This is a genomic window from Streptomyces sp. TRM49041 (genome assembly GCF_008271805.1).
Taxonomy (GTDB): Bacteria; Actinomycetota; Actinomycetes; order Streptomycetales; family Streptomycetaceae; genus Streptomyces.
Map to the genome: position 1 here is coordinate 1 of NZ_VSRY01000057.1, position 56,372 is coordinate 56,372.

General features: G+C 72.2%; 53 protein-coding genes and 2 riboswitches (1 of these 55 running past the window's edge). Of the genes, 20 read left to right on the top strand and 33 right to left on the bottom strand.

Annotation, left to right across the window (positions count from 1 at the left end):
* Positions 1-82 precede the first annotated feature (82 nt).
* The 3 genes from FVS66_RS02755 to FVS66_RS02765 form a co-directional block, all read right to left on the bottom strand.
* Complete coding sequence (locus FVS66_RS02755) at positions 83-475, bottom strand: DUF3040 domain-containing protein (protein ID WP_149179342.1); 393 nt, start codon at positions 473-475, stop codon at positions 83-85.
* Between the two features lie 266 nt (positions 476-741).
* Positions 742-1,500, bottom strand: a complete 759-nt coding sequence (locus FVS66_RS02760; RefSeq protein ID WP_149179343.1) for a methyltransferase — start codon at positions 1,498-1,500, stop codon at positions 742-744.
* A 24-nt stretch (positions 1,501-1,524) separates the two neighbouring features.
* A complete protein-coding gene (locus FVS66_RS02765) occupies positions 1,525-2,049 on the bottom strand; it encodes an SAV_6107 family HEPN domain-containing protein (protein ID WP_399224740.1) in 525 nt (174 codons plus the stop codon).
* Positions 2,050-2,269: 220 nt separating this feature from the next.
* On the opposite strand from FVS66_RS02765, the gene FVS66_RS02770 reads away from it, so the two are divergent.
* The 5 genes from FVS66_RS02770 (at position 2,270) to FVS66_RS02790 (ending at position 8,393) form a co-directional block, all read left to right on the top strand.
* Positions 2,270-3,106 carry an ATP-binding cassette domain-containing protein gene (locus FVS66_RS02770; RefSeq protein WP_149179416.1) on the top strand — a complete coding sequence of 279 codons (837 nt, stop codon included), beginning with the start codon at positions 2,270-2,272 and terminating at the stop codon, positions 3,104-3,106.
* Positions 3,078-5,165, top strand: a complete 2,088-nt coding sequence (locus FVS66_RS02775) for a YhgE/Pip domain-containing protein (protein WP_149179345.1) — start codon at positions 3,078-3,080, stop codon at positions 5,163-5,165. The genes FVS66_RS02770 and FVS66_RS02775 overlap by 29 nt, the downstream gene beginning before the upstream one ends.
* A gap of 37 nt (positions 5,166-5,202) precedes the next feature.
* Complete coding sequence (locus tag FVS66_RS02780) at positions 5,203-5,835, top strand: TetR/AcrR family transcriptional regulator (RefSeq protein WP_149179346.1); 633 nt, start codon at positions 5,203-5,205, stop codon at positions 5,833-5,835.
* A gap of 306 nt (positions 5,836-6,141) precedes the next feature.
* Complete coding sequence (locus FVS66_RS02785) at positions 6,142-6,762, top strand: DUF4126 domain-containing protein (protein ID WP_149179347.1); 621 nt, start codon at positions 6,142-6,144, stop codon at positions 6,760-6,762.
* A gap of 113 nt (positions 6,763-6,875) precedes the next feature.
* Positions 6,876-8,393 carry an NAD(P)/FAD-dependent oxidoreductase gene (locus FVS66_RS02790; protein WP_187645357.1) on the top strand — a complete coding sequence of 506 codons (1,518 nt, stop codon included), beginning with the start codon at positions 6,876-6,878 and terminating at the stop codon, positions 8,391-8,393.
* A 45-nt stretch (positions 8,394-8,438) separates the two neighbouring features.
* Here FVS66_RS02790 and FVS66_RS02795 read toward each other — a convergent pair whose 3' ends face one another.
* The 5 genes from FVS66_RS02795 to FVS66_RS02815 all read right to left on the bottom strand — a co-directional run bounded on the left by FVS66_RS02795 (position 8,439) and on the right by FVS66_RS02815 (position 12,950).
* Positions 8,439-9,254: a hypothetical protein gene (locus FVS66_RS02795; protein ID WP_149179348.1), complete on the bottom strand. Its 816-nt coding sequence runs from the start codon at positions 9,252-9,254 to the stop codon at positions 8,439-8,441.
* Between the two features lie 51 nt (positions 9,255-9,305).
* Positions 9,306-10,220 carry a methylenetetrahydrofolate reductase [NAD(P)H] gene (metF, locus tag FVS66_RS02800; protein WP_149179349.1) on the bottom strand — a complete coding sequence of 305 codons (915 nt, stop codon included), beginning with the start codon at positions 10,218-10,220 and terminating at the stop codon, positions 9,306-9,308.
* A 165-nt stretch (positions 10,221-10,385) separates the two neighbouring features.
* Positions 10,386-11,081, bottom strand: coding sequence for a thiamine phosphate synthase (gene thiE, locus FVS66_RS02805; RefSeq protein WP_149179350.1), 696 nt, complete (start codon positions 11,079-11,081; stop codon positions 10,386-10,388).
* 202 nt (positions 11,082-11,283) lie between these two features.
* Positions 11,284-11,649, bottom strand: coding sequence for an Rv2175c family DNA-binding protein (locus tag FVS66_RS02810; protein WP_149179351.1), 366 nt, complete (start codon positions 11,647-11,649; stop codon positions 11,284-11,286).
* Between the two features lie 62 nt (positions 11,650-11,711).
* Positions 11,712-12,950: an FAD-dependent oxidoreductase gene (locus FVS66_RS02815; RefSeq protein ID WP_149179352.1), complete on the bottom strand. Its 1,239-nt coding sequence runs from the start codon at positions 12,948-12,950 to the stop codon at positions 11,712-11,714.
* A gap of 50 nt (positions 12,951-13,000) precedes the next feature.
* Positions 13,001-13,112: riboswitch (TPP riboswitch) on the top strand.
* Between FVS66_RS02815 and thiO the strand changes: the two genes are divergently transcribed.
* From thiO to FVS66_RS02840, 5 genes are all read left to right on the top strand, one after another.
* Positions 13,110-14,261 (top strand): glycine oxidase ThiO, encoded by a 1,152-nt coding sequence (thiO, locus tag FVS66_RS02820; RefSeq protein WP_149179353.1) that lies wholly within the window; start codon positions 13,110-13,112, stop codon positions 14,259-14,261. (Overlaps the previous riboswitch by 3 nt.)
* Positions 14,258-14,482: a sulfur carrier protein ThiS gene (thiS, locus tag FVS66_RS02825; RefSeq protein WP_149179354.1), complete on the top strand. Its 225-nt coding sequence runs from the start codon at positions 14,258-14,260 to the stop codon at positions 14,480-14,482. The genes thiO and thiS overlap by 4 nt, the downstream gene beginning before the upstream one ends.
* A 3-nt stretch (positions 14,483-14,485) precedes the next feature.
* Positions 14,486-15,280: a thiazole synthase gene (locus tag FVS66_RS02830; protein WP_149179355.1), complete on the top strand. Its 795-nt coding sequence runs from the start codon at positions 14,486-14,488 to the stop codon at positions 15,278-15,280.
* A gap of 159 nt (positions 15,281-15,439) precedes the next feature.
* Positions 15,440-17,401: a Stk1 family PASTA domain-containing Ser/Thr kinase gene (gene pknB, locus FVS66_RS02835; protein WP_149179356.1), complete on the top strand. Its 1,962-nt coding sequence runs from the start codon at positions 15,440-15,442 to the stop codon at positions 17,399-17,401.
* 6 nt (positions 17,402-17,407) lie between these two features.
* Positions 17,408-18,256, top strand: coding sequence for a deoxyribonuclease IV (locus FVS66_RS02840; RefSeq protein ID WP_149179357.1), 849 nt, complete (start codon positions 17,408-17,410; stop codon positions 18,254-18,256).
* Positions 18,257-18,305: 49 nt separating this feature from the next.
* Here the strand turns inward: FVS66_RS02840 and FVS66_RS02845 are convergent, their stop codons facing one another.
* Positions 18,306-18,938 (bottom strand): sulfite oxidase-like oxidoreductase, encoded by a 633-nt coding sequence (locus tag FVS66_RS02845; protein WP_149179358.1) that lies wholly within the window; start codon positions 18,936-18,938, stop codon positions 18,306-18,308.
* Positions 18,939-19,093: 155 nt separating this feature from the next.
* On the opposite strand from FVS66_RS02845, the gene bfr reads away from it, so the two are divergent.
* Entirely contained in the window at positions 19,094-19,573 is a 480-nt protein-coding gene (gene bfr / locus FVS66_RS02850; RefSeq protein WP_149179359.1) for a bacterioferritin, read from the top strand.
* Here the strand turns inward: bfr and FVS66_RS02855 are convergent.
* Complete coding sequence (locus FVS66_RS02855) at positions 19,570-19,839, bottom strand: (2Fe-2S)-binding protein (RefSeq protein ID WP_149179360.1); 270 nt, start codon at positions 19,837-19,839, stop codon at positions 19,570-19,572. The genes bfr and FVS66_RS02855 overlap by 4 nt on opposite strands.
* A gap of 169 nt (positions 19,840-20,008) precedes the next feature.
* The gene (locus FVS66_RS02860; RefSeq protein WP_149179361.1) at positions 20,009-21,364 is read right to left on the bottom strand and encodes a class II 3-deoxy-7-phosphoheptulonate synthase; all 1,356 of its coding nucleotides are present in this window, start codon (positions 21,362-21,364) and stop codon (positions 20,009-20,011) included.
* 180 nt (positions 21,365-21,544) lie between these two features.
* On the opposite strand from FVS66_RS02860, the gene FVS66_RS02865 reads away from it, so the two are divergent.
* The 3 genes from FVS66_RS02865 to FVS66_RS02875 all read left to right on the top strand — a co-directional run bounded on the left by FVS66_RS02865 (position 21,545) and on the right by FVS66_RS02875 (position 26,537).
* Positions 21,545-24,382, top strand: coding sequence for an N-acetylmuramoyl-L-alanine amidase (locus FVS66_RS02865; RefSeq protein WP_149179362.1), 2,838 nt, complete (start codon positions 21,545-21,547; stop codon positions 24,380-24,382).
* 112 nt (positions 24,383-24,494) lie between these two features.
* Entirely contained in the window at positions 24,495-24,551 is a 57-nt protein-coding gene (locus FVS66_RS36725; protein ID WP_138057791.1) for a trp operon leader peptide, read from the top strand.
* 96 nt (positions 24,552-24,647) lie between these two features.
* Complete coding sequence (locus tag FVS66_RS02875; protein WP_149179363.1) at positions 24,648-26,537, top strand: anthranilate synthase family protein; 1,890 nt, start codon at positions 24,648-24,650, stop codon at positions 26,535-26,537.
* Between the two features lie 67 nt (positions 26,538-26,604).
* Here the strand turns inward: FVS66_RS02875 and FVS66_RS02880 are convergent, their stop codons facing one another.
* The 4 genes from FVS66_RS02880 to FVS66_RS02895 all read right to left on the bottom strand — a co-directional run bounded on the left by FVS66_RS02880 (position 26,605) and on the right by FVS66_RS02895 (position 30,341).
* Positions 26,605-27,600, bottom strand: a complete 996-nt coding sequence (locus tag FVS66_RS02880) for a 2-hydroxyacid dehydrogenase (RefSeq protein WP_149179364.1) — start codon at positions 27,598-27,600, stop codon at positions 26,605-26,607.
* A gap of 103 nt (positions 27,601-27,703) precedes the next feature.
* On the bottom strand, positions 27,704-28,378 hold the full coding sequence (locus tag FVS66_RS02885; protein ID WP_149179365.1) for a response regulator transcription factor: 675 nt from the start codon (positions 28,376-28,378) through the stop codon (positions 27,704-27,706).
* Positions 28,375-29,574, bottom strand: coding sequence for a MacS family sensor histidine kinase (macS, locus tag FVS66_RS02890; RefSeq protein ID WP_149179366.1), 1,200 nt, complete (start codon positions 29,572-29,574; stop codon positions 28,375-28,377). Before macS ends, FVS66_RS02885 begins: the two co-directional genes overlap by 4 nt.
* A gap of 62 nt (positions 29,575-29,636) precedes the next feature.
* On the bottom strand, positions 29,637-30,341 hold the full coding sequence (locus tag FVS66_RS02895) for a lysophospholipid acyltransferase family protein (RefSeq protein WP_149179418.1): 705 nt from the start codon (positions 30,339-30,341) through the stop codon (positions 29,637-29,639).
* Positions 30,342-30,534: 193 nt separating this feature from the next.
* Between FVS66_RS02895 and FVS66_RS02900 the strand changes: the two genes are divergently transcribed.
* Entirely contained in the window at positions 30,535-31,338 is an 804-nt protein-coding gene (locus FVS66_RS02900) for a carboxylesterase (protein WP_149179419.1), read from the top strand.
* Positions 31,331-32,140 (top strand): hypothetical protein, encoded by an 810-nt coding sequence (locus FVS66_RS02905; protein WP_149179367.1) that lies wholly within the window; start codon positions 31,331-31,333, stop codon positions 32,138-32,140. Before FVS66_RS02900 ends, FVS66_RS02905 begins: the two co-directional genes overlap by 8 nt.
* A 17-nt stretch (positions 32,141-32,157) precedes the next feature.
* On the opposite strand, the gene FVS66_RS02910 is transcribed toward FVS66_RS02905, so the two are convergent.
* The 6 genes from FVS66_RS02910 to FVS66_RS02935 all read right to left on the bottom strand — a co-directional run bounded on the left by FVS66_RS02910 (position 32,158) and on the right by FVS66_RS02935 (position 37,086).
* Positions 32,158-32,916: an endonuclease/exonuclease/phosphatase family protein gene (locus FVS66_RS02910; RefSeq protein WP_149179368.1), complete on the bottom strand. Its 759-nt coding sequence runs from the start codon at positions 32,914-32,916 to the stop codon at positions 32,158-32,160.
* 66 nt (positions 32,917-32,982) lie between these two features.
* A complete protein-coding gene (locus FVS66_RS02915) occupies positions 32,983-33,924 on the bottom strand; it encodes an ROK family glucokinase (RefSeq protein WP_149179369.1) in 942 nt (313 codons plus the stop codon).
* 77 nt (positions 33,925-34,001) lie between these two features.
* On the bottom strand, positions 34,002-34,526 hold the full coding sequence (locus tag FVS66_RS02920; protein ID WP_149179370.1) for a DUF5304 domain-containing protein: 525 nt from the start codon (positions 34,524-34,526) through the stop codon (positions 34,002-34,004).
* Positions 34,527-34,559: 33 nt separating this feature from the next.
* Complete coding sequence (locus tag FVS66_RS02925) at positions 34,560-35,705, bottom strand: ArsA family ATPase (protein WP_149179371.1); 1,146 nt, start codon at positions 35,703-35,705, stop codon at positions 34,560-34,562.
* Positions 35,706-35,800: 95 nt separating this feature from the next.
* A complete protein-coding gene (locus tag FVS66_RS02930) occupies positions 35,801-36,250 on the bottom strand; it encodes an SRPBCC family protein (protein ID WP_149179372.1) in 450 nt (149 codons plus the stop codon).
* A 59-nt stretch (positions 36,251-36,309) separates the two neighbouring features.
* Complete coding sequence (locus FVS66_RS02935; protein ID WP_149179373.1) at positions 36,310-37,086, bottom strand: metallophosphoesterase; 777 nt, start codon at positions 37,084-37,086, stop codon at positions 36,310-36,312.
* A 268-nt stretch (positions 37,087-37,354) separates the two neighbouring features.
* Between FVS66_RS02935 and FVS66_RS02940 the strand changes: the two genes are divergently transcribed.
* Complete coding sequence (locus FVS66_RS02940; protein ID WP_149179374.1) at positions 37,355-39,151, top strand: AMP-dependent synthetase/ligase; 1,797 nt, start codon at positions 37,355-37,357, stop codon at positions 39,149-39,151.
* Here the strand turns inward: FVS66_RS02940 and FVS66_RS02945 are convergent.
* Entirely contained in the window at positions 39,148-40,758 is a 1,611-nt protein-coding gene (locus tag FVS66_RS02945) for a GMC oxidoreductase (RefSeq protein ID WP_149179375.1), read from the bottom strand. The genes FVS66_RS02940 and FVS66_RS02945 overlap by 4 nt on opposite strands.
* 88 nt (positions 40,759-40,846) lie before the next feature.
* Positions 40,847-41,989: a glycosyltransferase family 4 protein gene (locus FVS66_RS02950; RefSeq protein WP_149179376.1), complete on the bottom strand. Its 1,143-nt coding sequence runs from the start codon at positions 41,987-41,989 to the stop codon at positions 40,847-40,849.
* Positions 41,990-42,082: 93 nt separating this feature from the next.
* Between FVS66_RS02950 and FVS66_RS02955 the strand changes: the two genes are divergently transcribed.
* Positions 42,083-43,348, top strand: a complete 1,266-nt coding sequence (locus FVS66_RS02955) for a glycosyltransferase family 87 protein (RefSeq protein ID WP_149179377.1) — start codon at positions 42,083-42,085, stop codon at positions 43,346-43,348.
* On the opposite strand, the gene FVS66_RS02960 is transcribed toward FVS66_RS02955, so the two are convergent.
* The 5 genes from FVS66_RS02960 to FVS66_RS02980 form a co-directional block, all read right to left on the bottom strand.
* Positions 43,318-44,598, bottom strand: a complete 1,281-nt coding sequence (locus FVS66_RS02960) for a hypothetical protein (RefSeq protein WP_149179420.1) — start codon at positions 44,596-44,598, stop codon at positions 43,318-43,320. The genes FVS66_RS02955 and FVS66_RS02960 overlap by 31 nt on opposite strands.
* A 101-nt stretch (positions 44,599-44,699) precedes the next feature.
* Positions 44,700-45,731 (bottom strand): C40 family peptidase, encoded by a 1,032-nt coding sequence (locus FVS66_RS02965; protein ID WP_149179378.1) that lies wholly within the window; start codon positions 45,729-45,731, stop codon positions 44,700-44,702.
* 238 nt (positions 45,732-45,969) lie between these two features.
* A complete protein-coding gene (locus FVS66_RS02970; protein WP_149179379.1) occupies positions 45,970-46,995 on the bottom strand; it encodes a C40 family peptidase in 1,026 nt (341 codons plus the stop codon).
* Between the two features lie 323 nt (positions 46,996-47,318).
* The gene (locus FVS66_RS02975) at positions 47,319-48,683 is read right to left on the bottom strand and encodes an NYN domain-containing protein (RefSeq protein WP_149179380.1); all 1,365 of its coding nucleotides are present in this window, start codon (positions 48,681-48,683) and stop codon (positions 47,319-47,321) included.
* A gap of 65 nt (positions 48,684-48,748) precedes the next feature.
* Positions 48,749-48,991, bottom strand: coding sequence for a hypothetical protein (locus FVS66_RS02980; protein ID WP_149179381.1), 243 nt, complete (start codon positions 48,989-48,991; stop codon positions 48,749-48,751).
* Between the two features lie 214 nt (positions 48,992-49,205).
* On the opposite strand from FVS66_RS02980, the gene FVS66_RS02985 reads away from it, so the two are divergent.
* Together FVS66_RS02985 and FVS66_RS02990 are read left to right on the top strand one after the other, a co-directional pair.
* The gene (locus tag FVS66_RS02985) at positions 49,206-49,925 is read left to right on the top strand and encodes a rhomboid family intramembrane serine protease (RefSeq protein WP_149179382.1); all 720 of its coding nucleotides are present in this window, start codon (positions 49,206-49,208) and stop codon (positions 49,923-49,925) included.
* Positions 49,922-50,203 carry an Lrp/AsnC ligand binding domain-containing protein gene (locus FVS66_RS02990; protein WP_149179383.1) on the top strand — a complete coding sequence of 94 codons (282 nt, stop codon included), beginning with the start codon at positions 49,922-49,924 and terminating at the stop codon, positions 50,201-50,203. The genes FVS66_RS02985 and FVS66_RS02990 overlap by 4 nt, the downstream gene beginning before the upstream one ends.
* 37 nt (positions 50,204-50,240) lie before the next feature.
* Here FVS66_RS02990 and FVS66_RS02995 read toward each other — a convergent pair whose 3' ends face one another.
* From FVS66_RS02995 to FVS66_RS03015, 5 genes are all read right to left on the bottom strand, one after another.
* On the bottom strand, positions 50,241-51,635 hold the full coding sequence (locus FVS66_RS02995; RefSeq protein WP_262386778.1) for an aminotransferase class V-fold PLP-dependent enzyme: 1,395 nt from the start codon (positions 51,633-51,635) through the stop codon (positions 50,241-50,243).
* A gap of 199 nt (positions 51,636-51,834) precedes the next feature.
* Positions 51,835-51,952: riboswitch (SAM riboswitch) on the bottom strand.
* 165 nt (positions 51,953-52,117) lie between these two features.
* Complete coding sequence (gene trpD, locus FVS66_RS03000) at positions 52,118-53,182, bottom strand: anthranilate phosphoribosyltransferase (protein ID WP_149179384.1); 1,065 nt, start codon at positions 53,180-53,182, stop codon at positions 52,118-52,120.
* A gap of 121 nt (positions 53,183-53,303) precedes the next feature.
* Positions 53,304-54,953, bottom strand: coding sequence for a cytochrome bc complex cytochrome b subunit (locus tag FVS66_RS03005; RefSeq protein WP_149179385.1), 1,650 nt, complete (start codon positions 54,951-54,953; stop codon positions 53,304-53,306).
* Positions 54,950-55,999, bottom strand: coding sequence for a ubiquinol-cytochrome c reductase iron-sulfur subunit (locus tag FVS66_RS03010; RefSeq protein WP_149179386.1), 1,050 nt, complete (start codon positions 55,997-55,999; stop codon positions 54,950-54,952). Before FVS66_RS03010 ends, FVS66_RS03005 begins: the two co-directional genes overlap by 4 nt.
* On the bottom strand, positions 55,996-56,372 hold the final stretch of the coding sequence (locus tag FVS66_RS03015; RefSeq protein WP_149179387.1) for a c-type cytochrome. Its footprint extends 433 nt past the window's final position; 377 of the gene's 810 nt are visible here — the last part of the coding sequence; its start codon lies beyond the right edge, outside the window; the stop codon is at positions 55,996-55,998. Before FVS66_RS03015 ends, FVS66_RS03010 begins: the two co-directional genes overlap by 4 nt.

A 56,372-nucleotide genomic window follows, 5' to 3' on the forward strand; every position in this document is an offset into this window, starting at 1 on the left:
CGGGCGCCCCGGCGCGCATATGTCAGAGGGGTGACCGCGTCCGCGGTCACCCCTCTGTCAGGTCTGTGGTTGTACTGGCCGGTCAGTGGCCCTGCTCGTCGCGGCGGTGCTGCCAGCGCTGCTCGATCCGCTGCATCATCGAGCGGCGCTGCCGGTGCGGGCGGCCCTGGTCCTTGCCTCCCGCGGTCTGCTGCTCGCCGGGCTTCGGTGCCTTGCGCCAGCCGGTGACCGCGAGGACCGCGCAGCCGAGCATGACGAGGAACCCCACCACGCTGATCCAGATCTGCTGGGCGACCATTCCGGCCATGAGGAGCGCGATACCCACCAGGAATCCTGCGACCGCCTGGTAGACCCGTCGTCGGGTGTGTGTACGCAGCCCGCTTCCCTCGAGCGCTGTCGCGAACTTGGGATCTTCGGCGTACAGCGCTCGCTCCATCTGCTCGAGCATTCGCTGCTCGTGCTCCGAGAGCGGCACGGAGTCCTCCTCATCGTCGGTCGCGGGGGCGACCGGTATGCGGCCCTTTCAGGATAGGCAGGGAATCGTCCCCGTGAAACCCGCCCTGAGTGCCAATTCGCCGATCGGGCCGCCATGCCGGTTCGGCTGGTGAGGCGTTGATTCCCCATCGTCCGAACCGTCATGCCGGATGGTGTCCCTCGATCATACGGGGATACTGACGCGATCGGGGCGCCTGTGGCGTACTCCATCCGCCGCTGCGTCCCTGATCAGGCCCCTCCGCCGGGTCAGTCCCGCCTTTCACCCAGCACGTGCAGCTGAGAGGCGACCGCGTGGAAGGCGGGCAGTTCCGCTGCGGCCGCCTCCAGCTTCAGGAGCGCGTCCAGAGCGCTGGGTTCCGTGTCCACGAGGACGCCGGGGACCAGGTCGGCGAAGACCCGCACGCCGTGCACGGCGCCGACCTGCACACCGGCCGCCTCCACGGCCTCGGTGAGCTGCTCGGCGGTGAAGCGGCGCGGCACCGGGTCGCCCTCGCCCCAGCGGCCCGCCGGGTCGGTCAGGGCGCGGCGGGCCTCGGTGAAGTGCCCGGCGAGTGCCCGTGCGAGGACGGCGCCGCCCAGGCCGGCCGCGAGGAGGCTGAGCGCACCGCCCGGGCGCAGCGCCGCCACGGCGTTCCGGACGCCCTCGGCCGGGTCGTCGACGTACTCCAGGACGCCGTGGCAGAGCACCGCGTCGTACCCGCCGCGCTCGACGACGTCGAACAGGCCGTGGATGTCCCCCTGGACGCCCTGGACACGGTCGGCGACACCGGCTTCGGAGGTGCGGCGCTCCAGCGCGAACAGGGCGTTGGGGCTGGGGTCGACCACGGTGACGCGGTGGCCGAGGCGGGCGACGGGCACGGCGAAGTTGCCGCTGCCGCCGCCGGTGTCGAGGACGTCGAGGCTCTCTTTGCCGGTCGCCTTGACCCTGCGGTCGAGGGCGTCCTCGAGTACGTCCCACACCACGGCGGTACGAAGGGAGGCGCGGGGGCGCTGCGGGTCCGACACGGCAGTTGACTCCTCGGTGACCGGTTACGAACCCTGCCAGCCTATGGCCTCGGGCGCCGTCCTCGGCCGCGGCGTGGGCCGGAGGGTGAGCAGCCGCTCCACCAGGCGCAGGAACATCGCCACGTCGCGCATCAGGTCGTCCGCGTCACGCGGAGTGGCCGCGCCCTTTATGCCCGCCTCCGCACGGGCTCTGCGGGTGGCCCCGGCGGCGAACAGGGCGCTCCACTCGGCGAGCTCGGGCGCTGTCTCCGGCAGCACGTCCCACGCGCTGCGGATCCGGCGCCGTCCGCGGGGGCCGGTCTCGGGGCGGCCGCGCACGGCGAGCACGGCGGCGGCGGTGCGGAGGGCGGCCAGGTGGGCCGTCGCGTACCGCTCGTTGGGGCTGTCGAGGGTGCTCGCCTCGGCCAGGCCGGCGCGCGCCTGGGCGAGCAGGTCGAGGGCGGCGGGCGGTGCCGAGGAGCGGCGCGGCACGGGGTGGACGTCGCTCGCCATGACGGACCTCCTGTCGTCGTGTGACGGCGCTGCGGCCGTATGGGGTCCATCGTGCAAGCCACCACTGACAGTCGGCTCTGAGCTGCGATTTCACGCCGATGACCAGATTTCTCGCCCCGTCGTCGCTCCTGCGGTTTGCCTGGGACCGCGGCCACCTTGTAGCTTTTGAACTGACTGGTCAGTACAGAAGAGTTGGGGGAGGTCCGTGGAGAGCCCGGAGAACGACGAGGCGACCGCGCCGCGGAGCGGGGCGGGAGTCAGCGCCGAGGGGTTCGGGATGAAGGGACCGCGCGGCTGGGCCTTCCGCGGGGTGAGCGTGGACGCCGCCCCCGGCAGTCTCGTCGCGGTGGCGGGGGCGTCCGGGTCCGGCCGCACCTGCCTGCTGCTCGCCCTCACCGGGCGGATGAAGCCCGGCGAGGGCCACGCCGAGGTCGGCGGGGCGCGCCTGCCGCGCAGGATGGCCGCCGTACGGAGGATCAGCGCCCTCGCGCACGTACCGGGCGTCAGCGAGCTGGACCCGGCGTTCACCGTCGGCGAGCACCTGCGCGAACGGGCGCTGCTGCGGCGCCGCTTCGGCGGTTCACCGCTGGCCCTGCTCCGACCGCGCGGGGAGCGCGCCGCCGAGAACGGCCGCCGGATCCGGACCGCGCTGGAGGCGGCCGGACTGGACCCGGACACCCTGCCCAAGGGCGAGCGCACATCGGTGCGGGATCTGGAGCGGCTGGAGGCGCTGCGGCTCTCCGTGGCGCTCGCGCTGATCGGCGAGCCGCGGCTGCTCGCCGTCGACGACACGGACCTGAAGCTGAACGACGCCGAAGAGGCGGCCGCCTGGTCGATGCTCCGCTCGGTCGCCGACAGCGGCATCACCGTCCTGGCCGTCTGCACCGAGGTGCCCGAGCAGGCCGACGCCGTGATCCGCACGGACAGGAGCGTCGACGCAGCCGAGGGCACCGGCGAGGACGCCGCCGAGGGCACGGACGAGGACGCCGCCGAGGACGACGACGCGGCCGGCGGCAAGGAAGCCGGCGACAGCCACGCCGACGACGACAGCGAAGACGACACCGACAACGAGGAGGGGGCGGCCGATGCGCTCGCCGAAACTGGCCGCGCTTGAGCTGAGGCGGTTCGGCCGGGGCAAGCTCCCGCGAGCCGCGCTCGTCGCGATCCTGCTGCTGCCGCTGCTGTACGGCGCGCTGTACCTGTGGTCGTTCTGGGACCCGTACAGCAGGCTCGACCGGATACCCGTCGCGCTCGTCAACGCGGACAAGGGCGCCACCGCGGACGGCAAGAAGATCAACGCCGGAGACGACATCACCAAGGGGCTGCGCGACAGCGCGGTCTTCGAGTGGCACGAGGTGAGCGACGCCGAGGCGCGCGAGGGCGTCGAGAACGGCACGTACTACCTGTCGCTCACGATGCCCGAGGACTTCAGCGCCCGCATCGCGTCCAGCTCGGGCGACGCCCCGGAGACGGGCGCCCTCCAGGTGCGGACGAACGACGCCAACAACTACATCGTCGGCCAGATCTCGCGCACGGTGTTCTCCGAGGTGCGTACGGCCGCGTCGACGAAGTCTTCCCGCTCCTTCCTCGACAAGATCTTCATCTCGTTCTCCGACATCCACGACGCGACGGAGAAGGCCGCCAAGGGCGCCAACGACCTCAAGGACGGCGTCGGTGAGGCGAAGAAGGGCTCCAAGAGTCTCGCCGACAACCTGAAGAAGGCCAAGAACGGCAGCACCGACCTGGCCGAGGGCCTCAAGAAACTCGACTCGGCGGCCGGCAAGCTGAAGACCGGCAGCCGCAAGGTCGCCGACGGCACGCAGCAGCTCGCCGACCGGGTCAACGGCGTCGCGCCCAAGGTCCGGCCGTACCTGCGGGACAACGGCAAGCAGATCGGCGACGCCGCCCGGCTGGTCTCCGACACCTCCAAGGCGGCCCGCAACAGCCTGGAGTCGATCGTCGAGCACGGCCCCGGCGTCCGCGGCGGTGCCCACAAGGCGGCGGACGGGCTGGCCGCCCTGTACGCCAAGCGGTGCGAGGGGCAGCTGCCGGCCGATGCCGAGCTCTGCGCCGAGCTGAAGAAGGCCAAAGTCGCCGCCGCCGACGTCGCGGTCATCGCCGACGACGTCCACGAGCTGGCCAAGGACAGCGACGGCGACCTGAAGAAGCTGGACGCCCAGCTGGCCGATCTGCAGACCAAGGCCGACGCCCTGGCGCAGCGCGCGCCGACGCTCAGCGACGACGTGGACTACGCGATCGCCCGGATCAACGAACTGAACAGCGGCGCCGGCCAGGTCGCCAAGGGCATGGCCGAGCTGCACAAGGGCATCACCAGGAGCAAGGACGGCGCGGTCAGCCTCGACTCCGGCGTCGGCAGGATCAAGAAGGGCGCCAACGACCTGGACGGCGGGCTGTTCAAGCTGGCCGACGGCTCCACCGAGCTGGCGAGCGGCCTCGACAAGGGCGTCGAGCAGATCCCCGACTACGACAAGGACGCCCGGAACCGCCGTACCGAGGTCATGGCCGACCCGGTCCAGCTCGCCTCCCAGTCCATGCACAAGGCGGCCAACTACGGCACCGGATTCGCCCCGTACTTCATCCCGCTGTCCCTGTGGGTGGGCGCCATGGTGGCGTACATGCTGATCCAGCCGATGAACCGGCGGGCCCTCGCCGCGGGCGCCTCCGCCTGGCGGATAGCTCTGGCGGGCTGGCTCCCGGTCGCCGCGATCGGTCTGCTGCAAGTCGGCGCGCTGATGTCCGTACTGCACTGGGGGCTCGGCCTCGAGATGGCGCGCGCCGCCGGGACCGTGGGCTTCCTGGCCCTCGTGACCTGCTGCTTCGCCGCGATCATCCAGTGGCTGAACGCCCGGTTCGGGGCGGCCGGACGGATCCTCGTGCTGGCGCTGCTCATGCTCCAGCTGACCTCGGCCGGCGGTACCTACCCCGTACAGACCAGCCCGGGCTTCTTCAACGCGATCCACCCGTTCCTGCCGATGAGCTACGTCGTCGAGGCGCTGCGCCGGCTCATCACGGGCGGCGGTGTCGGCCCGGTCTGGGAGGCATGCGCGGTCCTGGCCGCCTTCACCGCCGGCGCCCTCGCGCTGACGGCGCTCACCGCCCGCCGCAAGCAGGTGTGGACATTCGACCGTCTGCACCCCGAGCTCAGCCTGTAAGCCCGAAGGACCGGAGAGACCTGTGAGAATCGACGCCATGGACACCCAGAGCACGCGACGGCAGGCCACCCGCACCAAGCTCTACGAGGCAGCCGTGACCCTCATCGCCGAGCAGGGCTTCTCGGCGACGACGGTCGACGAGATCGCGGAGCGCGCGGGAGTCGCCAAGGGCACGGTCTACTACAACTTCAAGAGCAAGACCGAGCTCTTCGAGGAGCTGCTGCGGCACGGCGTCGGACTGCTCACCGCCTCGCTTCGCACCGCCGCCGACGAGACGGCGGCGCGCGGCGGGACGCGGGTCGAGGCCCTGGACGCGATGATCCGGGCGGGTCTGGTCTTCATCGACCGCTACCCGGCCTTCACCCAGCTGTACGTCGCCGAGCTCTGGCGCACCAACCGGGCCTGGCAGTCCACCCTTCTGGTGGTGCGTCAGGAGGCGGTCGCGGTCGTCGAGACGGTGCTGCGGGACGCCGTCGCGAACGGCGAGCTGAGCGAGGACATCGACATCCCGCTGACGGCGGCCGCGCTGGTGGGCATGGTGCTGGTCGCGGCCCTCGACTGGCAGGCGTTCCAGCGGGAGCGGTCCATCGACGACGTGCACGCCGCGCTGTCGCGGCTGCTGCACGGGCGCGTGGGCGGCCGCCGGGACCCGGACAACGGAAGCCGCTGAGGGCGGGAAACGCCGAAGGGCGCCGGTCCGGCGAGGCTCGATCCCCCCGAGCCCCGCCGGACCGGCGCGGTGTTCCCCCCGTACCCCCGTACTCCCCCGCCCCCGTTCGGTCAGGTGCGCCGCACCGGTTCCGCCGCCCCGTGTCGGCGGGTGCCGGCGCCGCGCCCCTTCCGTGTGCACCACTCTTCCTTCCGGGCGGGCGGGATCCCATCCGCGCACCTACTCATCCGGGCTCCTGAGTACGGATACTCAGACGTCCGTGCGGATCCCCACGCGCGCGTGGACCGCCTGGATACGATCACGTCCGTGTCCGTACTCCCTCTGGTCTTCACAAGCGGCTGGGCCAGCGGGATCAACGCCTACGCGGTGGTCCTGCTCCTCGGCATATTCGGCGCGACCGGTGTCGCCGACGACGTCCCGGAGGCGCTGCAGCGCCCCGATGTGCTGATCGTCGCCGGCGTCCTCTTCCTCTGTGAGGCGGTCGCGGACAAGATCCCCTATGTGGACAGCGCGTGGGACTCCGTCCACACCGTCGTCCGGCCGGTGACGGGTGCGGTGGTGGCCGCGCTGCTGGCCGGGGAGAGCGGCTCACTGCCCGAGCTCGCGGCCGGGGCGATCGGCGGCTCCACGGCCCTGCTGAGCCATCTGGTCAAGGCCGGCACGCGTATGGCGGTGAACACCTCGCCCGAGCCGGTCAGCAACATCGTCATCAGCGTCGCGGAGGACCTGGGTGTCGCCGGGATCGTGACGTTCGCGATCTTCAATCCGGTCGCCGCCGCCATCATCGCCGGGGGGCTCCTGGCGCTCGGCATCGCCGTGGTCGTCATCCTGATAGGGCGTATCCGCCGGTTCCTGCGGCGGCGGGCGCAACGGCGCGAGGAGAAGCGGATCGTGACGGCGGGCGGCGCGCACCGGCCACCGGGCTGAGGCGCGCGCGGGACTGTCTCCGCGGCGGACGGCGACGGACGGCGACGGACGGCGACGGACGGCGACGGGGCTGTCGGTAGGGGCTGTCGGTGGGGGCTTATAGAGTCCCTGACATGGCACGGATTGCGGTGATCGGCGCCGGGATGGGCGCCATGGCGGCGGCCGCGCGGCTGGCCGTGGCAGGCCACCGGTTGACGGTGTACGAGCGGGCGGAGACGTACGGCGGGGCGGTGCGCCGCTTCGAGCACCAGGGCTTCGGCTTCGACACCGGGCCCGGACTGCTGCATCTGCCCGCCGTGTACCGGGACTTGTTCGTCAAGACGGGCAAGGAGCCGCTGGAGCGGTGCGTCGAGCTCACGCAGGTCGACCCGGCGAGCCGGCATGTGTTCCCGGACGGGACGGCGGTGGCCCTGCCGAACGCGTCGCGGGCCGGGGTCGTCTCGGCCCTGGACGACGCGCTGGGCGGGGGCGCGGGCGAGCGGTGGGCGGCGTTCCTGAACCGGGCGCGGGACGCCTGGGACCGCTCGCGGCGGCCGCTCCTGGAGGAGCCCCTCCCGGCCGATGTGTCGCCGTTCACGCGCGACCCGTACCCGGCGCTCAGGACCGGGCTGCTGCGCCGGACCGCCACGACGCTCGCCGACGTGGGGCGCCGTGAGCTGGGCGACGGACGGCTGGCCGCGCTGCTGGAGGGGTACGCGCTGGCGTACGGCTTCGACCCGGCGACGGCTCCCCCGTCGGCGGCCGTCCTGCCGTACATGGAGCAGACCTTCGGGACCTGGTATGTGCGCGGGGGCCTGCGGGCGCTGGCGGACGCCGTGTACGAGCGGTGCCTGGCGCGCGGGGTCGACTTCGTCTTCGGCGCCGGGGTGACCGGCGTGGTGGAGAAGGACGGCCGGGCCGCCGGGATCGCGCTGGCGGACGGGCAGGTCGTGGAGGCCGACCATGTGGTCGCCGGGGCCCCCGTGCCGGCCCTCTACCGGGACCAGGTGGTGGCCTGGGAGCGACAGGACGAGTGGCCGCGATTCCAGGCGGGTGTCCGGACCGGGCGGGTGACCGTGTGCCTGGCGCTGCGCGGTGCGCGGGAGGCGGGCGCCGCGCACCGGACCGTGGTGCACTCCGCGGACCGGGCGGACGAGCTGGCGGCGCTGGCCCATGGCGGGCGGCTCTGCGCGCGGCCGACGGTGGTGGTGCTGCGCCCGGACGACGAGCTGCTGCGGCCTGACGGTGACCACGAGGCCGTCACGGTGACGGCGACGGTGCCGGCGGGCGGCCCGCTGTCGTCGGAGGACCTGTGGGGCGACGGTCCGGGGCAGCCCGTCGTGGAGTTCGCCGACCGGATGGTGGAGGCCGCCGAGGCGGCCGTGCCGGGGCTGCGGGAGCGGCTGCTGTGGCGCGGGATACGGACCCCGGCGGACACGGACGGGGAGACGGGGACCTGGTGCGTGCCCGGCCCCGCCCTGGCGGGCGCGGGCGGCACGCTGCTGCCCGCGGCCAACCCGGCCCCGCTGCCGGGCCTGTTCTTCGCCGGGGGCTGGTCGCATCCGGGCGGCGGGCTCGCGCACGCCGGGATGTCCGGTGCGCTGGTGGCGGGCCTGATCGTGGAGGGCGCGGACTTCCGCGGCTCGCGGTAGCCGGGCCCGCCGGGTCCCGGACCCGCCGGGCGGCCGGCCGGCCGTTCAGTAGCGGTACTGCTGGCCGCTCTGGTCGTAGCCGTACGGCGACGGGGGCTCCTGCGGGGGCGGTGGGTACTCCTGCTCGCCGTCGCGCTGGGGCGGGACCCATACGCCGCCGGGCGGGGTCTCCATGCCGTACTGCGGTGCGTAGGGGTCGGCGTACTGCTGCTGGCCGTACGTGTCGTACGCGCCGTACTGCTGATCGCCGGGGGCCGGGGCGGTGGGACCGGTGTACGGGTCCGAGTAGGCGGCGTACTGCTGCTGCCCGCCCGTCCCGTAGTCGTACGCGGTGGCGTAGGCGCCCGTGTCGTACGTGTGCTGGTCGCCGTACGCGGCGTGCTGCCGCACCGGATCGCCGCCGTAGACCCCGTACTCGCCGGTGTCGTCCGGCAGCGGCTGGGGCTCGTGGACGGCCGGGTACTCGGCCGGGTATTCGGCCGGGTCCTCGTCCGTGACCCGGTCCCGCGGCTCCTCGTACTCCAGGTCGGAGACCTCCAGGTTGGGCCCCGCGTCCTGCTGGGCAGCCCCCGTCCTGCGGCGACGGCTCGCGCCGGGTTTGCCGCCGAGCGCCCATCCGGTGGAGAAGCCGCGCAGGAACGACAGCGTGACGAACAGCTGGCCGACGCCGAAGGCCACCGCGCCGGCGACGATCAGCACGATGCTCGACAGCAGTACGCCGGCCACCACGCCCAGGAAGCCGAAGAAGGCGAGCAGACGCCAGCGCAGCCGCGCCTTGTACTGCAGGAGCACTTCGCCGAGAAGCCACAGCGCGACGATTCCGAACGCGATGTAGAGGACCGTCCACCAGCTCAGGTCCATGCCCGCCCCTCTCCTTCGACCGCCGCCTCGGGATGTGACGGGTACGGCCGGTCAGGACTGCGGGTGCAGTCCGAGATTCTCGTAGATCTCGAGTGTCGCCGTGGAGTTGTTCAGCGTGATGAAGTGCAGTCCGGGCACACCTTCGGACAGCAGCCGCGCACAGAACTCCGTCGCGAACTCGATGCCCAAGGAGCGTACAGCGGCCTGGTCGTCCTTGACCGCGAGGATCCGTTCTTTGACGGCGGGAGGGAACTGGGCGTTGCTGAGCTGCGGAAGCCGGTCGAGCTGTCTGACAGCGGTAACCGGCATGACCTCGGGGATGATCGGGGTCTCACAGCCGGCCGCGGCGACCCGGTCGCGGAGCCGGAGGTAGTTCTCCGGGTCGAAGAACATCTGCGTGATCGCGTAGTCCGCGCCGGCCCGGCACTTGTCGACGAAGTGACGGACGTCACTGTCCCAGTCGACGGACCGGGGGTGCATCTCGGGGAAGGCGGCGACGCCGACGCAGAAGTCCCCGGCCTCCTTGATGAGCCGGACCAGGTCCGCGGCGTAGTCCAGACCCTCGGGGTGGCGGACCCACTCGCCCATCGGGTCGCCGGGCGGGTCGCCGCGCAGGGCGAGGATGTTACGGATCCCGGCGTCGGCGAACTGGCCGACCATGTTGCGCAGCTCGGCGACCGAGTGACCGACGGCCGTCAGATGGGCGACGGGCGTGAGGGTGGTGTCGGCCGCGATCTGCTCGGTGGCCTTGACGGTCCCGGCCCGGGTGGAGCCGCCGGCGCCGTACGTCACGGAGACGAAGCTCGGGGCCACCGCCTCGACCCGGCGCAGGGCGTTCCAGAGGTTCCGCTCACCCTTCTCGGTCTTGGGCGCCCAGAACTCGAAGGAGTACGTGGTGTCGGACGCGAGCAGATCGCGCACCGTCCGTGCGTGATCTGTCCTGGTGGAGGGTGTGCCAAGGGCCATACGGGCAGGTTAGCCACCCGGGGACCGTCCCCCAACCGGAGCACCATGTTTTAGGCATTTTGTCCGAATCTTGTCCACCCTTCGGACGCCTACGGGGCTGAAATGCCTGTTGGCGCATGAAATCGTCCCACCATGTGGACTCCCGTCGGCTCCCGGGTCAGGGCTCTACGACCGCCCGGCGGGGACACCGGCGTCGGCGTCGGCTGACGCGGTGGCGCGCTCGCGTATCCGGCGGGCGAGGTCCGCCGTCGCGGCCGCCGGATCGTCGGCCTCGGTGACGGCGCGGACCACGACGATTCTGCGGGCACCCGCGTCCAGGACCTCTTCGAGGTTGCCCGCGTCGATGCCGCCGATCGCGAACCAGGGCCGGTCCTGGGCCAGCGACGCCGCGTACCGGACGAGGCCGAGCCCGGGCGCGTAACGGCCCGGCTTGGTCGGCGTGGGCCAGCACGGCCCCGTGCAGAAGTAGTCGACGCCCGGCTCCGCGACGGCGGCGTCCACCTCGGCCTCCGCGTGCGTGGACCGGCCGATCAGGACCCGGTCGCCGAGGATCGCCCGGGCGGCCGGAACCGGCAGGTCGCCCTGGCCGAGGTGCAGTGCGTCGGAGCCGGCGGCATGCGCCACGTCGGCGCGGTCGTTCACGGCGAGCAGCTTGCCGTGCCGGCGGCAGGCGTCCGCGAACAACGCGAGGTGCTCCAGCTCCTCGCCCGCCTCCATGCCCTTGTCGCGGAGCTGCACGATGTCGACCCCGGCCCCGAGGACGGCGTCCAGGAAGTCGGGGAGGTCACCCTGTCGCTTGCGCGCGTCCGTGCAGAGGTACAGCCGGGCGTCGGACAGCGGCGCGCGGGCGGTGATGGACATGAGGTGCTCCCCCCGTTGGTGCGGCGGTGCGCGGAGCGAGGCCCGACCGGGCCACGACCCGCGCACCGCCCGGTGTCGGCATGCCGACTTCAGAACCAGGACGACTCAGACTCAGACTTGGACGCATGGCGACATGCGACATGCGACATGCGACATGCGACATGCGACATGCGACATGTACGACTTGGATGCCTCCGACGGCTCAGACGGCGAGCGCCTGGGCGCGGCGCTTCACCTCCGTGCCACGATTCTCGGCCAGGGCCTGCGCGGGCGTACCCGGCAGGGACGGGTCGGGCGTGAAGAGCCACTCCAGCATCTCTTCGTCGGTGAAGCCGTCGTCCTTCAGGAGCGTCAAGGTACCGGAGAGGCCCTTGACGACCCTGCCGTCCTTGATGAAGGCGGCGGGCACCTGGAGCGCGCGGTTCTCACCGCGGCGCACAGCGATCAGCTGGCCCTCCTTGACGAGCTGCCGCACCCGCGTCACTTCGACGCCGAGCAGCTCGGCGATGTCGGGCAGGTACAGCCAGTCAGGGACGAGCGCATCGATCTTCGTGTCAATCTCGGTCACATCACTAGCCTGCCATCCCGCACCGACAGCCGGTAGCCGGGCCCGGCCGTACGGGCGGACGCTCAAGCCAGGACGGCGGACTTCAGCGGCACCGACGGGTCGGCGACACGCGCCGGGTCGAGCGGGGCGCCCGACTCGATGAGCCTGCGCCCCTGCGCCAGATCGCGGGGGCGTCCCACCGCGAGCAGCGCGACCAGGGCGCCCTCGCGCAGCCAGGCCACGGACCAGGCGTGGTCGGCCGGGTCGCCGCGCCGGACCAGCGCGTCTGCGGACGCGTGGTGCCCGGCGTACTGGACGAAACGGCCGAACTGCTCGGACCAGAAGTACGGCACCGGATCGTAGGCAGGCGCACCGTCTCCGATGATGTCGGCCGCGACCGTGCGCGGCCCCTGCAGGGCGTTGTCCCAGTGGTGCACGAGGAGCCGCGCCCCGTAGCGGGCCGAGGGGAAGGACGCGCAGTCGCCGACCGCGTACACATCGGGGACGGAGGTCCGCAGCCGGTCGTCGGCGACGATCGAGCCGTCCGCGCCCAGCGCGACACCAGAGCCGGTGAGCCAGCCGGTGGCGGGCCGGGCCCCGATACCGACGACCACGGCTCCGGCGGGCAGGACGCGGCCGTCGTCCAGGATGACGCGCCCGGGCTCGATCCGGTCCACACGCGCGTGGGTCAGGAGCCGTGCGCCGCTCTCCGCGTACCACTCGGCCATCGGCGCGGCGACCTCGTCGGGCAGGGCGCCGACGAGCGGGCGGCCCGCGGCCTCGACGACGGTGACGGCGCAGCCTGCCTCGCGGGCGGCCGTGGCGAACTCGGCGCCGATCCAGCCCGCGCCGACGACCACGACCTCGTGCCGCTCGGCGAGGACGGGGCGCAGCCGCTCGGCGTCGTCCAGGGTCCGCAGCAGGTGGACGCCGGGGACGCCCTCGGAGCCGGGCAGTGTGACCGGTACGGCACCGGTGGCGACGACGAGCACGTCGTACGGGACCGGGCCGGCCTCGGTGTCGACCTCGTGGTCGTCGGGGCGCAGTCCGGAGACCTCCACGCCGAGGCGGAGTTCGATGCCGAGCGACTCGAAGTCCACCTCGAACGCCGAGCCCTCGGCCTTGCCGAGCAGGAACGCCTTTGACAGCGGCGGCCTGTCGTACGGCTGGTGGGGTTCCGCCCCGATGAGCAGCACCGGCCCGGCGAAGCCCTGTTCGCGCAGGGCCACGGCGGTCTGCACGCCGGCCATCCCGGCGCCGACGACGACGACGCGCCGCTCTTCCGGATGCCCCTCTGCCGTCTGCTCCCGCTGCTCGCTCACGCGGTCACCTTACTTACTGCCGCCGGAGGCGTGGGGTTAGTCTGTGCCCGCCAGAACATCGCGGGAGCCCGGCGCACCGGGCTGAGAGGGAGGCTGGGCGGCCTCCGACCGTACGAACCTGATCCGGGTCATGCCGGCGAAGGGAGGGGCTGGACGCCCATGTCGCGCGACACATCAGACGTCCTCGTCATCGGGGGCGGCATCATCGGCCTGGTCACGGCCTGGCGGGCGGCGCAGCGCGGGCTGCGCACCGCCGTGGTGGACCCGGAGCCGGGCGGAGGCGCCGCCCAGGTGGCGGCGGGGATGCTCGCCGCGGTCACCGAACTGCACTACGGGGAGGAGACGCTCCTCGGCCTCAACCTCGCGTCGGCGGAGCGCTATCCGGACTTCGTCGCCGAACTGGAGGCGGAGACCGGGCTGGACGTCGGCTTCCGGACGTGCGGCACGCTGGCCGTCGCCCTGGACGCCGACGACCGCGCCCATCTGCGGGAGTTGCACGCGCTGCAGCGGCGCTGCGGGCTGGCCTCCGAGTGGCTCACCGGCCGTGAGTGCCGGCGCCTGGAGCCGCTGCTGGCACCGGGCGTGCGGGGCGGGCTGCGCGTGGACGGCGACCACCAGGTGGACCCGCGGCGGCTGTCGGGCGCCCTCGTGGCTGCCTGCGAGCGGGCCGGGGTGGCCTTCCACCGCACCTGGGCGGACCGGCTGTCGTCCGTACGGGAGCGGGCCGCGGGCGCGGTCCTCGCGGACGGCACGGAGGTGGCCGCGGAGCAGGTGGTGCTGGCCGCGGGCAGCCACAGCGGCCGACTCGGCGGCGTACCGGACGAGGTGCTGCCGCCGGTGCGGCCGGTGAAGGGTCAGGTGGTGCGGCTGACGGTCCCGGAGGCGTACGCGCCCTTCCTGAGCCGCACGGTCCGGGCCGTCGTCCGGGGCAGCCATGTGTACCTGGTGCCGCGCGAGAACGGCGAGCTGGTCGTGGGCGCGACGAGCGAGGAGCTCGGCTGGGACACCACGGTCACGGCGGGCGGCGTGTACGAGCTGCTGCGCGACGCCCACGAGCTGGTGCCGGGCATCACGGAGCTGCCGCTGAGGGAGACCCGCGCGGGGCTGCGGCCCGGCTCGCCCGACAACGCGCCCCTGCTCGGCCCGTCCGCGCTGCCCGGGCTGCACCTGGCCACCGGGCACTACCGCAACGGGGTGCTGCTGACCCCCGTCACCGGCGACGTGATGGCCGCGCTACTGGCCACCGGGGAGCTCCCCGAGGTCGCCCGCGCGTTCACGCCCGCCCGTTTCGCCCCCGTAGGAGTGTCATGACGAACCAGGTACGCGCCGCCGTCTCCGTCTCGGTGAACGGCGTGCCGCGCGAGCTGACCGGTCCGACCACCCTCGACGCCCTGGTCGCGACCCTCACCATCGCCCCCTCCGGGGTGGCCGCCGCCGTCAACGAGACCGTCGTCGCGCGCGGCCGGTGGGCGGCGACCGCGCTCGCCGACGGCGACCGGGTCGAGGTCCTCACCGCCGTGCAGGGGGGCTGAGCCGTGGGTGACGACCGTCTCACCATCGCCGGGACAGGCTTCGACTCCCGGCTGATCATGGGTACGGGCGGGGCGCCGAGCCTCGACGTACTGGAACGCGCGCTCGTCGCGAGCGGCACACAGCTGACGACGGTGGCGATGCGCCGTATCGACCCGACCGTCCACGGGTCCGTGCTGTCCGTCCTGAACCGGCTGGGCGTCCAGGTGCTGCCGAACACGGCGGGCTGCTTCACGGCGGGCGAGGCCGTGCTGACCGCCCGCCTCGCGCGCGAGGCGCTCGGTACGGACTGGGTGAAGCTGGAAGTCGTGGCCGACGAGCGCACCCTGCTGCCGGACCCGATCGAGCTGCTGGACGCGGCCGAGACGCTGGTGGACGACGGTTTCACGGTGCTGCCGTACACCAACGACGACCCCGTCCTGGCCCGGAGGCTGGAGGACGCGGGCTGCGCGGCGATCATGCCGCTGGGCTCGCCCATCGGGTCGGGGCTCGGCATCCGCAACCCGCACAACTTCCAGCTGATCGTCGAGCACGCACGCGTGCCGGTGATCCTGGACGCCGGCGCCGGGACGGCGTCGGACGCGGCGCTGGCGATGGAGCTGGGCTGCGCGGCGGTCATGCTGGCCTCCGCGGTCACCCGGGCCCAGGAACCGGTCCTGATGGCCGAGGCGATGCGTCATGCCGTCGAGGCGGGCCGCCTGGCCCACCGCGCCGGGCGCATCCCCCGCCGTCACTTCGCCCAGGCGTCCTCCCCCGCGGAGGGCCGCGCCGCCCTCGATCCGGAGAGGCCCGCCTTCTGACGGACCCGGCCGACGCAGCCGCCCCGACGGACCCGGCCCGGGCGTACCGGCCCCTCGCGCGCGTGGGGGGGGTGTCCGGTGTCACAAGTTGGCTGCACTGCCGGTCCGGTCATGTACAGGGCGACGGACGGGTCCGTGGGGACTCGTAGACTCGAGCGCGTGGATACGACCCTTCACGACCCGCTCGTCGGCCGACTGCTCGACGGCCGTTACCGAGTCGACGCGCGCATCGCCGTCGGTGGCATGGCCACGGTCTACCGGGCCGTCGACACCCGTCTCGACCGGGTCCTCGCCCTCAAGGTGATGCACCCGTCCCTGGCGACCGACGCGTCGTTCGTGGAGCGGTTCATCCGTGAGGCCAAGTCGGTGGCGCGGCTCTCGCACCCCAACGTCGTCGGTGTCTTCGACCAGGGCGCCGACGGCGCGTACGTGTATCTCGCGATGGAGTACGTCGCCGGCTGCACGCTCCGTGACGTGCTCCGCGACCGCGGGGCGCTGTCGCCGCGGGCCGCCCTGGACATCCTGGAGCCGGTGCTGGCCGCGCTCGGCGCGGCGCACCGGGCCGGATTCGTGCACCGGGACATGAAGCCCGAGAACGTACTGATAGGTGACGACGGCCGGGTCAAGGTGGCCGACTTCGGGCTCGTCCGCGCGGTCGGCACCGCCACCAACACCACCGGCTCCGTACTGGGCACCGTGTCGTACCTCGCGCCCGAGCAGATCGAGCACGGCACCGCGGACACCCGCACCGACGTGTACGCGTGCGGTGTCGTGCTGTACGAGATGCTGACGGGCGGCAAGCCGCACGGCGGCGACACCCCCGCGCAGGTCCTCTTCCAGCACCTGAACAACGACGTACCGGCCCCCTCGGCCGCCGTCCCCGGGCTCGCGCCCGAGCTGGACGCCCTCGTGGCCGCCGCCACCGCGCGCGACGCCGGGACGCGCCCGCACGACGCCGTGGCGCTGCTCTCGCTGGCCCGCCGGGCCCGCACAGCGCTCGGCGACGAGCAGCTGGACCTGGTGCCGCCGCAGGCCCGTACGGAAGCCGGGCCCGACGGGGAGGTGGACCCCGAGGACGTCACCAGCGTCATCGTCCGTCCCCTCCCCGGTGAGCAGGACGTCCTGCACACCAGCCGTCTGGAGGTGCCGCCGGAGAGCGGCACCCGGCCGCAGCCGCGCCCCGAGCCGCCCGCCGGGCGACGCCGCGCGGTCCTGGCCCTGGCGGACCCGCGGCGGGGCGTCCTGGCCGCCGTGGTCGCCGTCCTCCTGATCCTGGGCGTCGGCGCCGGTGTCTGGTACATCAACTCCGGCCAGTTCACCCGCGTCCCCGCCACCGGCGTGCTCGGCAAGACGCGGGCGGAGGCCGAGCGGCGGCTCACGGACGCGGGCCTGGACGTCGGGGCGACGCGCGAGGAGTTCAGCGGCGCCTTCGAGCGCGGCACCGTCATGGCGACCGATCCCGCGCCCGGTGAGCGCATCCGCGGCAACGGCTCGGTGGACCTGGTCATCTCGCGCGGCCCGAAGATCGTGAAGGTCCCGGATCTGAAGGGCATGCCGCTCGCCGCGGCCAGGGACGAGCTGCGCCGGGCCGGCCTGGCGGCGGGGGTCGTCACCGAGGAGTTCAGCGCCGAGGTGGCCCAGGGCGCGGTCATCAGCAGCGACCCGCCCGCCGGCACGGAGCGCGGCCCGGACGCCGCCGTCTCCCTCGTCGTCAGCAAGGGCGCACCGATCGATGTCCCGGGTGTCGTCGGGCAGCCCGTGGACCGGGCGCGGAACGCGCTGGTGGACGCCGGGTTCACGGTGGAGATCGCCGACGAGCGCGTGAACTCCGCCCAGCCCGCCGGGGCCGTGGCCGCCCAGTCCCTCGCCAAGGGCGCCCGCGCCGCCAAGGGCGACACGATCACGCTGACCGTCTCCAAGGGCCCGCGCATGATCGCGGTGCCCGATGTGACGGACAAGAGCATCGACGACGCGACGCGCGAGCTGAGGGCGGCGGGCTTCGAGGTGAAGGTCGAGAAGTCGTTCCCGTTCCTCAGCGACACCGTCAGCAGCCAGTCCGTACGCGGTGGGGACACCGCCCCCGAGGGCTCCACGATCACCATCAAGACCAAGGGAATCTAGTCACCCATGCGCAACCCCGTCGGCGGCCATGTCCACGTGGCCGGCGGCCTGGCCAGGACCGGCCTCGCCTACGCCCGCGAGATCGGCGCCGAGACCGTCCAGGTCTTCGTCGCCAATCCGCGCGGCTGGGCGACCCCTCCCGGCAACCCCGCGCAGGACGAGCTCTTCCGCGCGCGGTGCGCCGCCGAGGGCATACCCGCGTATGTCCACGCCCCCTACCTGATCAACTTCGGCTCGCACACCGAGGCCACCGTCGAGCGGTCGGTGGAGTCCCTCCGCCACTCGCTGCGCCGCGGCCGCGCGATCGGCGCCCTGGGTGTCGTCGTGCACACCGGCTCGGCGACCGGCGGGCGGCCCCGCGAGGAGGCGCTCGCCCAGGTACGGGAGCGGATGCTGCCGCTGCTGGACGAGCTGACGCACGACGACGACCCGTTCCTGCTGCTGGAGTCGACGGCCGGGCAGGGCTCCTCGCTCTGTTCCACGACATGGGACTTCGGCCCGTACTTCGAGGCGCTCGACGCCCACCCCAGGCTGGGCGTCTGCCTGGACACCTGCCACATCTTCGCCGCGGGCCACGACCTGACAGGCGCGCACGGGATGCGCAAGACGCTGGACCTGCTGGTGGAGACGGTCGGCGAGGGCCGGCTGAAGCTGATCCACGCCAACGACTCCAAGGACGTGGTCGGCGCGCACAAGGACCGGCACGCGAACATCGGCGCCGGCCACATCGGCGAGGAGCCGTTCCGTGAGCTGATGCGTCACCCCGCGACCGAGGGCGTACCTCTGATCATCGAGACCCCGGGCGGGAAGGAGGGCCACGCTGCGGACGTGGCCCGGCTGAAGGGCCTGCGCTGACGCCCGCCGACGCGGTGCCGGGCAGCGGCCAGGGCTCGTCGTCCGGGAGTCAGAGCTCCGGGCCGTCCCCCGGCTCCTCCTGGTACGAGTAACGCTGCTCGGACCAGGGGTCGCCGATGTTGTGGTAGCCGCGCTCCTCCCAGAAGCCGCGGCGGTCGGCGGTCATGTACTCGACGCCGCGGACCCACTTGGGGCCCTTCCAGGCGTACAGGTGCGGCACGATCAGGCGGAGCGGGAAGCCGTGTTCGGCGGTGAGCAGCTCACCGTCCTTGTGGGTGGCGAAGATCGTGCGCTCGGAGGCGAAGTCCGTCAGCCGCAGGTTGGCGCTGAAACCGTACTCGGCCCACACCATCACATGGGTGACGTTCGGGGCCGGAGGGGCGAGTTCCAGGATGGTCCGCGCGGGGACGCCCCCCCATTCGGCCGCGAGCATGCTGAACTTCGTGACGCAGTGCAGATCGGCCACGACCGTGGAGAACGGGAGCGCGGAGAACTCCTCATGGGTCCAGCAGTGCTTCTCGCCGTCCGCGGTGGCGCCGAAGACCCGGAACTCCCAGCGTTCCGGCCTGAACTTGGGGACGGGCCCGTAGTGCGTGACCGGCCAGCCGCGCTGCAGACGCTGTCCCGGTGGAAGCGTGGACTCCCTTGCTGCCCGGTGTTCCTCGCTCTCCGGCTGACCCATGACTCAATGGTGACAGACCGGGAGGGGTGGTCACGACCGGGGCCCAGACCGATTCGGGCAAGTCCTACTAAGCCTGCACTTACTGGACGGCCTTCCGTCGCGGTGCGAGGATGCGCGCATCCCGCCCCTTCACTGACGTGGAAGGAGCCTCTGCCATGCAGGGCGACCCCGAGGTCATCGAGTTCCTGAACGAGCAGCTGACCGCCGAACTGACCGCGATCAACCAGTACTTCCTGCACGCCAAGATGCAGGACAACTTCGGGTGGACGAAGCTCGCGAAATACACTCGCGCGGAGTCCTTCGACGAGATGAAGCACGCCGAGGTGCTCACCGACCGGATCCTGTTTCTGGAGGGGCTGCCGAACTACCAGCGGCTGTTCCACGTCCGGGTGGGGCAGACCGTGACGGAGATGTTCCAGGCGGACCGGCAGATCGAGGTCGAGGCGATCGACCGCCTGCGGCGCGGCATCGAGCTGATGCGCAACAAGGGCGACATCACGTCGGCCAACATCTTCGAGTCGATCCTGGCGGACGAGGAGCACCACATCGACTACCTCGACACCCAGCTGGAGCTCGTCGACAAGCTCGGCGAGGCCCTCTACATCGCCCAGCTGATCGAGCAGCCGGAGGGCTAGGCGGCTTCGGAGAGCGCGGCGGCCTCGGAGAACTCCGGGACGTCCGCGAGCCCGGACAGCGCCGGCTCACCCTGGTCCAGCAGCTCACGCCGCGGGCAGGCGCCCCGGCCGAGGATGGCCTGGATGCGGCGCACACACGAGCCGCAGTCGGTTCCCGCCTTGCAGGCCGACGCAATCTGGCGGGGGGTGCAGGCACCGGCGTCCGCGTGTTCCTTGACCTGCGTCTCGGTGATACCGAAGCACGAGCAGACGTACACGCGGGTCACCTCCCTGCAGGTCCTGGGGCCGACACCCCTCCGTTGGCCGGTGAGGCAAACCTAACCTTACCCGCCAACCGGGGGTCGCGAAAGCCCGGGCGCCCGCGAAAACGACGATGGGGCGCGGATCACATGGATCCGCGCCCCATGCGCGTATCAAGGCTCTTTCAAGCCAAGATCACTGGTCCCGGTACATCTCCGCCACCAGGAAGGCCAGGTCCAGCGACTGGCTGCGGTTGAGCCGCGGGTCACAGGCCGTCTCGTACCGCTGATGCAGGTCGTCGACGAAGATCTCGTCGCCTCCGCCCACACACTCGGTGACATCGTCGCCGGTCAGCTCGACATGGATGCCGCCCGGGTGCGTACCCAGCGCCTTATGGACCTCGAAGAAGCCCTTGACCTCGTCCAGGACGTCGTCGAAGCGCCGCGTCTTGTGGCCGGAGGCCGCCTCGAAGGTGTTGCCGTGCATCGGGTCCGTCACCCAGGCGACCGTGGCACCCGACGCCGTGACCTTCTCGACCAGCTCGGGCAGCTTGTCGCGGACCTTGTCGGCACCCATACGGACGACGAAGGTCAGCCGGCCGGGCTCCCGCTCCGGGTCCAGGCGGTCGATGTACGTCAGGGCCTCGTCGACCGCAGTGGTCGGGCCGAGCTTGATCCCGATGGGGTTGCGGATCTTCGACGCGAACTCGATGTGCGCGTGGTCCAGCTGCCGGGTGCGCTCACCGATCCAGACCATGTGGCCGGAGGTGTCGTACAGCTCGCCGGTGCGGGAGTCCACACGGGTGAGCGCCGACTCGTAGTCGAGCAGCAGCGCCTCGTGCGAGGCGTAGAACTCGACGGTACGGAACTCGGCCGGGTCCGTGCCGCACGCCTTCATGAAGTTGAGGGCGTTGTCGATCTCGCGGGCCAGCTGCTCGTAGCGCTGGCCGGACGGCGAGGACTTCACGAAGTCCTGGTTCCAGGCGTGGACCTGGCGCAGGTCGGCGTAACCGCCGGTGGTGAAGGCGCGCACCAGGTTCAGCGTCGACGCCGACGCCTGGTACATGCGCTTCAGCCGCTGCGGGTCGGGGACGCGGGCCTCTTCGGTGAAGTCGAAGCCGTTGACGGAGTCGCCGCGGTACGTCGGCAGCGTCACGCCGTCGCGGGTCTCGGTGGGCTTGGAGCGCGGCTTCGAGTACTGGCCGGCGATCCGGCCCACCTTCACGACGGGCACCGAGGCGGCGTACGTCAGCACGGCGCCCATCTGGAGGAGCGTCTTCAGCTTGGCGCGGATGTCGTCGGCGCCCACGGCGTCGAAGGACTCGGCGCAGTCGCCGCCCTGGAGGAGGAACGCCTCACCCCGGGCGACAGCCCCCAAGCGGGCGCGCAGCTGGTCGCACTCGCCCGCGAAGACGAGCGGCGGATACGACTCGAGGTCCGCGATCACATCGCGCAGAGCCTCGGCATCCGGGTACTCGGGCTGCTGCGCCGCGGGCAGGTCTCGCCAGGTCGCCTTGGCGGCGACGGCGTGGGTATCAGCGTTCACGGTCACCTCGACAACATTACGCGGTCCGGACAGATGTCCATGTACCGGCTCAGAAAGTGAGACGAGGGCCTCCCCTCACCCGGGTGCCGTAGCGGGCGGGGACCCGGTGACGGTGACGCACCCCACGTTTGGTAGGGTCACGCGCTCTTCAAGCTTCAAGATAGAACTACATACCAGGGGTGGGAATTGAGCGCGGGCCATCGAAGAGACCGCAAGAAGAAGTTCCTCATCTACGGAATCGCCTCCGTCGTGGCCGCCGCGACGACGGTCGGCACCCTGGCTGTGGCATCGCCCGACTTCCTGGGCTCGTCCGAGCCCAAGGCGGTGCCGCCGGCCGCCGAGCTGCAGACGGACTTCGAGAAGGCCGCACGGGAGTTCGACGTCCCTCAAAGCGTCCTGATGGCGGTGTCGTACCGGCAGACCCGCTGGGAGAGCCACGACGGACTGCCCAGCACCACCGGCGCCTACAACGTCATGGGCCTCACGCAGGTCGACCCCGAGGACCTCGCGGACGGCCACGACGGCGAGGACGACGAGCACCGGCTCGAGCACATGAACCGGAGCGGCGACCCGAACGTCGAGAAGCACTTCGACGCCGAGAAGGCGCTGAAGTCCGTCCGCGAGAAGCCCGTCGACACCGACGACCCGCGGCTGCACACGCTGGACGAGGCCGCCGAGCTGATCGACGCGTCGCCGGAGTCGGTGCGGACCGACCCCGGGCAGAGCATCCGCGCGGGCGCGGCGCTGCTCGCCAAGTACCAGCGCGAGGCCACCGGCTCGCTGCCCGACAGCCCGGGCCAGTGGTACGGGGCCGTCGCCCGTTACAGCCAGGCACCCGACCGCAAGGGCGCCGACCTCTTCGCCAAGCGCGTCTTCGAGTCGATCAGGACCGGTGAGCGCCGGGTCACCGTGGACGGCCAGCAGCTCTCGCTCCCGGCCGACCGGTCCGTGAAGCCGGTCAAGCCGTCGAAGGTGCCGCTCGCCGCGACCTTCGCGAGCACCACCGCCGTCCCGGCCCCCGACTGCCCGACCGGCCTGAACTGCGACTTCCGCCCGGCCGCGTACAAGCAGAACAGCGGCCCGGACGACTGGGGCAACTACAACGTCGCCGGCCGCCCGGCCGGCGGACACGACATCCGTTACATCGCCATCCACGACACGGAGGGCAGCTACGACGGATCGCTGGCGGTCTTCCAGAACTCCAACACGTACGCCAGCGCCCACTACATGATCCGCGCCTCCGACGGTCTGGTCACCCAGATGGTGGAGAACAAGAACGAGGCGTGGCACGCGGGCAACAAGACCCTCAACATGCACTCGATCGGCATCGAGCACGAGGGCTACGCCATCAAGGCGGGCAGCTGGTACACCGAGCCGCAGTACGAGTCCTCCGCGGCGCTGGTGAAGCACCTGGCGGCCAAGTACGACATCCCGCTGGACCGTGAGCACATCATCGGCCACGACGAGATCCCGGGCGTCCTGGACACCAAGGTCCGCTCCCAGCACTGGGACCCGGGCCCGTTCTGGGACTGGAACCACTACATGGAGCTGATCGGCGCACGCACGGGTGCCGACGGCGCCGGCGGCCCGCTCAGGGCCGGGCAGCTCGTCCGCGTCGTACCGCCGTTCACCACGGCGAACCAGCCGAAGCTGACGAACAACGGCGCCGCGGTCGCCACGCAGCCCGCGAACTTCGGCTACCTCTACACCTCCCCCTCGACCGGCTCCAGCACGCTCAGCGACCCTTACCTCGGTACGCAGACCTGGACCGAGGGCTGGAACTGGGCCAACAAGGTCGTCGCCGGCAGCACGTACGTCGTCGCCGAGGCACGGAACAACTGGACGGCGATCTGGTACGGCGGCCAGAAGGCGTGGTTCCACAACCCGGGCGGCCAGTTCACCGCGCCCGTCGGCACCGGATCGCAGACCGTGCTGAGGGCGAAGGCGGGCGTGGACGTCAAGGTGTACGGGCGCGCCTACCCGGACGACGCCGCGTACACGGGCACCGGGGTACCGGTCCAGAGCCAGAACACCGCGTACCTGACGAAGTACGACCTCCCCGCCGGACAGCTGTACACCAAGGCCGGCCCGGCCGTGCCCGGCACGTACTACTACGGCGGCCTGTACGACGGCAGCGGGGAAGGCTCCCGCACGCTGGTCCAGGGCAGCAACTCGTTCTACCCGATCCGCTACAACCACCGGCTCGCCTGGGTCAAGGCGTCCGAGGTCGAGCTCGTGAGCAGCACCGCACCCGACCCGGGCACGAACCGCTACAACACACTCGCGCGTGACTCCTCGGGCGTGCTGTGGCAGTACCAGGGCACCGGTGGCGCGACCTCGCCGTTCTTCACCCGCTACCGCGTCGGCAGCGGCTGGGGCGCGTACGACGCGATCACGACCCTCACGGCGCTGCGCGCCGACGGCACCGGCGACATGGTCGCCCGCGACGGCTCCGGCTACCTCTGGTACTACAAGGGCAGCGGCAACCCGTCCGCGCCGTTCCAGCGGCGCGCCGTGGTGGGCCGCGGCTGGCAGATCTACAACATGCTCAGCGGCGCCCGTGACCTGACCGGCGACGGCGTCGCCGACCTGATCGCGCGCGACGGCTCCGGCTACCTGTGGCTCTACAAGGGCACCGGCAGCACCTCGGCGCCCTTCGAGGCGCGGGTGTCCATCGGCCGGGGCTGGCAGATCTACGACGCCCTGACCGACACCGGGGACATCACCGGCGACGGCAGGCCGGACCTGGTCGCCCGTGACGGATCGGGCTATCTGTGGCTCTACCGGGGCACCGGCAACGCGTCCGCGCCGTACGCAGCGCGCACGTCGGTCGGCCGGGGCTGGCAGATCTACGACATCCTGCGCGGTCCGAGCGACCTCGACAAGGACGGCCGGCCGGACCTGATCGCCCGGGAGCCCGACGGTGACCTGTGGTTCTACCACGGCACCGGCAGCGCGACCTCGCCGTTCGCGGCCCGGTCGTACATCGGGCGGGGCTGGCAGATCTACGACTCGCTGATCTGACCTGCCCACTCACACCGCACCGCACCCGCACCGCACCGCCCGCGGCACCGCGGCCGTCCTGTTCCACGGGACGTGCTGCGGCGCCGCGGGCGGATGCGTTAGGGTCGGCGCCATGTTCGCGCAGACGACCCAGAACCGGTGGTGGACCGCTCATCCGGCGGCCCACTGATCGACGCGCGCACACGACACGCGAAGGCCGCCCGAGGGGCGGCCTTCTCCCGTTCGGTACGGGCCGTTCCTCCCCACCACGGAAGGAACACCACGGATGCACCTCAGCACACTGCTGAACCCCGCCTGCCCGCCCTTCGCCCTGCTCCGCCGCCGTACACCGGGCCGCGACCACGACACCGTCGAGGTCCTCGTCGGCGCCGTCCACGAGGTGGAGAGACTGGCCGACCTCCCCGTCGGGGAACGCCCCGCGCTGGCCCTCGTGCCGTTCCGGCAGCTGCGGGAGCGCGGCTTCGACGTCCGTGACGACGGCACCCCGCTGTCCGTGCTGATCGCCGACGAGTCGTACGAACTGCCGCTCGCCGAGGCCCTGGAGCAGCTGCCCACGCACGACGTACGGGTCGAGGACGGCGGTTTCGACGTGCCGGACGACGCGTACGCCGGAATCGTCCGGCGGGTCGTCGAGGACGAGATCGGGCGCGGTGAAGGGGCGAACTTCGTCATCCGCCGTACGTACACCGGGCGTGTCCCGGGCTTCGGGCGGGCCGACGCCCTGGCGCTGTTCCGCCGGCTGCTGGCCGGTGAGCGGGGCGCGTACTGGACGTTCGTCGTGCACACCGGCGACCGCACCCTCGTCGGGGCCAGCCCCGAGGTGCACGTCCGGATGTCGGGCGGCACGGTCGTGATGAACCCGATCAGCGGCACGTACCGCTATCCGGCCGGCGGCCCGACACCGGAGGACCTGCTGACGTTCCTCGGCAGCCGCAAGGAGACCGACGAACTGTCCATGGTCGTCGACGAGGAGCTGAAGATGATGTGCACCGTCGGCGACATGGGCGGTGTCGTGGTCGGGCCCCGGCTGAAGGAGATGGCCCACCTCGCGCACACCGAGTACGAGTTGCGCGGCCGGTCCACGCTGGACGTAAGGGACGTGCTGCGCGAGACGATGTTCGCGGCGACCGTCACCGGGTCACCCGTGCAGAACGCCTGCCGCGTCATCGAGCGCCATGAGCCTCTCGGGCCGGACGGTGTCGGGCGCGGCTACTACGCGGGCGCGCTGGCCCTCCTCGGTACGGACGCGGGCGGCGCGCAGACGCTGGACTCGCCCATCCTGATCCGTACGGCCGACATCGACGCCGACGGCGGGCTGCGGGTGCCGGTCGGCGCGACCCTGGTGCGCCACTCCGACCCGGCGGGCGAGGTCGCCGAGACCCATGCGAAGGCGGCGGGTGTCCTGGCGGCGCTCGGAGTACGGCCGGGGCGGCCGCGTGAGGAGTCCGCCCGGCCGCCGCGGCTGGCCGACGACCCGCGGGTGCGGGCGGCGCTGGACGGCCGGCGCGCGGATCTGGCGCCGTTCTGGCTGAAGATGCAGGAGATGCCCGCCGAGCCGCACGGGCACGCGCTGGTGGTCGACGCGGAGGACACGTTCACGTCGATGCTGGCGCATCTGCTGCGCTCGTCGGGTCTGGAGGTCACGGTACGGCGCTTCGACGAGCCGGGGCTGCGCGAGGCGGTGTCGGCGCACGAGGGCCCGGTGGTGCTGGGGCCCGGGCCGGGCGACCCCGGGGACCCGGCCGACCCGAAGATGCGGGCCCTGCGGGGGCTGACCGCCGATGTCCTCCGCGGCCACCGGTACGGCGTGCTGGGCGTCTGCCTCGGGCACGAGCTGATCGCGGCGGAGCTGGGCCTCGAGATCGTGCGGAAGCAGGTGCCGTACCAGGGGGCCCAGACGAGCATCGATCTCTTCGGGCGGACGGAGACCGTCGGCTTCTACAACAGCTTCGTGGCGCGCTGCGACGACGAGGCTGCCCGGGAGCTGGCGGCGCTCCATGTCGAAGTGGGCCGGTGTCCGGCGACGGGCGAGGTGCACGCGCTGCGCGGTGCGGGTTTCGCGTCGGTGCAGTTCCATCCGGAGTCCGTGCTGACGCTGAACGGTCCGGCGATCGTCTCCGAGCTGCTGGCACCGTCGCCGCTCCGTCCGGCGTGACCCTCACCCACCCGCGAGACCCCGCCCGCACGGCGCGTGCTCCCCCCGGCTGCGGAAGCAGTCGGCTTCAGCCGGCCGGGACCAGCACGTTCTCGTTGCGGCGGCCCTCGGCGTAGTCGGTGATGTTCCGCACCGTCGTCGCGACGATCTCGCCGACCGCGTCGGCCGTGTAGTACGCCTGGTGGCTGGTGACCAGCACGTTCGGGAAGGTCATCAGCCTGGCCAGGGTGTCGTCGCCGATGCCCACCAGGGACTTGTCGAGGTAGAACAGCCCGGCCTCCGCCTCGTACACGTCAAGGCCCACCCCGGTGAAGCGGCCCGCGCGCAGCTCGGCGACGAGGGCGTCGGTGTCGATGAGGCCGCCGCGGCTGGAGTTCACCAGGATCGCGTCGTCCTTCATCGCCTTGAGGGCGGCCGCGTCGATGAGGTGGTGGGTCGCGGGCAGCAGCGGCACATGCAGGCTGATCAGGTCGGCGGCGGCGAGGAGTTCGTCCTTGTCGACGTACTTCATACCGAGGTCCAGGCACGCCGGGTTCTGGACGATGTCCCAGCCGAGGAGGCGTGTGCCGAAGCCTTGCGCGATCCGGGTGAACGCCTCACCGATCTTGCCGGTGCCGAGCACGCCGACGGTAAGGCCCCGCATGTCCCGGCCCAGCAGGCCGTCGAGGCGGAAGTCGAAGTCGCGGGTGCGGTGGGCGGCTCGGACGATGCGGCGGTTCACCGCCATGGCGAGGGTCCAGGCGAACTCGGCGACGGAGTACGGGGAGTAGTACGAGACGCGGGCGACGGTGAGGCCGAGGTCGTGGGCGACGTCTAGATCGATGTTGTTGAAGCCGGTGGAGCGCTGGGCGACCATCCGGGTGCCGCCGGCGGCGAGGGTGCGCAGGACGCCGGCGCCCAGGTCGGCGTTGACGCTGGTGGAGATGGCCTCGTGACCGGCGGCGAGGGGCGCCGTGTCCTCCGTCAGGAAGACGTCCAGGCAGTGGAGGTGGTGCCGGTCCTTGAAGGCGCGCTCCAGGAGCGGCTTCTCGTCGGCCTGTACGCCGAATGCGAGGACGTCCACGGGGGCCTCCTGGTCTGTGGGGCGTGCCGGTACCGCGAATATACGGCGGTAGCGGGCACCCCGCCCCGGGCCGGAGGTCCCCCGCCGGGGGCCGACAGACCGGTTACGCCTCGTCCAGGCCGCGCTCGATGGCGTAGCGGACGAGCTCGACGCGGTTGTGGAGCTGGAGTTTTCCCAGGGTGTTCTGGACGTGGTTCTGCACGGTGCGGTGGGAGATGACCAGGCGTTCGGCTATCTGCTTGTAGCCGAGGCCCTTGGCGACGAGGCGGAGGACCTCCGTCTCGCGGTCGGTGAGGCGGGGGGCGTCGGGCTCGGAGGCGCCCGGCCCGGGCGCGGGCTCGGCGGCCAGGCGGCGGTACTCGCCCAGCACCAGTCCCGCGAGGCCCGGCGTGAAGACGGGGTCGCCCACGGCCGTACGGCGTACCGCGTCCAGCAGCTCCTCCGTGCTGGCCGATTTCAGCAGATAGCCCGTCGCGCCGGACTTCACGGCCTCCAGGACGTCGGCGTGCTCGCCGCTCGCGGAGAGGACGAGGACCCGCACCCGCAGGTCGCCGCCGCCGACGAGTTCCTTGCAGACCTGGACGCCCGGCTTGCCCGGCAGGTTCAGGTCGAGGACCAGCACGTCGGGCGTGGTGGCGAGGGCGCGGCGTACGGCCTGGTCGCCGTCGCCGGCCGTGGCGACCACGTCGAACCCGGCCTCGGCCAGGTCGCGGGCGACCGCGTCACGCCACATGGGGTGGTCGTCGACCACCATCACCTTGATCGGCTGTTCCGTCATCGTTCCGCCTTCCCCCGTGGGACCTTCAACTCGACTTCCGTGCCCTGGCCGGGGACCGAGACCAGGTCCGCCGTCCCGCCCAGATCCCGCAGCCTTCCGCGGATGGACTGGGCGACCCCCAGCCGCCCCTCGCTCTCCGCCTGGGCGAGGCGCCCCTCCGGGATGCCCGGACCGTCGTCGCGTACCGTCACGACGACCTCGTCCGGCCAGTCCTCGACGAGGATCCACGCCCGGGCGTCCGGGCCCGCGTGCCTGCGTACATTGTCCAGGGCTGCACCGACAGCGGCTGCCAGCTCGGCGGCGGCGGGGCGGGGCAGCAGCACGGGCGCGCCCGGTTCGGCGAAGGTCACGCGGGATCCGGCGTGCGGGGTGAGCAGGGTCCGCAGATCGTGCTGCCCGTCCTCCTCGGGTTCGTCCACCATCCGTACGACCGCGCCCTGCGACTCGTCCTCCGACACATGCGACGGGCGGCTCAGCCCGCCGGCGACGAGGGAGCGCAGGGCGACCTCCTGCTCCCCGGCCATCCGCCCGAGCTCGGCCGCCTCGCCGCCGAGGGCGGTGCCGCGGCGCTGGACCATGGCGAGCACCTGGAGGACCGAGTCGTGGATGTCGCGGGCCAGCCGCTCCCGTTCTCGGGTGGCGGCCTCGATCTCCAGGGCGCGGGCGAGGGTGCGCTCGGAGGCGCGGGCGACCTCGACGACGTAGCCGATGGCGATGGAGGCGACCCACACGAGGAGGACGTTGTGGAGGGTGTCGCGGCTGGGCTCGCCGCGCTCGACGATGTTGGCCGCGGCGACCAGGGAGGAGGCGGCCGCGGCCCAGCGCCAGCCGCCCTTGATGGCGTACGCGAGGACCGCGCCGGCCGTCCAGATCGTCGGCAGGGTGGGCCCGTCCTGGAGCTGGGCCTGGGCGTCGGCGAGCGGGGTGAGGAGGATGCCGGTGAGGGCGATGGTGAGGTCGGCGACGAGGAAGCGCTTGGTGCAGCGGGCGGCGCCGGACACCTTGGGGAGGGTGGCCAGCGTCCACACGCTCAGCACGGCGAGGAAGCCGACACCCACCCAGGGCCGCTCGAAATCGCCGCTCTTGAAGGCGAAGAGCAGATCGGCGTAGACCATGGTGAGGACGCGGTACGCGGTGAGCGCGCGCCAGAGCGGCTGCTCCACGGACATGCGGACCACTCGCTCGCGTCTGGCCATCTCCCCCACCCCCCACGCGCACATACGGCGCGCGCCGTGCGCGCACCGGTCCGTGCGAGTCGCTACTCGGCCTTGCCCGCCGCCTTGGCGGCCTTCTCCGCCTCGGCGATGCGCCGCTTGGCGACCGTGGCGTAGATGTCGACGTACTCCTGGCCCGAGAGCTTCATGATCTCGTACATCACCTCGTCGGTGACGGAGCGCAGGATGAAGCGGTCGCTGTCCATGCCCTGGTAGCGGCTGAAGTCCAGGGGCTTGCCGATGCGGATGCCCGGGCGCATCAGCTTCGGGACGACCTTGCCGGGCGGCTGGATCTTCTCGGTGTCGATCATGGCGATCGGGATGACCGGCGCGCCCGTGGCCAGCGCCACGCGCGCGAGGCCGCCGGTCTTGCCGCGGTAGAGCCGCCCGTCCGGCGAGCGGGTGCCCTCCGGGTAGATGCCGAACAGCTCACCGCGCTCGATGACGTCGATGCCGCTGCGGATGGCGGCGTCGCCCGCTCCCCGGGCACCGGAGCGGTCCACCGGGAGCTGGCCGACGCCCTTGAAGAACGCCGCGGTGAGCTTGCCCTTCACACCGGGCGAGGTGAAGTACTCGGCCTTCGCGATGAAGGTGACCTTGCGGTCGAGGACCGCCGGCAGGAAGAAGGAGTCGGAGAACGACAGGTGGTTGCTCGCGAGGATCGCCGGCCCCTCGGCGGGAATGTTCTCGAGGCCCTCCACCCAGGGCCTGAAGGCGAGCTTCAGCGTCCCTCCGATGGAGAACTTCATAGCGCCGTAGATCAACTCGTGTTCCTCCTGTGTTCCGTCGATCAGACCATAACCCGTGCGGCGCCCGCTGATCCCTTCCGTCCGCTCCCCGGCCGCTGTTACGGGGGTGACGGCCCTGGTCGGTGTCAGTCCGGTCGCGTACGGTGAAGTACACATGTCCGCAAGCCCCACCGAACCCGAACAGGAGACCCCCGTGCCGGTCCTTCCTGGAGCCGAGCCGTTCCGCCACGAGGGCGGAGACGTCGGCGTACTCCTCTGCCACGGCTTCACCGGTTCCCCGGCCTCGATGCGCCCGTGGGCCGAGTATCTGGCGGAGCGCGGACTGACCGTGTCGCTGCCGCTGCTGCCCGGGCACGGCACACGCTGGCAGGACATGCAGGTCACCAGCTGGCAGGACTGGTACGCGGAGGTGGACCGCGAGCTGCGCGCGCTGCGGCGCCACTGCGAGAAGGTCTTCGTCTTCGGGCTCTCCATGGGCGGCGCGCTCACACTGCGGCTGGCCGCCCGGCACGGTGACGCGGTCTCCGGCATCGTCCTGGTGAACCCGGCGAACAAGATGCACGGCGTCGCGGCGCACGCCCTGCCGGTCGTCCGGCACCTCCTCGCGTCGACGGCCGGCCTGGCCAACGACATCGCGAAGGAAGGTGTGGACGAGGTCGGCTACGACCGGGTGCCGCTGCACGCCGCGCACTCGCTGCGCCAGTTTCTGCGCGTCGTGGACGGTGAGCTGCCGCAGGTGACGCAGCCGGTGGTGCTGCTGCACTCCCCGCAGGACCATGTGGTGCCGGCCGCCGACTCGGCGCGCATCCTGAGCCGTATCTCCTCCACGGACGTGACGGAGATCCTGCTGGAACAGAGCTACCACGTGGCGACGTTGGACCATGACGCGGAGCGGATCTTCGAGGAGAGCCACGCGTTCATCGGCCGCTTCGCTCCGGGGTACGGCCCGAGCGCCGCCCAGGGCAGGGACAAGGAGGGGAGCGCGACCGGTGGCTGAGCAGCACGACGCGGACCGCGGGGAGCACCGGGACCGGCAGGACGGTCCCGAGGGCCGGCGGGACGCCCAGCGGCGGCCGGACGGCGCCGGCGGCCTTGACGGGCAGGCCGGGCAGGGCTCCTCGGAGCGCCCCGGCGAGGGCGAGGAACGGCGGCTCGACGAGGACGCGGCCTGGGCGGCGATCATCGCCGGGTACGGCGATGAGCCGCCGGACCCGCCGGGCGCGAAGCCGTTCCGGTCGGTCGAGGACCTGGCACTGCTGGAGGAGGCGGCGCCCGAGGCCAAGCCCGACAAGTTCAGGACCAGGGCGAAGCGGGAGGAGGTCGCCGAGGTCGCCGCCGATGACGCGGGCGACGACGGCGGGACGCCGGAGAAGGACACCCCGGAGGGCAGGCCCGCGCTGGGCAGCTCTGTGGTGTTCGCTCCGGGCGTCGGTGCGACCCGCGGCCCGCGTGACTACGAGCTGGCCGAGCCCGCGGACGACGACGCCGGTGCCGGTGCCGGCACCGGCAAGAACACCGGCAAGGGCAGGAGCGAGGAAGAGGACGACGAGGGACACTTCGTACCGCCGGAGCCGCCGCCGCTGCCCGAGGCGGACTCGGCGACCAGGTTCGCGTGGCTGGGTGTGGTGGGCGGGCCGGTGCTGATGCTGGTCGCCGTGCTCCTCCAGTGGGAGATGACGTGGTGGCTGACCACCGTGTGCGTCGGTGGATTCCTCGGCGGCTTCGCCACGCTGGTGGCCCGGATGAAGGACGGGGACGACGACGAGTACGACGACCCCGGGCGGGGCGCGGTCGTCTGACACCCGCGCCCTGAGGCTCAGGGTGCGGGCGGCAAGCGGAGGGCGGCGAGTACGGGCAGATGGTCCGTCGCCGCCCTCAGGTCCGTGTCCGTGACGCCCGGCAGCCCGGCCGGCACGCCGCAGCCGAGGACCTCGATGCCCCGGGTGGCGAAGACGGCGTCGATACGCTGACGCGGGTCGTCCGGTGTCGAGGTGCACTCACCGCCCCAGGGGCGTGCGGCCCAGCAGTCCTGGAGTTCGGCGGCGAGCCGCCGGAAGGCGTGGCCGCCGGGCCGCTCGTTGATGTCGCCGGCGGCGACGGCGTACGGCGCGTCGAGCGCGGCCAGCCGGTCGAGGAGCATGCCCGCCTGCGCGTACCGCTCGTCGGCACGGAGGCTCAGATGGCAGCTGAGCAGCCCGAGCCGGGCGGCCCCGACGCGGACGACCGCCGTGGCGAAGCCCCGCCGATGCAGACCGGGCGTGAGCGGCAGCAGCACGTCCTCGGTGCGCTCGACCGTGACGCGCAGGGAGCACAGCAGCAGCGGCCCGGACGCGGGGGCGCCGCCCGCCAGCATCACCAGCTCGCTCTTGGCGGCGAGCCGCGCCGCGTGGGTGCGCCAGCGGAAGAAGCGGGGCGCCTCCTGGACGAGGACGACGTCGGGCGCGCACGCCCGGATGACCCGGGCCAGGGCCTCCTCGTCGTCGCGCATCGACCGGATGTTGTAGCTGAGCACCCGGACCACGGCCGAACCGTCCGGCTCGGTACGGGAGTCGGGTAGTGCGGTGAGCGGCGCCATGCGGGCACGATACGACAGCGCCCGCCGCGTCCGGTGGGGGCGCGGCGGGCGGGAGCCGGTTGCTTCTCAGCCCTGGCGGGCGAGGTCCGCGGCGCCGACCAGGCCGGCCTTGCCGCCGAGCTGGGCGGCGAGGACCTGGGCGTGCGGGCGGTACTTGCCGCCGACGAGCCAGCGGCGGAAGGACTTGCGGATCGGGTCGAGGACCAGCTCGCCCTCGTCGGAGACGCCGCCGCCGACGATGAACGCGGACGGGTCGAAGAGGGAGGCCAGGTCGGCGAGGCCCGCGCCGGCCCAGCGGGCCAGCTCGCGGAACGAGTCGACGGCCACCTTGTCGCCCCGGCGGGCGGCGTCGCTGATGTGCTTGCCCTGGATGCCCTCGGGGGTGCCGTCGCCCAGCGACAGCAGGATCTCGGCGTTCTCGGGCGTGGCGTTGGCACGCTGCTTGGCGTACCGGACGAGGGCGCGGCCGGAGGCGTACTGCTCCCAGCAGCCCTGGCTGCCGCAGCCGCACAGGAGGCCGTCCGGGACGACCCTGATGTGGCCGAACTCGGCGGCGACGCCGAAGCGGCCGCGGCGCAGCTTGTTGCCGATGATGATGCCGCCGCCCAGGCCGGTGCCGAGCGTGATGCAGATGACGTCGTCGTGGCCCTGGCCCGCGCCGAAGCGGTACTCGCCCCAGGCGGCGGCGTTGGCGTCGTTCTCGACGACCACGGGCAGGCCGGCGCGCTGCTCGACCTTGTCCTTCAGCGGCTCGTGCCGCCAGTCGATGTTGGGCGCGAAGAGGACGGTCGCGCGCTTGTCGTCGACGTACCCGGCCGCACCGATGCCGACGGCCTCGATGTCATGGCCCTTGCCCGCCTCGGAGACGGCCGCACAGATCGCGTCGACGATGCCCTCGGGTGTCGACGGGGTGGGCACCTTGTGGGTGTCGAGAATGGTGCCCTCTTCGTCGACCACGCCGGCCGCGATCTTCGTGCCGCCGATGTCGACGCCGATGGTGAGTCCCATGTGTCCCTCAGTTTTCGGTCGAGCCCCGCTATGCCCAACCGTACCCGAGGGCGGGCGCCCCTCTGGTCCTCAAGGGGTCAGTCCAGGTCGATGTGCTGGCTGCCCGCGGTGCCCCCGTCCTTCTTCCCGCCGTCGCGGGTGGTGTCGTCCCCGGTGCCCCCGGTGTCCCCGGTGTCCGCGGTGTCCCCGGTGCCCCCGGTGTCCGCGGTGTCCCCGGTGCCCCGGGTGTCCTCGGGGCCGTGGGTCCAGCGGTGCTCGTGGCCCTGGACGGCGGAGCGGTACGCGGCGAGGAGCTCGCCGCCCGCGGCGGCGAGGTGGTCGAAGACCTGCGGGTTGCGTTCGACGACCGGCTCGATCGCGGACTTCGCCTGGGCGACGACCTGCCGGACGGCGCTCTGGGCGCCGGCGCCGAGCAGGGGCGTACCGAGGGAGGAGACCTTGTCGGCGACCGCGTCGACGAGCTTGCGCAGCTCCTCGGCGGCGGAGCCGGGCGGGGGGCCACTGTGGCCGCGGCGGCGGGCGCGCTCGGCCGCGAGATCCTCGGCGCAGGCCTGCGCCCAGACGTCTTCCTCGGGGCCGGGCCGGTCGGTGGCATCGCTCATGGCATCGACGTTACCCGAACGGTGGATGACTGTTCAGGGAGTACGGGGCCACAGTCCCGGGTCCGGGGCGAACCTGACGCGCAGCTCGCCGTCGCCGAGAGCAGCCCCGGCGACGGTACAGCGGCGCAGCGCGGACGGGAGCGGCGCGACGCGGCGGAACGGGCCGACGGTGAGGACGAGTTCGTCGCCGCGGCGGACGAGGCCCAGGTCCCGTTTGGCGGCGCCGGGCAGCGGGATGCGCCAGACCAGGACGCCGTCGGTGGCGCGGTGGTCCTCGACGGTCCACTCCGCGGCGGGGGCGGGCGTGCCGGGGCCGGGGCCGGGGCCGTCGAGGAGGGCCAGGTCGTCGGGGGTGCGCGGGTCGCGGCCGAGGTGGGGCACCTCCCGTACGGAGGGCGCGGCGCCCTCGTACAGCTCCTTGAGGTGGGTCTGCTGCTGGGCGGCGAGGGCGGCGAGCCAGGGGTCGGGGGAGGTGGTGGGCAGCACCCGGTTGGCGACGACCGGGTCGAGTGCGACGCGGTGCAGGGCCAGGCCGGCGCGGGCGGTGCGCAGCGCGTCGGCCGCGGCCGGGCCGGGCTCGACGACGAGGCGGACGCTGGTGTCCGGGGTGTCGATCAGGTCTTGCACGGCGGCCAGCTCGGCGTCCCAGCGGGCGGCGGTGCGGTAGAGCCAGTCGGCGGGCATGGGGACGCCGGCGAGCTGGGCGAGCATGGGGCGCAGGGCGCGGGCTGCCTGGCGCTCCGGGGGCAGGAGCCGGCGGAGGTAGCGGCGGAGCTGCTCGGGGAGGGCGAGGAGGGCGATGGCGTCGCGCAGCGGGGGCAGGTCGGCGACGAGGAGGTCCCAGTCGCCCTGCGCGGCGTCCCGGAGGGCCTTGAGGTACGCGAAGCGGTCGCTGCCGGGGAGTTCGGTGAGCTCGTCCTCCTCCAGGCGGGCGGCGCCGAGGAGTTCGAGGGCCGGGGCGGCGTGGTCCTGGAGGGCGAGGAGTTCCGCGCGGAAGTGGGTGGCGGGGTCGAGTCGCCGGACCGTGGGCGTCGCCCCGTCGGCCGGGTCCAGGTGGCCGACCGGGTCCGCGGTCAGAAGCAGCACCTTCCGGCCGCGGCGGGCGGCACCCAGGGCTGTGGCCGCGGCGACGGTGGTTCGGCCGGCTCCGCCGGGGCCGGTGACAAGGAGCGTACGCATGGGATGCACCGTACCGGTGGGCACCGACACCTCTGCCGGGCGCCGCCTGCCCGGGCCCGGTGCTCAGCGCGCCGGCCGGTCCCGCCCCGGTCGCGTCAGGCGAGGGTGGTGGATTCGACGCGCTTCTTGAGGCCGGCCAGGGCTCGGTCGATGATCACCTTTTCGGCCTTGCGCTTGATCATGCCGAGCATGGGGATCTTGACGTCCACGGTGAGCTGGTAGGTGACCTCGGTGCGGGTGCCGTCGCCGAGTGGTGTGAGGGTGTAGGAGCCGTCGAGGCCGCGGAGCATCTGGGACTTGACGAGGGTCCAGCTCACCTCGTGCTCGCCGGTCCAGGTGTACGCCAGGGTGTGGTCGTCCTTGATCGCGCCCGCGTCGAGCAGCAGGCGGACCTGTTCGGCGCGGCCGGAGTCGTCCTTGGCGAGGACCTCGGCCTCCTTGACCTCGCCCGTCCACTCCGGGTAGCGCGCGAAGTCGGCGATCACTCCCATGACCTCGACCGGTGCCGCCTCGATCGTGATGCTCGAACTGGTGTGTTCCGCCATCGCTGTGGCTCCTCCGGAGGGCTCGATACGTGGGGGAAGGCTATCGCGTGCCCCGTACCTCACCATTCCAGGGCCCAGGGCGTCCCGGCCGCCGCGAAGTGGCCCACGTTCACGCACTCCGTCGCGCCGACCCGCATGCGCCCCGCCAGCGGCTGGTGGACGTGGCCGAAGAGGGCGTAGCGGGGGCGGACCCGGTGGATGGCGTCGAGCAGGGCGCCGCTGCCCCGCTCGAAGCGGCGGGCCACCGTGTCGTATGTCAGCTCCGGCACGTCCGGTGGGATGTGCGAGCACAGGACGTCGACCTCGCCGAGCGCCTCGACCTTGGCCGCGTACTCCTCCTCGGGAATCTCGTACGGGGTGCGCATGGGTGAGGGGAGGCCACCGCCCACGAAGCCGAAGACGAGGCCGCCGATCTCGACACGCTCGCCGTCGAGGACCGTGGTGCCGGGTCGGACGTACTCGGGCCAGAGAGCGGGGACGTCCACGTTGCCGTAGGTGGCGTACGTGGGCGTCGGGAAGGCGGCGAACAGTTCGGCGTACTGGGTGCGGACGGCCGACTCGATGGCGGTGGCCCGGTCGACGCCCCGCCGGGCGAGCTCCGCCCAGAGGTCCCGGGCGAAGGCGCGCGCCTCCTCGAAGCGGCGGGCGGTGCGCAGGGCGACGATCCGGTCGGCGTTCCCGACGCCGAACAGGTCGGGGAAGATGCCGCGGGAGTGGTCCGCGTAGTCGAGGAAGAGCACCAGGTCACCGAGGCAGATCAGGGCGTCGGCGCCATCCCCGGCCTTGGCCAGGTCCTGGGCGTTCCCGTGCACGTCACTGACCACATGAACTCGCATGCCTCCCCACCTTACGGCCCGTCGCGGGGGGTTGGACCTGCGGTTACTTTCTAGTCGCGACACGAGTGGACTACTGTGCGCGAAGCAGTGCAAATGATGTGTGACGCAGAGAACATCTGGCCAGGACCCCCTATCGGGAACGGGTACTGGTGGGTAACGTCCGGGCAGTCCAGTCGTACTCACCCCACTGGGTACGTGCCCGTATTGGACCGCAAACCGGCGCATCACACAGAGCCGTGGCGTCGGCGCCCGATGAGGAGCAGCAGTCTTGCGCGAGTTCAGCCTTCCGGCCCTGTACGAGGTCCCCGCGGACGGCAATCTGACGGATCTGATCAGCCGCAATGCCGCTCAGCACCCAGACGTGGCCGTGATGGCCCGCAAGGTCGCTGACGCCTGGGTGGACGTCACCGCGACGCAGTTCCTCGCCGAGGTGCGGGCGACGGCCAAGGGCCTGATCGCCCAGGGCGTGCGGCCCGGCGACCGGGTCGCGCTGATCTCCCGCACCCGCTACGAGTGGGTGCAGTTCGACTTCGCCATCTGGAGCGCGGGCGCGGTGACCGTGCCGGTGTACGAGACGAGCTCGCCCGAGCAGATCCAGTGGATCCTCGGCGACTCGGGCGCGGTCGCGGCGATCGTGGAGAGCGGCACGCATGCCGAGTCGGTCGCGTCCGTGCGGGACGCGCTGCCGGCGCTGGAGCATGTGTGGCAGATCGAGGGCGGCGCGGTCGAGGAACTCACCGAGGCGGGCCGGGACGTCGCCGACGAGACGGTGGCCGCGCGGAGCGCGACCGCGAAGGCGGACGACATCGCGACGATCGTGTACACCTCGGGCACCACCGGCCGGCCCAAGGGCTGTGTGCTGACCCACCGGAACTTCTTCGCGGAGTGCGGCAACCTCGTGGAGCGGCTGAAGCCGCTTTTCGCGACGGGCCGGGCGTCCGTGCTGCTCTTCCTGCCCGCCGCCCACGTCTTCGGGCGGATGGTGGAGGTCGCGTCGGTGCTGGCGCCGATCCGGCTCGGCTGCGTGCCGGACATCAAGAACCTGACGGACGAGCTGGCGTCGTTCCGGCCGACACTGATCCTGGGCGTGCCCCGCGTCTTCGAGAAGGTCTACAACTCGGCGCGGGCGAAGGCCCACGCGGACGGCAAGGGCAAGATCTTCGACAAGGCCGCGCAGACGGCGATCGCGTACAGCCGGGCGAAGTCCACGCCGGGCGGTCCCTCGCTGGGACTGCGGCTGAAGCACAAGCTGTTCGACACGCTGGTGTACAGCAAGCTGCGCGCGGTGCTGGGCGGGCGCTGCGAGTTCGCCATCTCGGGCGGTGCGCCGCTGGGTGAGCGGCTCGGTCACTTCTACAGCGGCATCGGCTTCACGGTCCTGGAGGGTTACGGACTCACGGAGTCGTGCGCGGCGACCGCGTTCACCCCGTGGGACCGGCAGAAGATCGGCACTGTCGGGCAGCCGCTGCCGGGCTCCAAGGTGCGGATCGCCGACGACGGCGAGGTGCTGCTGCACGGCGAGCACGTCTTCAGGGGCTACTGGAACAACGAGGCCGCGACGGCCGAGGCGCTGGCGGACGGCTGGTTCCACACGGGCGACATCGGCACGCTCGACGAGGACGGCTACCTGGCCATCACGGGCCGGAAGAAGGAGATCCTGGTCACCGCGGGCGGCAAGAACGTCGCTCCCGCGGTGATCGAGGACCGCATCCGCGGCCACGCCCTGGTCGCGGAGTGCATGGTCGTGGGCGACGGGCGGCCGTTCGTGGGCGCGCTGGTCACCCTGGACGAGGAGCTCCTGGCCCGGTGGGCCGCCGACCACGGCAAGCCGGCCGGTTCGACGGCGGCGTCGCTGCGCGAGGACCCGGAGCTGCTGGCCGAGGTGCAGCGGGCGGTGGACGACGGCAACTCCGCCGTCTCCAAGGCGGAATCGGTGCGGAAGTTCCGCATCCTGCCCTCCCAGTTCACCGAGGAGGCGGGCCACATCACGCCGTCCCTGAAGCTGAAGCGGAACGTGGTGGCGAAGGACTTCGCCGACGAGATCGAGGCGATCTACCGCGGCTAGGGATTGTCCGCGAGTGCGCGGTCCATGGTCCGCTCCGCGAGGGCCGTGATCGTGAGGAACGGATTGACACCGATGGAGCCCGGGACGAGGGCTCCATCGGTGACGTACACGCCGGGGGCGCCCCGTACTTCACCGTGGTCGTCGGTCGCGCGGCCCAGTACGCAGCCGCCGAGCGGGTGGTATGTGAAGTCGTCCGCGAAGGCCCTGTTCCCGCCGAAGAGGTCATGGCGGTAGACGGTGCCGTTCGCCGCGTTGACGCGGTCGAAGAGCCGCTTGGCGGCGGCGACGGAGACCTGGCTCTGCTCCCGCGTCCAGTTGAGGCGCGCCGTGTCGGTGGCGGCGTCGTAGGTGAACGTGCCGCGTTCGGGGTTGCGCGTGATGGCCAGGTAGAGGCTGATCCAGTGCTCCAGCCCGGTCGGCAGCGGGGCTATCTCGGCGAAGACCGGGTTGCCGGGATCGGCGCGGCCGTCGATGCCGAGGACGGGGATGGTCGACTGGTGCGCGCCGACCGTGTCCCAGAGGTGGTTGGCGCGGGCCGTCATGACGTTGCCGTTGGGCCCCCAGCCGGTGCCGATGTGTTCGCTCAGGCCGGGCAGGGCGCCGGTCTCACGGGCACGCAGCAGCAGCTCGGTGGTGCCGAGGCTGCCGGCGGCCAGGAACAGGCGCCGGCAGGAGAGCTCGCGGGTGGCGACGGTGCGGCCGGTGTGGTCTACGCGGTCGGCGGTGACGACGTATGTGCCGTCGGGCCGCGGGTGGACGGCGCGGGCGCGGTGGAGGGTCTCGATGGTGACGTTGCCGGTGCCGAGCGCGGCGGCGAGGTATGTACGGTCGAGGCTGCGCTTGCCGTGGTTGTTGCCGTAGATGACCTCGCCGGCCAGCGCCGACCGCTCGGCGGTGCCGTCCGCCTCGCGGCGCATGTGGCCGAAGTCGTACACGTTCGGTACGAAGGTCGTGGCGAGGCCGGCACGCGCGGCGTGGGCGCGGGAGACGCGGGCGTACCGGTACCACTCGGTCGTCTCGAACCAGCCGGGGTCGACGGTGTTGACACCGAGCGTGCGGCGGGCGCGCGGGAAGTAGGTGCCGTACAGGGTGTCGGCGTCGACGGACGGCAGCACCCGGGTGAGGTGGCCGCGGTCCGGGGTGACGGCCATGCCTCCGTTGACCAGGGAACCACCGCCGACGCCGCGGCCGACGTACACGGACATGGCGGGATGGTGGACGCGGTCGAGGACACCCGGGTAGGGGGTGATGTCCTTGTTGACGACGTCCAGCCAGAGGAACGTGGCGAGCGGCGCCTCGGTGCGGGTGCGGAACCACATGGACCGGTGGTCGGGGGTGGTCATGGGGCAGAAGATCCGGCCGTCGGGGCCGGGCCGGTTCCACAGGGCGCCCATTTCCAGGACGGTGGTGGGGATGCCCGCCTCGCCGAGCCGGAGCGCGGCCACGGCTCCGCCGTAGCCGGAGCCGATGACGAGCGCGGGCGTGTGGTCGGCGGCCAGGTCCCCGGCGGAGCGGGAGCCCACGCCGATACGTGTCAGGCCGAGCAGCGCGGCGGCCTGGAGGGCGCCGTACCCGATGAAGTGACGGCGCGTCAGATATGAGGTCATGGGCGCAGCATGGGCGGAGGCAGGCGTTCTGCCCATAGGGCGCGCACGACCGAAAACGCGCGGCGCCCGGTTCGGCGCCCGGCGCCTCCTACAGCAGCTTCTCCAGCCTCTCCGCCAGAAGGTCCCAGCGCCACTTCTCCTCGACCCACTGGCGGCCGCGCTCGCCCATGCGGCGGCGGAGATCGGGGTCCTGGAGCAGGGGGACGATCCGGTCGGCCGCCTCCTGCGGGGAGCCGCCCCGGACGACCCAGCCCGTCACACCGTCCAGGACCGCGTCCGGGGCGCCGCCCGAGTCGCCGGCGACCACCGGAAGGCCCGTCGCGGACGCCTCCAGGTACACGATGCCGAGTCCCTCGACGTCCAGGCCGCCGCGTCGCGTACGGCACGGCATCGCGAAGACGTCACCCGCTCCGTAGTGCGCGGGCAGCTCCCCCCACGGCACGGCTCCCGTGAACCGCACGGCACCGGCCACGCCCGTCTCGCGCGCGAGACGGTGCAGGTCCTTCTCGTACGGGCCGCCGCCCACGACCAGCAGAACGGCGTCCGGCACGGCGGCGAGGACCGCGGGCATGGCCCGGATCAGGGTGTCCTGCCCCTTGCGCGGCACCAGCCGGGAGACACACACCACGACCGGCCGGTCCGCGAGCCCCAGCCGGCCGCGCACCTCGTCGCCGCCCGAGCCGGGGTGGAAGGTCTTCTCGTCGACGCCCGGCGGCAGCTGCACCATGCGCGCGGCGGCCTCCGGGGTGAGCGCGGTGGCGATCCGCGAGCGCGTGTACTCGCCCAGGTATGTGAGGGTGTCCGTGCCCTCGCCGATGCGCCGCAGCAACCGCCGCGCGCCCGGCAGCTGGGCCCACCCGGCCTCATGACCGTGCGTCGTGGCGACCAGGCGCGTGGCACCCGCCCGGCGCAGCGCGGGCGCCATCAGCCCCAGCGGCGCCGCTGCCCCGAACCAGACCGACGTGCAGCCGTGCTCCCGCAGCAGCGCCGCCGCCCGCGCGGTCACCGCGGGCGTGGGCAGCAGCATCGTCGTACGGTCCCGGACGACCTGGAACGGCTGCTCCGCGTCGAACTTGGCGGTCGCCTCCGCGCCCTCGCGCCCGCGCTTCCACGTGGAGGCGTAGACGACGACGCGGTCGGGGTCCAGCCGGAGCGCCATGTTGTGCAGGAACGCCTGGATCCCACCGGGTCGCGGCGGGAAGTCGTTCGTTACGATCAGCGTCTTGTGCATCGTGGCCGACAGTACCGAACGGCCCGGCGGCACCGCTCGCGCACCCGTACCGCCCCAAAGTCGCATATCACCACGAAACCGGACGAGGTACCGATGACGAACACGAGCGGATCAAGGCTGCCGCTGGTCGCCTTCTGGCTGCTCAGCAGGGCTGTCCTCCTGCTCTACACCTTCAGGGTCGTCTTCGTGCCCGGACCGGACGTCACCACCGACGTGTCGGTGATCTACCACAACTGGTACGAGGTGCTGAGCGGCGGAACGTATCCGCTGGACGACGTCACCTGGCAGTACCCGCCGGCCGCCGCCTTCGCGATCCTCTCGCCCGGGCTGCTGCCGTTCCTGGAGTACGCGCACGCGTTCTTCGTCCTCGCGCTGGTCTGCGACGCGGCCGTGTTCGGTCTGCTGATGTACACGGGCGGGCGGCCCGGCAAGAGCTACGCGGGCGCCTGGGTGTGGCTCGCGGGCATCCCGCTGCTCGGCCCCACGGCGTACTCCCGCTACGACATCATGGTCACCGCCGTCGCCGTCACCGCGCTGCTCGCCGGTGTCCGCAACCCGCGCACGATGGGCGTCCTGACCGGCGTCGGCGCCCTGCTGAAGGTGTGGCCGGCGCTGCTGCTCGTGGGCACAATGCGCGGCCGGGTCACCCTCCGCTCATGGGCGGCCGCGGCCGCGTCGGGCGCCGCGGTGCTGGTGGCGTGTGTCCTCGCGGCACCGGGCGCGCTGGCGTTCCTGACCTTCCAGCGGGACCGGGGCACCGAGGTGGAGTCGCTGGGCTCGCTGGTCTTCCACGTGGCGCGGTACTTCGGCGCCTGGGACGGCGAGGTGCGGCTGAACTACGGGTCGGTGGAGTTCCTCGGCCCGTATGTGCCGCTGGTCAGCCAGGTGGCGCTGGCGCTGACGGTGCTGGCGTTCGGCTGGCTGCTGCTGTGGCGGGTGCGGGCACGGGAGTTCGCCACGACGACGCTGTGCGACTCGGCGTTCGTGGCGGTGCTGCTCTTCACGACGACGAGCCGGGTGATCAGCCCCCAGTACATGCTGTGGCTGGTGGGCCTCGCGGCGGTGTGCCTGGTGTGGCGGCGCAGCCGGATGCGGGTCGCGGCGACCCTGGTGCTGGTGGCGACGGGGGTGACGCTGCTGGAGTTCCCGATCTGGTTCTCGCACGTGGTGACCAGCGACGGGCTCGGCCTGACCCTGCTGTTCGTACGCAACGGGCTGCTGGTCGCGGCGTCGTTGGTGGCGGCCCGGGAGCTGTGGCGGCAGACGGTCACCGAGCCGCGGCTGCGTGCCGCGGGCGGGGCGGGTACGCAGATGCCGGCGCAGGCCGGTCAGCGGGACGGGGAGCTGCTCAACTCCTGACGGAGGTGCTCGCGCCAGTCTCGGGTGAAGTCGTCGGGCGTGGTGGAGAGCACGTCCCGGAACGCCCGTTGCGCGCCGGACACGCCGACCGCCCGGTAGAAGGCGATCAGCTTGTCCTCGCCCCACCGCCGGGCGATCAGCTCGCAGGCGAGCCAAGCGCCCTCGTACGCGCGCGCCACGGTGCCGGCGTCGCCGCCGAACGTGAAGTCGGCGTCGCGCGGGAGTGCGGCCGGCGGCTCGCCCGCGCGCACGGCCCGCCCCAGCTCGGGCGCGCCCTCGGCGGCCGTGCGGCCCGTGCCCCGGTACGCCACCCGGTCGGCGAACCCCTCGGAGAGCCACAGGGGCGTGGCCACGGAGGTGTGGGCCCGGGTGGCCACGTGGACGATCTCGTGGGCGAGGACGAAGCGCTGCCCGAAGTCGCCGAGGGTCCGGTACGCCTCCGGGTTGACGACGACCCGGTCGGCGGGGGTTCCGGCCGCTCCCCCGGCCTGGCCCTCGGCCGACGTGCCGGTTCCCTCTCCGGCGCTCACCCCGGCGCGATCATCGGCGCGGTCACCGGCGCGGTCACCGGCCCCTCCTCCGACGCGCCCCGTGGTCACCGCGGCGATGCCCCGGTAGGAGGCGGCCGGCTCCCCGAGCAGCGCGCTCATGCCCTCCAGCGACGGGGGCACCAGCACCACGGCCCGCCCGGCCCACGGCTCCGGCCACGCCTCCGCGACGGCCGGCACCGCCCGGTCGGCCACGGCGGCGACGTCCCGGAGCCACGCGGGGTCGTGGCCGACGCCGAGGACGAGGCTGCGTGCTCCCCGAACGACCTCCACCCGCCCCTGCTCCCAGATCCGGGGTGCCGCCCCGGCGGCGGCCCGGTCACCGGTCACCCGCCACGTCCCGTCCCGCCGGGCCAGGTCCAGCACCCGCTCCCCGGTGACGGCGCCGGAGTCGTACCCGTCGATGGTGTACCCGACCTCGGCCCGCACGCTGGCCCGGGCGCCCTCCCGCTGTGTGGCGAGGACGCGGTACGACCAGGAGCCGAGCGGCACGTCGCGCAGGTTGCCGAACTCCTTCGCGGCGGGGTCGTCCTCCGGCACGTCCTGGGCGAGCACGGCGGCGGCCCGTCGGTCCAGCGCGTCCTGGATCCCCCGGTCCACCGTGGGTGCGGGGCCCGCGCCCACGCATCCGGCGAGCAGCCCGAGCACTGCCAGAGCGCCCAGGCCGTGCCGTACCCGCCTCGCCGCTCCACGTCCCAGCATCACCACGCCACGATCGTAGGCGCACGGGAGCCGGAGCCGCGGCCCGTACGTTTGTGCCCGCCCTCCCCCGGTGGAAGGTCCGCCCGCGGCTGTATCCGGCCTCAGACGCGTGTGACCGCCGAGATGGGCATCATGCCGACCGGGTCGTAGCGGACCGCGGCGCCCGGGTACGGCGCGTGGACGACCTGGCCGTTGCCCATGTACATGGCCACGTGGCTCGCGTCCGAGCGGTAGGTGACGAGGTCACCGGGGCGGGCCTCGGACAGGGAGACATGACGGCCCGCGTTGCGCTGGCCCTGGGAGGTGCGGGGAAGCCCTACGCCCGCCTGGGCGTAGGACCACTGCATGAGCCCCGAGCAGTCGAAGCTGTTGGGCCCGTTCGCACCCCACACGTAGGGCCTGCCGACCGCCGAGCGGGCCGCCTGGACGGCGATGGCCGCCCGGGACGACGCGGCCTCGCCGGACACCGGCGGCAGGGAGCCGCCGTCGCGGCCGGAGCGGGAGGCGCGGTCGAGGGCGTCGCGCTCCTCGGACGGCAGGGAGTTCAGCAGGGCCCGCGCCTCGGCGAGCTTCTTCTCGACGGCACGCTTGTGGCGGAGTACCTCGGCCCGGCTGCGTTCGAGCTCGGCGAGGGTGCGCGTGGCCTCGGCGCGCTCCTGGTTCAGCCGGCGCTGGGCCCGGCGGAGTTCGGCGAGGGCGCCGGCCTGCCGTTCGCTGATCCGGTCGAGTGCGGCGGCCTTGTCGAGGTACGTGTCGGGGTCCTCGGACAGCAGCAGCGCCAGCGACGGGTCGATGCCGCCCGACCGGTACTGCGCGCCGGCCACCGAGGCGAGCGCGCCGCGCATGCGGTTGATGCGCTCCTGGCCGCGCGCCACGCTGTCCTGGGCCGTGGCGACCTCCTCGCGCAGCCGGTCGGTGCGCTCGTCGGCCTTGTTGAAGCCCTCCGTCGCCTTCTCCGCCTCGGCGTAGAGACGGTCGACATGGGCGCGGGCGGTCTCGGCGGGGCCGGCCGGGTCGGCGCTCACCGGGGTGGCACCGAAGGCTGCCGCCGCCGTGGCCGCCGCGGCGGACAGAACGGTGACCTTGGCGCTCCGGTTGAGGCCCGGGTGTGAGGGACGGCGATGGGACGCCACGGACCGCGCTCCCTTCAGCTGTGCAAAGACTGCGGGCTGTTGCGCGGCCGACAGTAGCCGGGTGATCACGGCCCGGCCAAAGACCTCAGGATGCGCACAAAGGGACGCCCCGCCGGGAAACACAGGTCACCAGCGGGGCGGAGCGTCAGCTTCGGGGCGGGGAAATCCCCCGAACGGGCGGGCACGGCGGGCGGTTCGGCGGTCTGCCCGGCGTGCCGCGTATATCAGATGCCCGGGCTCAGATCCGGACGCCGAACTGGAACGTGCCCAGGTAGTTCATCGACTCGTACCGGACGACGGTGCCGGGCTTCGGCGCGTGCAGCACCGTGTTGTTGCCCGCGTACAGGCCGACGTGCGAGAGATTGTTGAAGAAGACGAGGTCGCCCGGCTTGAGCTGGCTGCGCCCGATCCTCACACCGTCGTTCTGCTGGGTGTACGTGGTGCGGGAGATGCTCACACCCGCCTGGCGGTAGGCCCACTGCGTCAGGCCGGAGCAGTCGTACGAGTTGGGGCCCTCGGCGCCGGACACGTACGGCTTGCCGACCTGTGTGGCGGCGGCGTTGAGCGCGGCGCCGCCGCGCTGCGAGGCGGGGACCTCGTTACCGAGGTTCACACGCTCGCCGGCGGCGCGGCTGGCGCGCTGCTCCTCCTCCTGCATCTTCCGCCGTTCCTCGGCGGTGAGCGTGTTGAGGAGCTTCTGCGCCTCGGCGAGCTTGGTCTGGAACTTCTTCTTCTTCTCGCCGAGCGTCTTGCGGATGTCCTCCAGGTCGCCGAGCTTCGCCGTGGCCTCGGCGCGCTGCTGGGCGAGGGTGCGCTGCTTGGCCTGGATGGTGGTGAGCGCCTCCGCCTGCTTGGCGGAGAGCTGGTCGACGGCGGACGCCTTGTCGAGGTAGTTGTCCGGGTCGGAGGAGAGGAAGAGCTGCAGCGAGGGGTCCATGCCGCCGTTGCGGTACTGGGCGCTGGCGACCGAACCGATGCCGTCGCGGAGGGCGTTGAGCTCCTCCTGGCCGCGGGCGACCTGGTCCTGGAGGGCGCTGATCTCCTTCTGGAGCTTCTCGCGGCGCTCGTCGGCCAGATTGAACTGCTCCGTGGCCTCCTCGGCCTCGTGGTGGAGCTTGTCGACCTTCTCCTTCACCTGCTCCTTGGTCGGCTGCGGCGCGGCCGAAGCGCTCTGGGAGGTAAGGGCGACGGCAGCGGCGGCGGTCGCGGTGAGCACGGTCACACGGGCGCGGCTCGGCTGCTTGGGTCGACGGTGGGACGCCACGGAGGCGAGCTCCTTCTTCCTCGAAGCCGCCTGCCGGGCCGACGGTCAACTGCCCCGGCTCCGTGCATCGCGTCCGGACATCCCCGCGAAGCACGTCCGAACTGCACGATTCAGGCGGTGCCTTCGCTGTCACCCCGGATGGGCGATCAACCGCGCGAAGGTTCGAGCCCAGACCCTAGTGACCAAGTTGTGATCAGTTCAAATCCTCATAGGAAAAATCTCGCCCGGCAGGCACTTTCTTTACTTCCGCCCCACACTGTGTCATGGGAAGTTGACGGTACGTTCCACGGCCGCACCACCAAACCGGGCATCCCGCCCAGGAGTTACGAGAGCCGCGAAAGCCGCTTCAGCAACATGACGGACGCGACCGGGCGGGCGCCGGACTTCGCGACACCGTCGGCGACTTCACGGTCGCTGGACACCACGACGACCGGCCGGCCGACGGGCTCGGCGCGGACCAGCTGGCGGATCAGCTCGTCGGCGGTCACGCCCGGCTTGGAGAAGAGCACCCGCACCCCGCGCGGCGGCGCCAGCAGCACCGGGGCGGCCAGCTCGGCCCCGTCGAAGACGCATGTGACCTCGGCGCCGGACCGGGCGGCCAGCGCGGCGAGCCCGCCCAGCAGCCGCAGCCGCTGCTTCTCCAGGGGCATCGTCGGGTAGCCGGTCTTGGTGACGTTGTAGCCGTCCACGACCAGATGGGCCTGCGGCAGGGCGAGGAGCTGGTCGAGGAGCGCCGGGTCGGTCTCGGACAGCGCTCGGGCGGCGATGTCCTTCGGCGACATCCGGCCCGGTTCCACGGCGTCGACGGAGTCCGCGGGCCGTACGGATACGGGCGGCAGGGCCAGTTCCCGGCGGATACCCTGGGCGGCCTCCAGGACGGTGTCCAGCAGCAGCCGGAGCCGTACGTCCTCCACGGACCGGCCCTCGCGGGCGGCCCGGCGGCTGGCCTCCAGGGCCGCCTCCGTCTCGCCGAGCCGCGCCTTGAGGCGGCGCGACTCGCTCTCGGCCGCCGACACCCGGGCCGCGGCGTCCGCCTTGATGCCGTCGATCTCGGCGTTCGTACGGCGCAGAGCGGCCTCGCCGCGCTTCACGTCGCTCTGCGCGCTGCGCAGCTTCCGCTGAAGCGATTCGGCTTCCTTCCGTGCCGCCTCCAGCTCGGAGCGGAGCCGTTCGGTCTCCGACCTGGTGTGCGCGCGGGCCTCGGTGAGCTCCTCGCGCAGCCGCTCCAGTTCGCGGCGGCCCGCCTCGTCGGCGCGCTCGGCGTCCGCCCGCTGCACCTCCTCGCCGGCCGCGGAGACCAGCTTGACCCAGCCCGTGGGGCGCAGCACATACGCGGCGGCGGCCACATCGACCGGGTCCGCGGCCGCGGGGACCGAGCCGGACTCGACGGCTCCGGCCAGCTCCGGCTGGGCGGCCTTGAGGCGCTCGCCGATCCGCTGCCGGAACAGCGCGTCGCCCTCCAGGGCCGCCGCCATCGCGTTGCCCGCGAAGCGGGCCCGCCGGGACGGGGTGAACCGGGCGTACTGGCGCAGCTGGGCCGGCAGCTCGGCGACGGTCAGGCCGCCGAACGCGTCGGACACGAGCCCGACGACCCGGCGCCGCACCGCCTCGGGCAGCGGGCGGTCGAGCGCCTCGGCGGCGTCACCGGCCGCACCGGCCGACTCAGCGCCGCTTGCGGGCTGCGCCACGATCCGTCACCCCACTACCCGTCCGTTCTCACTCTGCCGGGCCGCCCGTCGCTCCGGGCCGCCGCTCAGGAGCCGGCGCCCGGCCTGTCCACCAGCTCGATCTGGTCCACCGCGTTGCACCAGCGGCAGCGGACCGATTCGATGGTCTCACTGACGACCTCGCGCTCCTCCACCGTCGGCTCGCCCGCCAGGTCCAGATGGACGTACTCGACGACCTTCGAAGAGCGCGTGACGTCGAAACGTGTCAGGTTGCCGCAGAGCGTGCAGCGCCAGCGGGTGTCGGCGGTCGGCTGGGGAACCGTCGTCATGGTGCCGTCCTTGTCGTGGTCCGGTCGTGCCAGATACTTCTCGCCGCGGTGCGCCGTCGAACCGCCGGTGCGCGGGGAGCGGCCCCGGCACGCCCGTAACCCTACGGCCTCGGAGGTCGCCCCTGCTCGGGCGGAGTGGGTGGCTCCGGGGAGGGTACCCGCGCCCCGGCGAGGCACTCTGTCCCGCTCGCACCCTTTACGTCATGATCTGTGCATGATCGATTGGCGGGGAGCGGTCCGAAGTGCCGTCACCGGGCCCTCCGTGACATACGGCGTCATCGGTGTGTGCGCGCTGGTCTTCGTGCTCGGCCCGGCCTCCGGGCTCACCACCTCGTACGGGCCCGGGGACGCGCTGGTCGCCGCCCAGAGCGGGTACTTCCGGCGCTGGGGTGTGATCCCGGAGGACCTGCTGAGCGGCTCTTCCTCGGCGCTGCTCACCCCTCTCAGCGCCCTGTTCGTGCACGGCAACTGGCTGCACCTGCTGGGCAACATGCTCTTCCTCTTCGTCTTCGGCGCGATGGCCGAGGAGCGGATGGGGCATGTGCGGTTCGCCCTCTTCTATGTGGGGTGCGGCTATCTCGCCCTGTTCGGGTACGCGCTGGCCCACTCGGGCAGCGGGCAGACGCTCGTGGGGGCGTCGGGCGCGATCTCGGGCGTGCTGGGCGCGTTCCTCTACCTCTTCCCCAAGGCCAGGGTGACCAGCCTGTTCCCCTTCCTGTTCTTCCTGCCGCTGCGCTTTCCGGCCTGGATCGTGCTGGTCTTCTGGTTCGTGCTGCAGTGGCTGGCTGCGCGCGGCGCGGGCAGCGGCCCCGGCGTCGCCTACCTGGCGCACCTGATCGGCTTCGGGCTGGGGTTCCTGTACGCGTGGGCGTGCTACCGGGGCATTAGAGTGAAGGCCCCAGCAGCGGCCACCGAGGGAGAGGGACAACCGTGATCACCGCGATCGTGCTCATCAAGACCAGCGTGGACCGCATCCCGGAGATCGCGGAGGCGATCGCCGCACTCGACAGTGTCAGCGAGGTCTTCTCCGTCACCGGCACCTACGACCTGGTCGCCATGGTGCGGGTGGCGAGCCATGACGACCTGGCGGACGTCATCCCCGGCCGGATCAGCAAGATCCCCGGCGTCGTGGCGACGGACACGCATGTCGCGTTCCGCACGTACTCGCAGCACGACCTGGAGGCGGCCTTCTCGATCGGCCTCGACGCCTAGCCAGGGCCCCAAATCACCCGTTCGGGTGATCCAGGCATCAGCCACGGTCGGGCACGCAGCGCCCGTCCTCCGTGCGGTAGCTCCACCGGGCGCCGTCGCGGACCAGCTCCCGCACGGCCCGGACGAACCGGTCGACGTGCTCGTCCGGCGTCCCCGCGCCGAAGCTGACCCGGATCGCGTTGAGGGACCGCTCCCCCGGCCCGGCCTCCGGCGCGCCGCACTCCCCCGGCTCCTGCGGGGCGCCGCCGAGCAGCGTCCGGACGAGCGGGTGGGCGCAGAACAGGCCGTCGCGGACACCGATGCCGTACTCGGCGGAGAGCGCCGCCGCGAAGTGCGAGCTGTTCCAGCCCTCGACGACGAACGAGATGACGCCGACGCGCGGGGCGTCGTCCCCGAAGAGCGACAGCACCCGCACCTCGGGCACGCCGGCGAGCCCCTCGCGGACGCGCGCGATCAGCTCCCGCTCACGGGCCACGAGCGCGTCGAACCCGGCCTCGGTGAGCGCGCGGCAGGCCGAGGCGATGGCGTGGGCACCGATGACGTTGGGCGAGCCGGCCTCGTGGCGGGCGGCCGTGGTGTGCCAGGTGACGTCCACCCCGCCGTCCGCCCGCCGGGCCACCGCGCGCGAGGCGCCGCCGCCCGCGAGGTACGGCTCGGCCTCCAGCAGCCAGTCCGCCCGCCCGGCGAGCACTCCGGCCCCGAACGGGGCGTACAGCTTGTGCCCCGAGAAGGCCACCCAGTCCACGTCCAGGGCGGCGATGTCCACCGGGTGGTGCGGCGCCAGCTGGGCGGCGTCCAGCACGATCCGCGCCCCGTGCGCGTGCGCGGCGGCGGCCAGCTCCCGTACGGGCCACAGCTCACCGGTCACGTTGGAGGCACCCGTCACGCACACCAGGGCCGGGCCGTAGGGGTCCCGGGCGGCCAGGGCACGCTCCAGCGTCTCCACGGCCCCGCCGGGCGTCCGGGGCGCGTTCAGGTACGTCACGCGGGCGTCCCGCCAGGGCAGCAGTGACGCGTGGTGCTCCGTCTCGAAGACGAACACCTCGCAGTTGTCCGGGAGTGCGCGGGCCAGGAGGTTCAGCGAGTCGGTCGTCGAGCGGGTGAACACCACCTCGTCGCCCCGCCGGCAGCCGAGGAACTCGGCGACGGTCCCGCGGCTGTTCTCGAAGAGGTCGGTGGAGAGCTGCGAGAGGTACCCGGCGCCCCGGTGCACGCTGCCGTAGTACGGCGCGTACGCGGCGACGTCGTCCCACACCCGCTGGAGCGCGGGGGCGCTGGCCGCGTAGTCGAGCGCGGCGTAGGTGACCTCACCACCGGTGACGAGCGGCACGGTCACGTCCCGCCCGAGAACGGGCAGCTGAACGGGGTTACAGGTGTCGGCGGTGAGGGCGTCGGCGGTGTCGGCTTCGGCGGTGTTCGGGTACGCGGACATGGCGGTATCTCCCGGCAGGACAAGGCGAATGGGGTGAAGGCCCGCAGGGCGGCGGAACGGCCGCGCCGTACACGGGTGTTGCCTCGACGCGCGACGACGACGCGTCACGCGGAGGACGAGAAGACGGGGCCGACGGCCCTAGCGCATTCGCTTGCTCACGAGTCTGCTCCCTCGGGACCAGGACCCCAGGGTGTGCAGGGGTCCGCGCTTGCCGCGGACCTCTCTGCCCGCGACCTGGTCTTCACCCGGGGCACCCCGCCACGGACGGAGGGTTGCCGGACAGCGGGCCGGGGCCGTGGTCGCTGTCACTCATGACCTTGGTGCAGCATCTTGCCATACGGACGGGACGGCGCAAGTCGGGTCCGCATACGGGACGGTGCGGCGCTCGTCCTCGAACCTGCGGCACCCCGCCGGACGGGCTGAGGGTCAGCCCTTCCGGCGTTCGAGGAGCGGGGATTCGGGGGCGCAGCCCCCGCCCAGACCTACCGGTTGCTCGCTCGCACCCATCGCTCCAGCGCCTCCCGGGCCGCGCCCGAGTCGATGGACTCGGCGGCCTTCGCCATGCCCGCCCGGATCTGCTCCGGCAGCGTCGCCTCCGACGGCTCCAGCGCCACCAGCGCCGCCGCCGAGTTGAGCAGCACCGCGTCCCGGACGGGCCCGGTCCCGCCGGCCAGCAGCCGGCGGGCGACGTCCGCGTTGTACGAGGCGTCCGCGCCGCGCAGGGCCTCCACCGGCACCAGGTCGATGCCCACGTCGCGCGGGTCGAAGGCTTCCTCGCGGACCGCGCCGTCCCGGACGACCCAGACCCGTGACGTCGCCGTCGTCGTCAGCTCGTCCAGCCCGTCGTCACCGCGGAACACCAGCGCCGACGAGCCGCGCTCGGCCAGGACGCCGGCCATGATGGGGGCCATCCGGGCGTCCGCGACACCCGTCGCCTGGGCGCGCACCCGGGCCGGGTTCGTCAGCGGGCCCAGGAAGTTGAACGTCGTGCGGATGCCGAGCTCCTTACGGGCCGACGCGACATGCCGCAGCGCCGGGTGGAACTTCACCGCGAAGCAGAACGTGATCCCGGCCTCCTCGGCCACCTCCGCCACCCGCTCCGGGGTCAGCTCCAGGTTGACGCCGAGCTTCTCAAGGACGTCCGAGGCACCGGAGGCGGACGACGCCGCGCGGTTGCCGTGCTTGACGACCTTCGCGCCCGTACCGGCGACGACTATCGCCGACATGGTGGAGATGTTGACGGTCTTCGCGCCGTCGCCGCCCGTGCCGACGATGTCGACGGACGGCCCGGGGACGTCGATGGTCCTGGCGTGCCCGTACATCGTGCGGACGAGCCCGGAGATCTCCTCGACGGTCTCGCCCTTGGCGCGCAGCGCGACGGCGAACCCGGCGATCTGCGCGTCGGTGGCCTCGCCCCGGAGGATCCGGTCCATCGCCCAGGCGGTCGCGTCGGCGCTCTGGTCCCGCCCGTAGAGGAGGGCGTCGAGGACCTCGGGCCAGGAGCGGCCCGCAGTGGTCGGTCCTCCAGCGGGTTGCACAGCGCTCATGGTCGCTCCCAGGTCCGTGACGGATGAGACGGTGACCAGCCTATCGAGCCGCGGGGACGGCGAAGAGCCCCGTCCGATGATTGGACGGGGCTCTCGCCGTGGCGACCTTCAGGTCGGAGGATCAGTGGTGGCCGTGGCCGCTGCTGATCTCCTTGTACTCCTCCGACGTGGCCTTGGGGATCTGGTTCCCCACGCCGAAGTAGCCCTTGCTGAGCTTCGCGCGGAGCTTCTCCTTGCGGGTCGGCTTCCGCTCGACGCCGTTCTCGTCGACCGTCGGGCCGATCTCGGCGGGCGTGTACTGCTCGTGCGCGGTGAGCGCGTGCAGCTGGGCCTGGCTGAGCGGCTCGTGGACCTCGACGAACTCACCGTGCGGCAGCCGCTTGATGATGCCGGTCTCGCGACCGTGCAGCACCTTCTCGCGGTCGCGCCGCTGGAGACCCAGGCAGATCCGCTTGGTGGCGACGAACGCGAGGATCGGTCCGACGAAGAAGAAGATCCGGACGAACCAGGTGACCGCGTTGATCGACAGGTGGAAGTGGGTGGCGACGATGTCGTTGCCACCGCCGATCAGCATGATCATGTAGCCCGTGACCCAGGCGACACCGAGCGCGGTGCGGGTCGGGGCGTTGCGCGGACGGTCCAGGATGTGGTGCTCGCGCTTGTCCCCGGTGATCCAGGACTCGATGAACGGGTAGAGCGCGATCGCGGCCAGCATCACACCGAAGAGCACGAGCGGGATGAACACACCCAGGACGAGCGTGTGACCCCAGACGTTGATCTCCCAGCCCGGCATGGCACGGACCAGACCCTCGGCGAAGCCCATGTACCAGTCGGGCTGGGCGCCGGTGGACACCATGTCCGGGCGGTACGGGCCGAGGGCCCACACCGGGTTGATGGTGAACAGCGCGGCGATGATCGCGACGACACCGAAGACCAGGAAGAAGAAGCCTCCGGCCTTGGCCATGTAGACCGGCAGCAGCGGCATGCCCACGACGTTCTTGTTCGTCCGGCCGGGACCGGGGAACTGCGTGTGCTTGTGGTAGAAGACCAGGATCAGGTGCGCCACCACGAGGCCGAGCATGATGCCCGGCAGCAGCAGGATGTGGATCGAGTAGAACCGGGCCACCATGTCGTGGCCGGGGAACTCCCCGCCGAACAGGAACATCGAGATGTACGTGCCGACGATCGGCACGGACAGGATCGCGCCCTGTGTGAAGCGGACACCGGTGCCGGAGAGCAGGTCGTCCGGGAGCGAGTAGCCGGTGAAACCGGTGAACATGCCCAGGACGAACAGCAGGAAGCCGAACAGCCAGTTGATCTCACGCGGCTTGCGGAACGCGCCGGTGAAGAAGACGCGCATCATGTGCACGAACATGCCGGCGAGGAAGATCAGCGCGGCCCAGTGGTGGATCTGGCGGATGAGCAGACCACCGCGGACGTCGAAGCTGATGTCCAGCGTCGACGCGTAGGCCTCCGTCATCCGGATGCCCTGCATCGGCACGTACGAGCCGTGGTACTCGATCTCGTTCATGCTCGGGTGGAAGAACAGCGTCAGATACACACCCGTGAGGATGATGATGATGAAGGTGTAGAGGCAGATCTCACCCAGCATGAAGGACCAGTGGTCCGGGAAGATCTTGCGCATGTTGGCCTTGGCCAGGGAGTAGATCCCGAGCCGGCCGTCCGCCCAGTCGGCCACCCGCTCACCGGCGGGTGCCTTCCGCTGCCCCGGCGCGCTGGCGCCCGACGGATTCGTTGTTGCGGTGCTCATCCGCGCTCCCAGAATGCAGGACCGACCGGCTCCTCGAAGTCGCCGAGCGCCTCGAGGAAGCCCTCGTCATTGACGCCGATCCGCAGCTGCGGAAGGGCGTGACCGGCAGGGCCGAAGATGACGCGGGCGCCGTCGGAGAGGTCGAAGGTGGACTGGTGACACGGGCAGAGGGCGTGGTGGGTCTGCTGCTCGTACAGCGAGACCGGGCAGCCCACATGGGTGCAGATCTTGGAGAACGCGACGATGCCCTCGTGCGACCACTCGAGCTCGCGCCGGTCCTTGATGTCCTCCGGCTCCAGCCGGACGATCATCAGGGCATCCTTGGCGATCTTGGTGTTGAAGTCGTGGTCCTCCTCGCTCAGGCCCTCCGGCATGGCGAAGGTGAGCGAACCGACCGTGAGGTCCTCGGGGCGCAGCGGCTCGTTCGTGTTCATGTTGATGAGCTGCTTGCCCCTGGCCCACGAGGTGTGGAAGAGCTTCTTCTCGGGCAGCGGGCCCAGCTCGCGCAGGAGCACGACACCGGAGAGCGGCACCATGGCGAGCGCGCCGAACATGGTGTTGCGGATCAGCTTGCGGCGGCCGAGCGCGGACTCCTGGGCGCCCTCCGCGAAGTCGGCCATGACCTTGGACCTGACCTCGGGCGAAGCCTCGATCGGGTGACGGTCGTCGGCGACCTCCACGTCCGACATCAGCGTGCGGGCCCAGTGGACCGCGCCCGCGCCGATGCAGAACAGGGAGATGCCCATCGTCATGCCGAGCGCCACGTGCAGGATGCTCACGTGGCCCAGCGGCCAGATGTAGACGATCTTGTCGACGTCGAAGGCGACGAACGAGGCGATGAAGCCGACCGTGGCCAGCATCGACACCGTGAAGAGCAGGGCGACCGTGCGCTCGGAGCGCTTGGCGGCCCGCTCGTCGATGTCCTGGACGCGGGGCTTGTGGGGCGGCAGCCCCGGGTCGGCGAACGGGTTCTCGGCTACCGCCGTGCCGTGCGCGGTGTCCTGCTCGCTCGGCAGGCTCTCTTCGGAAATCTCTTGGCTACTCATGACTTCTTGGCCTTAGCGGTGTGGGCGGCGACCCAGACGGCGACAGCGATCAGCGAACCCAGACCGAAGATCCAGCCGAACAGGCCTTCGCTGACCGGTCCGAGACCGCCCAGACCGAAGCCGCCGGGGGACGGCGTCTCGTCACCGTTCACGGCCTTGACGTACGCGATGATGTCCTTCTTCTCCTTCTCCGGCATCACCGTGTCGGGGAAGGCGGGCATGTTCTGCGGGCCGGTCTGCATGGCCTCGTAGATGTGCTTCTCGCTGACGCCCCCGAGGTTCGGCGCGTACTTGCCCTCGGTGAGCGCGCCGCCCTCGCCGGTGAAGTTGTGGCACTGGGCGCAGTTGTTGCGGAACAGCTCGCCGCCCTTGG

What these genes read in the sequence shown, in the direction of transcription:
- FVS66_RS02885 (WP_149179365.1), bottom strand. Translation starts at nt 28,378, where the DNA reads ATGACGGAACAGCCGATCAAGGTGATGGTGGTCGACGACCACCCCATG.
- FVS66_RS02980 (WP_149179381.1), bottom strand. Translation starts at nt 48,991, where the DNA reads ATGACGACGGTTCCCCAGCCGACCGCCGACACCCGCTGGCGCTGCACG.
- trpD (WP_149179384.1), bottom strand. Translation starts at nt 53,182, where the DNA reads ATGAGCGCTGTGCAACCCGCTGGAGGACCGACCACTGCGGGCCGCTCC.
- thiO (WP_149179353.1), top strand. Translation starts at nt 13,110, where the DNA reads ATGTCGCGCGACACATCAGACGTCCTCGTCATCGGGGGCGGCATCATC.
- FVS66_RS02925 (WP_149179371.1), bottom strand. Translation starts at nt 35,705, where the DNA reads ATGCGTACGCTCCTTGTCACCGGCCCCGGCGGAGCCGGCCGAACCACC.
- macS (WP_149179366.1), bottom strand. Translation starts at nt 29,574, where the DNA reads ATGGCCAGACGCGAGCGAGTGGTCCGCATGTCCGTGGAGCAGCCGCTC.
- metF (WP_149179349.1), bottom strand. Translation starts at nt 10,220, where the DNA reads ATGGCCCTTGGCACACCCTCCACCAGGACAGATCACGCACGGACGGTG.
- FVS66_RS02920 (WP_149179370.1), bottom strand. Translation starts at nt 34,526, where the DNA reads ATGAGCGATGCCACCGACCGGCCCGGCCCCGAGGAAGACGTCTGGGCG.
- FVS66_RS02770 (WP_149179416.1), top strand. Translation starts at nt 2,270, where the DNA reads ATGAAGGGACCGCGCGGCTGGGCCTTCCGCGGGGTGAGCGTGGACGCC.
- FVS66_RS02845 (WP_149179358.1), bottom strand. Translation starts at nt 18,938, where the DNA reads ATGGGTCAGCCGGAGAGCGAGGAACACCGGGCAGCAAGGGAGTCCACG.
- FVS66_RS02775 (WP_149179345.1), top strand. Translation starts at nt 3,078, where the DNA reads ATGCGCTCGCCGAAACTGGCCGCGCTTGAGCTGAGGCGGTTCGGCCGG.
- FVS66_RS02985 (WP_149179382.1), top strand. Translation starts at nt 49,206, where the DNA reads ATGATCGATTGGCGGGGAGCGGTCCGAAGTGCCGTCACCGGGCCCTCC.
- thiS (WP_149179354.1), top strand. Translation starts at nt 14,258, where the DNA reads ATGACGAACCAGGTACGCGCCGCCGTCTCCGTCTCGGTGAACGGCGTG.
- bfr (WP_149179359.1), top strand. Translation starts at nt 19,094, where the DNA reads ATGCAGGGCGACCCCGAGGTCATCGAGTTCCTGAACGAGCAGCTGACC.
- FVS66_RS02915 (WP_149179369.1), bottom strand. Translation starts at nt 33,924, where the DNA reads ATGGGACTCACCATCGGCGTCGACATCGGCGGCACGAAGATCGCGGCC.
- thiE (WP_149179350.1), bottom strand. Translation starts at nt 11,081, where the DNA reads ATGTCCATCACCGCCCGCGCGCCGCTGTCCGACGCCCGGCTGTACCTC.
- FVS66_RS02960 (WP_149179420.1), bottom strand. Translation starts at nt 44,598, where the DNA reads ATGCTGGGACGTGGAGCGGCGAGGCGGGTACGGCACGGCCTGGGCGCT.
- FVS66_RS03005 (WP_149179385.1), bottom strand. Translation starts at nt 54,953, where the DNA reads ATGAGCACCGCAACAACGAATCCGTCGGGCGCCAGCGCGCCGGGGCAG.
- FVS66_RS02790 (WP_187645357.1), top strand. Translation starts at nt 6,876, where the DNA reads ATGGCACGGATTGCGGTGATCGGCGCCGGGATGGGCGCCATGGCGGCG.
- FVS66_RS02795 (WP_149179348.1), bottom strand. Translation starts at nt 9,254, where the DNA reads ATGGACCTGAGCTGGTGGACGGTCCTCTACATCGCGTTCGGAATCGTC.
- FVS66_RS02935 (WP_149179373.1), bottom strand. Translation starts at nt 37,086, where the DNA reads ATGCGAGTTCATGTGGTCAGTGACGTGCACGGGAACGCCCAGGACCTG.
- FVS66_RS02930 (WP_149179372.1), bottom strand. Translation starts at nt 36,250, where the DNA reads ATGGCGGAACACACCAGTTCGAGCATCACGATCGAGGCGGCACCGGTC.
- FVS66_RS02875 (WP_149179363.1), top strand. Translation starts at nt 24,648, where the DNA reads ATGCACCTCAGCACACTGCTGAACCCCGCCTGCCCGCCCTTCGCCCTG.
- FVS66_RS02955 (WP_149179377.1), top strand. Translation starts at nt 42,083, where the DNA reads ATGACGAACACGAGCGGATCAAGGCTGCCGCTGGTCGCCTTCTGGCTG.
- FVS66_RS02840 (WP_149179357.1), top strand. Translation starts at nt 17,408, where the DNA reads ATGCGCAACCCCGTCGGCGGCCATGTCCACGTGGCCGGCGGCCTGGCC.
- FVS66_RS02945 (WP_149179375.1), bottom strand. Translation starts at nt 40,758, where the DNA reads ATGACCTCATATCTGACGCGCCGTCACTTCATCGGGTACGGCGCCCTC.
- FVS66_RS02910 (WP_149179368.1), bottom strand. Translation starts at nt 32,916, where the DNA reads ATGGCGCCGCTCACCGCACTACCCGACTCCCGTACCGAGCCGGACGGT.
- FVS66_RS02995 (WP_262386778.1), bottom strand. Translation starts at nt 51,635, where the DNA reads ATGTCCGCGTACCCGAACACCGCCGAAGCCGACACCGCCGACGCCCTC.
- FVS66_RS02895 (WP_149179418.1), bottom strand. Translation starts at nt 30,341, where the DNA reads ATGAAGTTCTCCATCGGAGGGACGCTGAAGCTCGCCTTCAGGCCCTGG.
- FVS66_RS03010 (WP_149179386.1), bottom strand. Translation starts at nt 55,999, where the DNA reads ATGAGTAGCCAAGAGATTTCCGAAGAGAGCCTGCCGAGCGAGCAGGAC.
- FVS66_RS02780 (WP_149179346.1), top strand. Translation starts at nt 5,203, where the DNA reads ATGGACACCCAGAGCACGCGACGGCAGGCCACCCGCACCAAGCTCTAC.
- FVS66_RS02950 (WP_149179376.1), bottom strand. Translation starts at nt 41,989, where the DNA reads ATGCACAAGACGCTGATCGTAACGAACGACTTCCCGCCGCGACCCGGT.